A 54,641-nucleotide genomic window follows, 5' to 3' on the forward strand; every position below is an offset into this window, starting at 1 on the left:
TCTCGACGCAGCGGCGTCAGACGGGCATTCTTGTGGATGTTCATTCGGACCCTCCGATCTGTACTGAAGCCTGGTAACTCCAGTCTCCTCGGTCCGGTCCGAATGGACAACCTCCCGAAAGCTCACATCTAGGCCATGGAAGCTGCATTGTGCGACTGCGATTGGCGGAATCTCGATCAGGACACCAAGGTGTTTCTCCGACAACAGGTTGGCGCCGGCCAAGTCTTGGGGACGGCGTTACGCACGCCTCGCTGATCCGTTGGCCGCGGTCGTCCGACGATGAAACACGACACGGGATTTTGAACGCGCCGACCGCCTGAACACGGGAACCTGCCAGGCCTGTTGGTTGATTTTTCAGACAAAACATGCTGCTTGTCCCGCTCATGAAGACACTGTGTATGATGGCCGTGGCGTCCTTGGCCCTGGCTTTTCCGGCCAGCGCCATGGACAGCGCCCTGCGCGCCGGCCTCCTGAAACTCGACCCGCAAACTCGCCTCGAACAACGTTGCGACGCCGAAATCCTCGACCGCATCTCTCATGACGACCGCAAGTTCAAGGCCGACCGCGTCGTCGCATACGCCTTCGCGACGCCAGAGATGAGCGCCGACGCGATCCGGAGCCCCGGTGCGGCGTTCCGCAGCAAGGGACAATGGTACCGGCTGAAATTCAAATGCCAGACGGGGCCGGACCATATGGACGTTCTCCAGCTCCGCTATCGGATCGGGGATGAGATCCCGGAAACCGACTGGGCGAAGTACAATCTCTACGATTAGGTTCTCGCGGGCTCGCACCGGCATCTGGCTGCAGTCGGCGGCTGTTGAGAATCTCGCGTGGTTCCACCGCCACGAAAATGGTTTTCCAGCGTTGTCCGGTGCCGCGACTTGACGCCAGCGGACCATGCCTTTAGGCCCGTTTGGACGATCGACGACGAACACTCGACGAAGGGCTTCCAGGTCGATGGAAATTTTTACCACCGCGGGCTTTTCGGCTCTTCTTCAGGTCATCGCTATCGATCTTGCCCTCGCGGGCGACAATGCCATTGTCATCGGCCTCGCGGCGGCCGGCCTACCGGTCAGCCAACGCAAGCGAGCCATTCTTGTCGGCATCGCGGCTGCCACCGTTCTTCGCATTTTCTTCGCCTTGATCACGCAATGGCTGCTGACCATTGGTCCCATGCTGCTTATCGGTGGCGGCCTGCTTCTGCTGTGGGTTTGCTGGAAGATGTGGCGCGAATTGCGTGTCAGCCACGACGACGAGCGCGACGCCACCGAAGCGCTGTCGAACGGCGACTTCGACAAGGATGGCGTCGTCGGCGGCAAGGGGCCCAGCAAGACCTTCTCGCAAGCCGCCTGGCAGATCGTCATTGCCGACGTGTCGATGTCGCTCGACAATGTCCTTGCCGTGGCGGGCGCGGCCATGAACCATCCGACGGTACTGATTGTCGGACTGGCGTTGTCGATCGCGTTGATGGGCTTTGCCGCGTCGTTCGTCGCGCGCCTGCTGCACAAATACCGCTGGATTGCCTATGTCGGCCTGATCATCATCCTCTATGTCGCGGTCAAGATGCTGCTTGATGGGGCCGTGCAGCAATTCCCCGATCATTTCGCTTTTTTGGCACCCTGGTTCGGATCGGGAGGCCACTGAGCCACCCTGATGGCGTGGACCTGCCCATCGACAGGTTTGCTTGATTGCTGAACCCGTGCTATTGCGCCGCGCGTATTGGCTCCGGCCATGCCCACAGACCGACATTTACAGCGACTTGAGGCCGGGGCACCGTTTCGGCCCGTGCCCCCATTGGAAACTTGCCTATGTCCGCCCCTCGCGTCAGTTTCGTCAGCCTTGGATGCCCGAAGGCGCTCGTGGATTCCGAGCGCATCATCACGCGTCTGCGGGCCGAGGGCTACGAGATCGCCCGCAAGCATGACGGCGCCGATCTCGTTGTCGTCAATACCTGTGGTTTCCTTGATTCCGCTCGCGACGAGTCGCTCAACGCCATCGGCTCCGCGCTTTCGGAAAACGGCAGGGTCATCGTCACCGGCTGTCTGGGCGCCGAGCCGGACGTGATCCGCGAGAAGCACCCCAACGTGCTGGCGATCACGGGGCCGCAGGCCTATGAGAGCGTGATGGCCGCCGTCCATGAGGCTGCCCCTCCCTCGCACGATCCCTATATCGACCTCCTGCCGCCGCAGGGCGTCAAGCTGACGCCGCGCCACTATGCCTATTTGAAGATTTCGGAAGGCTGCAACAACCGTTGCACCTTCTGCATCATCCCGGCACTTCGCGGAGATCTCGTTTCGCGGCCGGCGGCCGATGTGCTGCGGGAAGCCGAAAAACTGGCCAAGGCCGGCGTCAAGGAACTCCTCGTCATCTCGCAGGACACCAGCGCCTACGGCATCGACATCAAGTACCAGACGTCCATGTTCGGCGACCGCGAAGTGCGGGCGAAATTCCTCGATCTCTCGGAGGAGCTGGGCAAGCTCGGCATCTGGGTTCGCATGCATTATGTCTACCCCTACCCGCATGTCGCCGACGTCATCCCCCTGATGGCCGAGGGAAAAATCCTTCCCTATCTGGATATCCCCTTCCAGCATGCCTCGCCGCAGGTGCTGAAGAACATGCGCAGGCCCGCCCACGGCGAAAAGACGCTTGAGCGCATTCGCGGCTGGCGCGACGTGTGCCCGGATCTCGCCATCCGCTCGACCTTCATCGTCGGCTTCCCCGGCGAAACGGACGACGATTTCGAGATGCTGCTCGATTGGCTGGATGAAGCGAAAATCGATCGCGCCGGCTGCTTCAAATACGAGCCGGTCAGAGGCGCCCGTTCCAACGACCTTGGGCTCGAGCAGGTTCCGCAGGAGATCAAGGAAGCGCGCTGGCATCGCTTCATGCAGCGCCAGCAGAAGATCTCGGCGACGCAGCTTGCCAGGAAGGTCGGCAAACGGCTGCCGGTGCTGATCGACGAAGCGCACGGGAACTCGGCAAAGGGCCGCACCAAATATGACGCGCCTGAGATCGACGGCTCGGTCCACATCCAGTCGCGCCGGCCGTTGCGCGCCGGCGATATCGTCACCGTCAAGGTCGAGCGCGCCGACGCCTATGATCTCTACGGTTCGGCCGTCTGACCCTTCCTCGCTTTTCCGACAAATGAAAAGGGCGCCTCGCGGCGCCCTCTCCATATCGAAATGTGATCCACCGCTTATTGCGGCAGCTTGTCGTCGACGCCCTTGACGTAGAAATTCATGCCGAGCAGTGTGCCGTCGTCGGCGACCTCGCCGTCCTTCAGCCATGCCGAGCCGTCCTGCTTGGCGATCGGTCCGGTGAAGGGATTCCAGCCGCCGGCGATCTTCTTTTCGGTCGCTTCGGCCATCGCCTTCACGTCATCAGGCATGTTGGTGTAGGGCGCGAGCTTGACCGCGCCGTCCTTGATGCCGAGCCAGACATTGTCCGGCTTCCAGCTGCCGTCGATGGCTGCCTGCACGCGGCTGATATAATAAGGGCCCCACTCGTCGGTCAGCGAGGTCAGCTGCGCGTTCGGCGCGAACTTGATCATGTCGGACGACTGGCCGAAGCCGTGCAGCTTGCGCTCTTCGGCCACCTGCAGGGCAGCGGTCGAGTCGGTGTGCTGGACGATGATATCGGCGCCCTGGTCGAACAGAGCCTTGGCGGCGTCGGCTTCCTTGCCCGGATCGAACCACGAGTTCACCCAGACGATCTTGGCCTTGAAGTTCGGATTGATCGATTGCGCGCCGAGCATGAAGGAGTTGATGCCCATCACCACTTCGGGGATCGGGAAGGAGACGATGTAGCCGGCGACGCCGGACTTCGATTCCTTGGCGGCGATCTGGCCGAGCACGTAGCGGCCTTCATAGAAGCGCGCATTGTAGATGCCGAGATTGTCCCCGGTCTTGTATCCGGTGGCGTGCTCGAACATCACCTTGGGAAACTTCTTGGCGACCTTCACTTCGGCGTCCATGAAACCGAACGAGGTGCCGAAGATGATCTTGCAGCCTTCGCGCGCCAGACGCTCGAAAGCCCGGTCGGCGTCGGGGCCTTCGGAGACGTTCTCCAGATAGGCGGTTTCGACCTTGTCGCCGAGAGCTTTCTCGACCTCGAGGCGGCCCTGGTCGTGCTGGTAGGAATAGCCGAAATCGCCGATCGGGCCGGTATAGACCCAGCAGGCCTTCAACTTGTCGGCGGCCTCTGCGGACGCCGCCAGCGACAAAGCCGCTGTCGTCGTCATCAGGGCAATAAGCAGTTTTTTCATTGTGTTACCTCTCTGTGTTAAGCCTTGGAGCTTCCCGTCTTTTTGTTGTTGTCAACGATCCGGAACGAATGGCTGCCCCAGGGAGGCCGGCGTGTTCATCATCGTCAGACGCTTGTTGCGCGAGATTAGAACGAGAACCACGACGGTTGCCAGATAGGGCAGAGAAGAAAGCATCTGCGAGGGCACCGGAATGCCAAAAGCCTGTGCATGAAGCTGGCCGATCCAGACCGCGCCGAAGATATAGGCGCCGGCCAGCACCCGCCACGGCCGCCAGGATGCGAACACCACCAGTGCGAGCGCGATCCAGCCGCGGCCAGCGGACATGTTCTCGACCCACTGCGGCGTATAGACCAGCGACAGATGCCCGCCGGCAAGACCGGCGCAAGCGCCGCCGAAGATGACCGCCAGGTAGCGGTAGCGGATGACCTTGATGCCGAGCGCATGCGCCGATGTGTGGCTGTCGCCGATCGAACGCAGCGTCAGCCCGGTACGCGTCTTGAACAGAAACCACATTACCGCAGTCGTCAGCGCGATCGAAATGTAGAACACAGGGTCCTGGCCAAAGAGCAGCCTGCCCACGACCGGAATCGAGCTGAGGCCGGGAATGTCGAGATTGGGCAGCCTGACGCCAGGCTGGCCGACGAAGCGCGTTCCCATCATGCCGGAGAGGCCGAGCCCGAGCAGCGTCAGTGACAGGCCGGTCGCCACCTGGTTGGTGGCCAGCGACAGCGTCATGACGGCAAACAGCAGGGAGAAAAGCGCTCCCACGGCGATCGCCGCCAGCAGGCCGATCCAGGGCGACCCGGTCAGATAGCCGGCTCCGAAGCCGCCGACGGCGCCCATGACCATCATGCCTTCGACACCGAGATTGAGCACGCCGGAGCGCTCGACCACCAATTCGCCGATCGCCGCGATCAAAAGCGGCGTCGCCGCCGTTGCGATGGTCAGGAGGATGTTGACGGTAATGTCCATCAGCGGGCTTCCTTCAACTTTGGCGCGGCCTCGAGCTTCGCGGGGGCTTCCTGTTTGGTCAGCGCCAGGCCGATCAATCGGATGCGGTAATGAATGAGCGTGTCGCAACCGAGCACGAAGAACAGCAGCATGCCCTGGAACACCCTCGCCACCTTGTCGGAAATGCCGAGCGCGCTTTGCACCGCCTCGCCGCCGAGATAGGTCAGCGCCAGAACCAGGCCCGCGGCGACGATGCCGAGCGGATTGAGGCGGCCAAGGAAGGCCACGATGATGGCGGTGAAGCCATAGCCGGGCGAAATCACGGGCTGCAGTTGCCCAATGGCACCGGAGACTTCCGAGATGCCGGCAAGGCCGGCCAGCGCGCCCGAAAGCAGGAAGGCGAAGAACACCATGCGGTTCAGGCCGAAGCCGGCGAACCGCCCTGCCCTCGGACTGGAGCCCAGCACGCGGACCTCGAAACCCTTGAGCATGCGGCCCATCAGGATCCAGATCAGCACCGCCGCAACCAGGGCGAAGACGAAGCCCCAATTGGCTCGCCCGGCATCGGGCATCAGCTCCGGCAGCACGGCCGAGTCGCCGAACTGGATCGTCTGCGGAAAGCCGTGTCCCTGCGGATCGCGCCAGGGACCGCGCACCAGCCAGTCGAGGAACAGCTGCGCGACATAGACCAGCATCAGGCTGGTCAGGATCTCGTTGGTATTGAACCGGGTCTTCAGCAAGGCCGGGATCGCCGCGTAGGCCGCACCGCCGACCATGCCGAGCAGAAGCATCAGCGGCAGCACCAGCGGGCCTTCGAATTGCGGAAACAGCACGGGAATGATGGAACCGAAGATTGCGCCGAAGATGAACTGGCCTTCGGCGCCGATGTTCCAGATGTTGGCCTTGTAGCAGACCGACAGGCCGACAGCGATCAGGATCAGCGGCGCGGCCTTGATTGCCAGTTCATGCAATTGCCAGACTTGGCTGATCGGCTCGATGAAATAGATCTTGAATGCGTTGAGCGGGTTGACGCCGAGCAGCGCGAACATAATGGCTCCGGCGATGATGGTGAGCGCGAAGGCGATGAACGGCGACAGCATCGAAAACAGCGCCGAGCGCTGCGGGCGTTTGACGAGTTCGAGGCGCATCATGCCGTCTCCAGCGTGTGTTCGGCGTGGCCGGGTTCGGCGCCGCCCATCAACAGGCCGACCTTCTCGAAAGTCGCCTCGGCGATCGGCATCGGCCTGGACAATTCGCCATTGTGCATGACCGCGATCGCGTCCGATATCTCGAACAGCTCGTCCAGATCCTGGCTGATCACCAGTACTGCCGATCCGCTGCGAGAGAGCTCGATCAGGGCCTGGCGGATGTGGGCGGCGGCACCGGCGTCGACGCCCCATGTCGGCTGGTTCACCACCATGACGCTTGGCCGGCGGTCGAGTTCGCGGCCGACGATGAATTTCTGCAGATTGCCGCCCGAAAGTGCCGCTGCTTCGGGATCCGGCGCGCTTTTGCGCACATCCATCGCCTCGATGATGCGTTGCGAAGCGGCGTAGACGGCGCCGCTCCTGACCATGCCACCGGTGCCGACAAAGGCCTTGCCGTCCGTGGCGTGGCGCGACAGCAGGAGGTTTTCCGAGAGTTTCATGCGCGGCGCGGCACCATGGCCGAGACGCTCCTCCGGCACGAAGGCAGCCCCCAGCAGGCGCCGCCCAGTAATGGTGAGGCCGCCGGCGTCCTTGCCACGGATGCGCACCGAGGCGGTATCCTGCTGCAAAACCTCGCCGGAGACGGATTCGAAGAACTCGCCCTGGCCATTGCCGGCAACGCCGGCAATGCCGATCACCTCGCCGGCGCGGACATTGAGGCTGATGTTCTTGAGCGGAATGGAAAACGGCGTTGCCGGCTTGCGGTTGAGGTCGCGGATTTCGAGCAGCGGCTGCGCGGTTTCGATCCCCTCGACCGGCGCCCGCACCACGGCCTGCACCTCGCTGCCGACCATCATGCGGGCGAGCGATGAGGCTGTCTGCTCGCGCGGATTGCAGTGACCGACCACCTTACCATGCCGCAGCACCGTGGCGCGGTCGCAGATGCGTTTGACCTCTTCGAGCCGGTGCGAAATGTAGAGGATCGATTTGCCTTCCGAGCGCAACCGTTCCAACGTCTCGAACAGCTTGTCGGCCTCCTGTGGCGTCAGTACCGATGTCGGCTCGTCCAGGATGATCAGTTGTGGCGTCTGCAGCAGGCAGCGGATGATCTCGATGCGCTGGCGCTCACCGACCGAAAGATCGCCGACCAGCGATTCCGGATCGAGCGGCAAGCCGTAACTGTAGGAAAGCGCCCTCGCCTTGGCCGCGATGCTGCTGATCGGCGAGCCGTCATCCAGCGACAGCGCGATGTTCTCGGCCGCCGTCAGCGCCTCGAACAGCGAAAAATGCTGGAACACCATGCCGATGCCGAGCTTCTTGGCGGCGCCAGGGCTGGTGATCCGCACCGCCTGGCCATTCCAGAAAATCTCGCCCGAATTGGGCTCCAGCGAGCCGAACAGCATCTTGACCAGCGTCGACTTGCCGGCGCCGTTCTCGCCGAGCAAAGCGTGGATTTCACCTCTGGCGATGTTGAGGTCGATATGGTCGCACGCTGTCAGCGTGCCGAATATCTTGGTCAGGCCACGAACCTCAAGCAGGTTCGCCCCATCATGATTTGCACTCACAGTGCCTCCCATCCGGATTACCGGACATGTTCTGTGTTCCCGCAAGCATCGTATGCGCGGCCGGCTCTCGTGCGAAAGCAGCACCCGACTTGAAAGAGCTTCAAGAATTTCAGCGGAAACTCAAGGGTAAAGATTAGCCCTTCCCGCACAAGGATACGGCTGGCCGGCTTTCCGTGCAAACCATGCCCGCCGCTGCGGCAGGACGCTGAAAACCCAGGCAGACTGTCGTCAGGGAACCAGGACGGTCGTGCCTGTCGTTCTGCGTCCTTCAAGATCCTGATGTGCCTTGCCCGCGTCCTTCAGCCCATAGCGCTGATTGATCTTAATCTCGACAGCACCACTGAGCACAACCTCGAACAGTGCGGCGGCGGAGGCGTCGAGGTCCTCGCGTTTAGCATTGTAGACGAACAGCGTCGGCCTCGTGGCGAACAGCGAGCCCTTCTGCGCCAGCAGCGACATCGAAAACGGCGGGATGGGTCCGGAAGACTGCCCAAAGCTGACGAACATACCGAGCGGCTTGAGGCAGTCGAGCGAGGCCGGAAATGTATCGTTGCCCACGGAATCATAGACAACGTCGCATTTCCTGCCGCCGGTGATCGCGGCGACGCCGGCGACGAAATCCTGCTCCTTGTAGTTGATGACGTGATCGAAGCCGTGTGCCTTGGCCAGTTCGATCTTATCGGCAGAGCTGGCGGTGCCGATGACCGTCGCCCCGAGATGCTTCGCCCACTGGCCCAGAATGAGCCCGACGCCGCCGGCTGCTGCATGAAACAGGATCGTGTCGCCTGCCTTCACCTTGAAGGTCCGGCGCAGCAGATATTCCGCGGTCATGCCCTTCAGCATCATGGCGGCCGCCTGTTCGTCGCTGATGCCGTCCGGCACCTTGACGACCTTGCTGGCATCGATGACGCGCTCTTGCGCATAAGCGCCCGTCGTCACGGCATAGGCAATCCGGTCGCCGGGCTTCAGCCAGTCGACGTCCTGGCCGACTTCCAGCACCACGCCGGCGGCTTCGCTGCCCGGAATAAGCGGAAACCCTCCGGGCGGCGGATAGAGGCCCGAGCGATGATAGACATCGATGAAGTTGAGACCGATCGCGGTATGCCTGATCAGGATCTGGCCCGAACCCGGCTGGCCGGGATTGGCGTCTTCATAGGTCAGGACTTCCGGGCCGCCATTGGCATGGATGCGGATCGCTTTGGACATGGACGGGATTCCTTGAAGAGCGGCTGGTCAGGCCTTTTTGGCGCCGAGGTTTGGAAAGAACTGCATGAGGCCACCAATGGTTGCAAGGTAGAGCCCGGTAACGGTAATGCCGATCTTGGTGAAGGTGCCGACCTGCTCGCCCAGCACGCCGATCTGGTCGTAGAAAGCGGCGAGCGCCGCTTGCGCGAGCGCAAGCGCGCCAAAGGCGCACCACAACAGTGTCATGCCGAGATTGATCGGCCGCAGCCGCTCCACCCGCACCGGATGGATGAAGTTTATCGGGACAAAAGTCAGAATACCGGCCACCACGACCACCGCGAACGAAACCCATTGTCCCGGTTCGATGACGAATAGAGTGAACACCACCATGTTCCACACCACGGGGAATCCCTTGAAGAAGTTCTCCTTCGTCTTCATGCCGGTGTCGGCATAGTAGATCGCGCTCGACACGACGATGATGGCGGCCGAAAGGAACGAGAGGCCTTCGCCCATGAAGCCCCGTTGGTAGAGCGCGAAGGCCGGGATCAGCACGTAGGTCACATAGTCGATAATGTTGTCGAGGAGTTCGCCGGACCAGGTCGGCAGGATTTCCTTGACCTCCAGCTTTCGGGCGATCGGCCCATCGATGCCATCGACGAACAGCGCCAGTCCGAGCCACCAGAACATGGCAGTCCAGCGCTCCTCGCTCGCCGCAACCAGCGACAGGAAGGCCAGGAACGAACCGGAGGCGGTCAGCAGATGCACCGAAAACGCGCGCGCCTGCGGCCAGGTGACCTTCTTCTTCGGTCGCGGAATTCGCTCGGTGATCTTCTCGGCGATTTTCCGGGCCTTTGTGTTCTTTCTCACGGGCCCCGCCAATCCAGCTTGCAGATTTCGGCCGAGCGGCCGGCGAAATTCCAGTTGCGGCCAAAGGCGCGCATCTTGCTCTTGTCGGACCTCGCCACGATGATCTCCGGCGCGATCCAGTATTCGGAATTCGTGATCACCGTATCCTTCTCGCGGTCCTTGCCCGCGATTGGCGTGACCGCCCCGTCGATGATCTTCGGTATCTGGAAAATACGCGTCTTGTCCCGCGTCTCGTAGGTGATCGGCACCTGTTCGACGCCCAGGAATTTACCGACGAGGATCGAGAGCAGCGACGTCGTCCCGCCGGCCTTGCCGGTGAAGATCTTGGTCAATGCCTTGACCGCGTAGACCGAGGCTCTGGTGTCGATGAACAAGCCCGCGGTCCAGTTGCCGCGGCTCATGTAACCGGGGATTTCCATGATCAGCCCAAGATTGAGGCCGGAGAGGTCGGCCTCGCCGAAATGGCCGGCATCGATACGAAAACCCGCCCAGGTCTGGCAATAGCCCTCGGTCGGAGGATGACTGCCAAGCGACAGCACGCAAGGACAAAAAACCGTGCAATTGCAGGAGAGTACGAGCTCTCCTTTCATTGCCCAGCTTTGATCTGCCATCGAATTTCCCCTCGTCATAGCGAGACTACTAGCAGCGCGGCTGCCCAGACAAGCAGTATCGCACCAGCCAGCCGGGTTGGAAGACTGCCCGTCGTCTGTTTTTCAATCAGGGTGAACACCCCGATCAGCGCCATCCAGAAGACATTCATCACGCCCACGGCGAACATCACCAGCATCAACGCCCAGCAACATCCCAGGCACCAGATGCCTTGCGCGGCGCCGAGCCGAAACACGCGGACGGTCTCGGCACTCCAGTTCGAAAACAGGATCGAGAACGGGTTCCGGCATTTCGTCAGGCAGGCCTCCTTGAGGCCGCTGAACTGGTAGAGGCCGGCAACCAGCAAGGCGAGCCCACCAGCAACGCCAAGCACCGGATCGAATATCCCGCCGGAGGCGGCGAATGCGTGGACAGCAAGTGTCAGTGCCGCAAACAGCATCGAGGCGGCAAGCCAGACGCAGAGGTAGCCGGCAACCAGCACCAGCGGATGGACGACTGATTCCCCCTTGATCCGCGCGGTATCGGCGATCTCGCAATAAATGCGGATCATTGGTGCCGCGGATGGCAGCATCGCGGCGATCGCCATGAGAAACCACATGAGGATGAGCGCCAGGGTATGCGGGCCGATGCTTGCGTCGAGCGGCGCTGGTGAAAGGCAAAGCGCGAAGAACCGTTCGAGGACGGCTGGTAACGGCAGTTGCGGCAAATTACGCAACAAGGCATCGCCTGGCGCGCTGATCTGGGTTTCGGCGCTGCGAATCGCCATCGCGGCTAGCAGCAGCCAGGCCAATGCGATGCTTGCACCGACGACGACGTTGACCGTCAAGCGCGGGTTGCGCGCGACGTTTGCCGTGGCGCGGCCGGCACGATCGAGGTGGCTGAAATCATCCTGTTGGCCGGTCATTCCACTCGAATGGGCCGAATCGCCGCGTTGATCAAGCCGCATGATCTGCCCTATATGCGTCTCTTGACTGGCAGGTCTGATGGCCGCCTCGTACAGCAAGCCGGAAACCGATCTTGGAGCATCAGGAAACAGCGCGGATACTGATCGCAGGCACGGGGCCGGCGGGATTGATCGCCGCACTTGCCTTCGCCGATGCCGGTTTTCCGGTGACGATTGCCGGGCCCGAGGTTTCGGCTCCCGATGGCCGCACCACGGCGCTCATGACGCCTGCGCTGAAAGTGCTCGAACGGCTGGGCGTGTTCCAGGACATCGTGCCCAAGGCCGCACCCTTGAAGGTGATGCGCATTGTCGATGCGACCGGCCGGCTGATCCGCAGTCCCGTCATCACTTTCCGCGCCAGCGAGATCGACGAGGAACAGTTCGGCCTGAATATGCCCAACAGCGTCCTTGGACCCGCGCTTGCCGGCAAGGTGGCGGCGCATTCCGGGATCGAATGGCGCAGATCGATGGTGAAGGCCTGGCATCTCGGCGGCGACAAAGCTCATGCCGCGCTGGCTGACGGCAGCGAGATCGATGCATCGCTTGCGGTCGCTGCCGATGGTCGGCTGTCGCCGGCCCGCGAGGCCGCCGGCATCTCGACGGCGGCGCGCGCCTACCCTCAGGCGGCGCTCGTCCTCAATTTTGGCCACAGCCGCGAACATGGCTTCACCTCGACGGAGTTCCATACCGAGACTGGCCCGTTCACCCAGGTTCCGCTGCCGGGCAATCGCTCCAGCCTTGTCTGGGTGGTCAAGCCCGAGACCGCCAGGGAGCTTGCCGCGTTGGACGATGCAACGCTCTCGCTGCGGATCGAACGAAAGATGCAGTCGATGCTCGGCCGGGTAATCGTGGAGCCGGGCCGCCAGATTTATCCATTATCGACGGTGACCCCTCTGCGTTTCGCGGCGCGACGGGTGGCGCTTGTCGGTGAAGCCGCGCACGTATTCCCGCCGATCGGTGCGCAAGGCCTCAACCTAGGCATCAGGGATATCGACGACCTGGTTGGAATCGCAACGGAAAATCGCGGAGACCCCGGCGCTGCCGAGACCCTTGCAGCCTACGATTTCAAACGCCGGCCTGACATCCTCGCGCGGAGTAGCGCGGTCAATCTGCTCAACGTGTCGCTTCTTTCCGATATGTTGCCGGCGCAAATGGCGCGTGGCGTCGGTCTCGGCGTGCTTGGTGGTTTTGCACCGCTTCGCGCCTTTTTCATGCGCGAAGGGCTGCGTCCCGGCAGCGGCTTTGCGGCCCTTGCGGGCGGCCTTCGGAAGCCGACGCGGCAGCGGTAGCGATTTTGCGGGCTTTGCCGCGGTACGTTCATCCAAAACCTTTGTTGCGCATTCCGTGTATTTTGAAGGCGCTCAGACGCCCGGGATTGAATTGATGCGGAGTCTGCGCCAAATAAAGTCAAGGAATTCAGTGGTGAGTACGATGAAAACGGCCAAATTCGCGATCGGACAGGTGGTTCGCCACCGGCTGTTCCCGTTCCGAGGCATTATTTTCGACGTCGATCCGCAATTCGCCAACACCGACGAATGGTACGAAGCCATCCCCGCCGACGTGCGGCCGCGCAAGGACCAGCCGTTCTACCACCTGCTCGCCGAGAATTCAGAAACCGAATACATCGCCTATGTCTCAGAGCAGAATCTGCTCGAGGATCAGTCGGGAGAACCCGTCCGCCATCCGCAGATCAAGGAAATGTTCGACAAGAAACCGGATGGGCGCTACGCGCCGAAACGGCAGTCCAGGCACTGACTCCGGCATACTGAGACGGACAGAAATGAAAAAGCGGGGCATGACCCCGGGGGCATGACCCCGCTTTTTTTGACTCGACAATGACCCGGTGGTGGATCAGTTCGCGGTCTTCGCCTTGTCCTGCTCGTCCTTGAGCTTCTTGGCGAAGTCCTGATTGTTCTTGGCGACGAAGTCCTGGAGCTTCTTCTGCCGGTCCTCGATGTCCGACTGCTGCAGCGGGGGGCCGTCATAGGCGCCGCTGAAGCCCTGCAGCGCGATCTTGATCGGGTTGGCCTGGTTCTGGAAATTGATCGAGGTCAGGGTGATCCCCTGACCCTTCTTGAACGAGGCGACGAGCTGGTCGGTCAGCGGCACTTCGGCCACGCAACGATCCGGGAAGCAGATAACATAGTCGAGCTTCTGCGCCTTGCCGGTGTCGATCTGCAGGCCGATGCCGGGAGGCACGAGGCGACCGGTCGGGACCGTCACCTGGAACACCTTGCGGTTCACCTTGCCCTTGAGCTCGATCAGGCTGACGCCGGTGACGAGCTGGCCATTGCCAGCGGTGACGATGTTCTGGACATTGCAGATGTCGACATCTTCCTGCTTGGTGCAGGCCTTGAACCAGCCCTGCGGAATCTGCGGCTGCTGCTGCGCGGAAGCAGAGGGAAGTCCTGCGCCGAGAAAGCCAACCACGCCTGCGGCCATGACCGACAGGCGGTACGCGTTGCTGTTCAGGCTCGTCATGTCGTGTACTTCCTCTCAATGATCCCGGGACCGGCTTCTTCGTGCCGTGTGGTCCAGCTACCTGTTGCCAAAATGAGGCAACAGAATGACTTCGGACGGCGTGTTACACTGCAAGCGGCGTCGAATCCAGCCCGCCCACTTGTAATTCTTGACGACGCCATTGGCCGCCACGCAGTTGCCCCATGCTAGGGTGCGGACCGAATCATCAAGCCGACCTGTTAAGGAGACGGTCATGGGCCGCGTTCTTGTTTGGCTGGTCACCGCACTATCGTTTTTCACTCTGTCGTCGCCACCGGCGCTGTCGGAGCCGAAATACGCGATTGCGATGCAGGGCGAACCGGCCCTACCACCGGAGTACACCCATTTCAGCTACGTCAATCCCGACGCTCCGAAGCGTGGCAGCATCACTTATTGCGTCGTCGGCAGCTTCGACAATCTGAACCCTTTCATCCTGAAAAGCCTGCGCACGACGGCGCGCGGCATGATGGACACGATCTTCGGCAATCTGGTCTTCGAGCCGCTGATGCAGCGCAGTGCCGATGAGGCTTTTACCCTCTATGGGCTTTTGGCCGACACCGCCGACATGGACCCCGAGCGCAAGAGCATCGAGTTCCATCTCAACGCGAATGCCAATTGGTCGGATGGTCAGCCGGTGACGCCGGAAGACGTGCTGTTCACTTACGATGCCTATACGCAGAAAGGCCGCCCGCCCTACAGCGACCGGATGGCCAGGATCGCCAAGCTCGAAAAGACCGGCGACCATAGCGTGCGCTTCACCTTCAACGACAAGGCCGATCGTGAGTTTCCCCTGATCATCGCGCTGACGCCGATCATCCCCAAGCACGCTTTCGACATCGACACCTTCGACAGAACAACGCTGAAGCCGTTGATCGGAAGCGGCCCCTACAGGATCGCGCAGGTGACGCCCGGCCAGCGCATCGTCTTCAAGCGCAACCCCGACTATTGGGGCAAGGACATTCCCGCCAAGCGCGGTTTCGACAATTACGACCAGATCACCATCGAGTATTTTCTCAACGCCAACGCCAAGCTCGAAGCTTTCAAGAAGGGGCTTTGCGCCATCGACGACGACGGCGATCCGGTGAAACGCGAACGCGATCTCGACTTTCCCGCCTTTCATAGGGGTGACGTGGTTTCTGAAACCTTCGACACCGGCATTCCGCCCGTCGTGACCGGTTTTCTGTTCAACACGAGGCTACCGAAGTTTTCCAACCCGGTGGTTCGGCGCGCGCTCGGCATGCTTTATGATTTCGAATGGGCCAACAAAAATCTGTTCGGCGGCAAGTACACCCGCACGATGAGCTATTGGCAAAATTCGGAACTTTCCGCGCTCGGCCATCCGGCTGACGACAGGGAAAAGGCGCTTCTGGCGCCCTACCCCGGCCGCGTGCCGGCCGACGTCATGGACGGCACCTGGAAACCGCCGGTGACAGACGGTTCGGGCCAGGACCGCAAGGTGCTGAAGACCGCTTTCGACCTTCTGAAAAGCATCGGCTACCGCGTGAACAATGGCACGATGATCGATCCCGATGGCAAACCTTTTGGTTTCGAGATCCTGACCGCCTCCCAGGACGAAGAGCGTCTGGCCGGCATCTATCAGCGCACATTGGAGAAGATCGGCATCAACGTCAGCATCCGCAGCCTCGACGGCGACCAGATCCAGTCGCGCAAGCAGCGTTTCGATTTCGAAGTCCTGATCGGCTCCAGCGGCTTCAACAATTCGTTGTCCCCTGGCATCGAACAGATCGGGCGCTGGTCGTCCGCCGCGGCCAGGACCGAAGGATCGTTCAATCTCGCCGGCGTCGCCGATCCGGCGATCGATGCCGCCATCGACGCAATGCTGCGAGCCCGTTCGAAGGAGGATTATGTCGCGGCGGTTCGCGTTCTCGACCGGCTGCTGATCTCCGGCAATTATATGGTGCCGATGCAATACAACACGCAGCAATGGCTTGCTTACTGGAATTATCTGGAACATCCGCGAAAGACGCCCATATTCGGTTACCAGTTGCCGACCTGGTGGCGCAAACCGAACTGAAAATCCGGAGATAGAGATGAGCGAAGCGAACGCCATAACCGTCGATGTGGTGTCGGACGTCGTCTGCCCGTGGTGCTTCATCGGCCAGAAGCGGCTGGACAAGGCGGTCGCCGCGGCCGGAGACGTCGAAGTGCATATACGCTGGCGACCGTTCCAGCTCGATCCCACCATCCCGCCGCAAGGCAAGGACCGCCGCGACTACATGCTGGCCAAGTTCGGCGGCGACGAGCGCATTCGCGAAATTCATGCCCGCATCGAGCCGCTTGGCGAGGCCGAGGGCATTTCCTTTGCCTTCGATGCCATAAAGGTAGCGCCCAATACACTCGACGCGCATCGGTTGATCCGCTGGGCCGGTGCCGCCGGCGAGGACGTTCAGAACCGGCTGGTGCGCCGCCTGTTCCAGCTGAATTTCGAGGAAGGCGTCAACATCGGCGACCATACGGTGCTGATCGAAGCTGCCCGCGAGGCCGGCATGGACTCCTCGGTTGTTGAAACGCTCTTGCCGAGCGACGCCGATGTCGAAGCGGTTCGCACGGAAATCGCGACTGCTTCGCGCATGGGTATCACAGGCGTGCCATGCTTCCTGCTCGAGGGTAAATATGCCGTGATGGGCGCGCAGGACGCGGACACGTTGGCTGATGCGATCCGTCAGGTCGCGGCGGCCAAGGCGCGTGGTGAATTGGAAAAGGCCGACTGAGGCCAGCAGACGCCACTTCGCCGCCATTTTGGCCTTGCTGGTGAGAGAACCAGCCACCGTTGGCGCTGGTGCGGATCAACCCCTTGGTTGATGACGGGACAAGCGAGTTTGGCGACGTCGCTGCGGCAAGGAATCAGACATTGAGGGCGGCGTATTTCGGGAATTCTGGCCAGGCCCAGTAAGAAAATCCCCCGCCCCACACGACTTTTGAGTCACAAAGCCGTGTACGAAGCTTCCCCAAGGGAAGATCTGCCGCAGCCACGGCCGTGGTGCCTAAATGACTGAAATTCATAGAAATTTTCTGATCATCATCCACGGTTTTGATGTCAATTCGATCTTCAATCTGTTGCCTCAGGGCAACGGCCGCGGCGGCTTTCTGGTCTGCCCGGTTTAAAATTAATGGAAAATGATCAATTGGTGTTACCATCCGTAACAAAACAAAAAAGGTTTGGGCGGGATCGTGATTCGGATCGGCAGACGATCGCAAGAGTCAGTACCGGATGGACTACACCGCAACGCCGCAGGGCAGTCGCATTTGACGCCGGTATCCTCGATGCGCAATTTCTGGGGGCTCATGCGAGCCTACTGGGTCTCGGACCGCTGGAAGGAAGCCTGGACGCTGACGCTGGTGATCGCGCTGCTCACCGCGCTGTCCAGTAAGGCCAGCGTGTGGTTCGCCATGGCTTCGGGCGAATTGGTGAATTCAATTGCCTTCCTGCACGACGCCGCCAACACCCGTCCGCTGGAGACAATCCTGACCAACGCCGGCGTGCTGGTGCTGCTCGTCCTGCTCAAGGATGCCGGCTTCACCGGTATTCGCAATCTCGTCTCGGCAACCTTGCACCGCAAATGGCGTGGCTGGCTGAATGACAAATTCAACCAGGCCTTGCTCGACGGCAACCATACTCATTTCCATGCTCAACATGGTTCCGCGGACGGCGGCATCGTTGCGCCCGACAATGTCGACCAGCGCATCCAGGAATCGATCAAGGACATGACCGGCGGTGCGATCGGCCTCGCCATGGGCGTGCTGGGGCTGGCGACTTCGCTCTACTTTATCGGCCAGAACCTGCTGCAGTCGTCGGTGGAGGTCAAAGGTCTGGAGTTTCTTGGCAGCTATGGCAGCGCTGTTCTGGCCCTCCTCGCGGTTGCCACTTACGTGCCCCTCAACACCTGGATCGCGGTCAAGCTCGGCAGCCTGCTCGAACGTCTCAATATTCGCATGCAGAAGGCCGAGGGAAGCTATCGTAGCGAACTGACGACATTTCTGCGCCGCAGCTTCCATGTCGCCGCCTCACATGGCGAGGGCGTGCAGAAAATGATGCACGACCGGCTCTATGTCGACATCGATCGCACCTGGGGACGGCTGAATGTCGTCAACACCAGCTATATGTCGTTCGAGTTGATCTACAATTTCATCGGCGCCCGTATTGTGGCCTATGCTCCTGGCCTGGTGCCGTTCATCCACAGCCGCCTGGACTATAAAGGCTACATCACCGGCTCTGAAATGGTGGGCCAACTCATCAGCCAGTGTTCGTGGTTCATTCACGTCATGCCCGCCATCGCCACGCTTCGCGCCAACAGCCAGCGTGTGACGGAGCTCGCCAACGCGATCGAGAATGTCCAGCACCCACAGGAATTCTACAGCCAGAGCGGCCGTTCCGACTTCCACTACGCCAGCCAGAATCCGGTTTTCGGCCTGACCATCCAGAAGCTGGAGCTGGCGCATCAGGGCGAGGACGCGACGCCATTCCTCAGCTCCGCCAACCTGCGCTTCCGGCGCGGCGAATGGAGCTTCCTGAAGGGCGAATCCGGTTGCGGCAAGACCTCGCTGATCAAGGCGATCAACGGTTTGTGGCCCTACGGTCGCGGCACTATCGTCTTCCCCGAGGGCGTGAAGAGTTTTTATGCCGCCCAGGAGGTCAAGCTGCCGCAGGTGTCGCTGAAGCAGCTGGTCTGCCTGCCCGGCTCCGAACGCGATCATGGCGATGCCCAGGTCGCGTCGGCGCTGCACAAGGCTGGCCTTGGCGATTTCATCGAACACATGGCCAATGAAAGCCGCGAGGGCAAAAGCTGGGATCAGGTCCTGTCGGGCGGCCAGAAACAGAAGCTGGTGGTGGCTCGTATCATACTGCAGCAGCCGGGACTGTTGTTCCTCGATGAGGCGACCGGTGCTCTCGACCCTGACGGCAAGATTGCCTTCCACCAGGCCATCAAGGACAACTGCCCGGATGTGACGGTGATCAGTGTCATGCACGAAGCCGTGGCGCCGAGATCGGCTGCCGGCACCGAGTTCTACCACTCGATGGTCTTGATTGCCGACGGCGTCGCCACGAAGAAGCCGCTCGCCCCGAGCCTGCCTCTCGAACTCACCACGATCCTGGCCCAGCCAAGGCCGGTAGAGGACAAATGGACGCGGTTCTCGCGTCGGCTGAAGCAGAAATAACGACGACGTCTCCGGGACTTGCCGCGTTGAACGGCACACGGTGATCACAGTCTCGCGATCGGCGCCGTTCGGCACTGTTTTCCTTCCTCACCGCGATTGACTCGGCAAGGCGCGCTCCTATGTTGCGCCGGCTTGCAGACAGTCAAAAGCGAACCCGCAAGCGGAAAGGTCACCGCGCCATGCCTGGCGACAGTCACAGTCGAACGCAACCGCCGTCCGCCTAGACGTGACCTGAATGGTTCATGTCCTGCCGGACGGCAAGGAGTGAACCATGAACGATTTTTCCCCGGCAGCGGACGACGAGGCCGTCGCCATCGCCCGCATCGTTGCCAATGACCACGTCGCCGACGTTGTCGAGGCGCTCAATCATGAATCGCGCGAAACCGCGACGGAGCTGCTTTGCGCCGTACCCTTCGAACGGCTGGTCGAGATTTTCGATCAGCCTGAGCTTGAGGGCGCGCCCGAACTGGCGGAGGCCCTGCCCCGTCCCAAGGCGAGCAAGCTGCTCACCGCCATGTCGGTCGACCGTGCGGCCGACATCCTGCGCGAGCTCGAAGAGCCGGCACGCTCCGAACTGCTCGGCGCATTGGCGCCGCCGCTACGCGCGACCCTGCTTTCCATTCTGGGCTATCCAGAAGGCAGCGCCGCCTCGATCATGACGACGGAGTTCGTCAGCGTTCCCTCCGACTGGACCGTCGGACGCACGCTCGATTACATCCGCAAGGTCGAGCGGACGCGCGAGACCGTCTATGCAATCTACATCGTCGATCCGCAAACACACCTCCTGGTGCGGTCGACGGGCTTGCGTCGGCTCATCACCGGTGAGCCGGACGACTCGATCCTGTCGGTGGCGCCCGACCGCATGCCGGTGACGGTCAGCCCGCTGACCGACCGCGAAAACCTGGCGCAGACGATCTCCAAATACGATCTGCTCGCCGTTCCGGTCGTCGACCACGGCAAGATCCTCGGCATCGTCACCATCGACGACATCATCGACACGATGATCGAGGAGACCACGGAGGACGTGCATCGCTTCGGCGGCATGGAGGCTCTGGACGAGCCGTATATGAAGATGAGCTTCCTCGCCATGATCAAGAAGCGTGGCGGCTGGCTCTGCGCGCTGTTCATCAGCGAGATGCTGACGGCCAATGCGATGCAAAGCTATGAGGGCGAGCTGGAGAAAGCGATCGTGCTGACGCTGTTCATCCCGCTGATCATGAGTTCCGGCGGCAATTCCGGCTCGCAGGCGACATCGCTGGTCATCCGTGCGCTGGCGCTGCGCGAGATCGGCCTTCGCGACTGGTGGCGGGTGGCGTTGCGCGAATTGCCTACCGGTCTCGTGCTCGGCGCCATGCTCGGGGTGGTCGGCGTCTGCCGCATCGCGCTCTGGCAATATATGGGCTTCTACGATTATGGCCCGCACTGGCCGCTGATCGCCACGACTGTCGGCGCCGCACTGGTCGGCATCGTCACCTTCGGCTCGCTGTCGGGGTCGATGCTGCCTTTCGCCCTGAAACGGGTCGGTTTCGACCCAGCCAGCGCATCCGCGCCGTTCGTCGCCACGCTGGTCGATGTCACCGGACTGGTGATCTATTTCTCGGTGGCGCTGGTCATCCTGCGCGGCACGTTGCTATAGCGGTTTGACTACCGCCGCCGGCCAAGGCTGGCGGCGGCGCGTCCACAGGCGAGGCGTCAGACGCGCTCGCCGTCCTTCACGCGGTAGGTCGGCTTGTACATGGTGACGAGCTCTTCTGCCGCGGTCGGATGCACGGCCATGGTGCGGTCGAAATCATCCTTGGTCAGCCCCGCCTTAAGGGGGATGCCGAGCAGCTGTGCCATTTCGCCGGCATCCGGCCCCAGTATGTGGGCGCCGAGAACCTTGCGCGAAGCGCCGTCGACGACCAGCTTGATCAGCATCTTTTCGTCACGGCCCGACAGCGTGTGCCGCATCGGCCGGAAGCTGGCGCGGTAGATTTCGATATCGGCGAAGCGCTTGACGGCTTCGTCTTCCGACAGGCCGACCGTGCCGATTTCGGGTTGCGAGAAGACGGCGGTCGCGATCGTGTCGTGGTCAGGCGCCGTCGGATTGCCCTTGAACGCCGTCTCGACGAAGCACATCGCTTCGTGGATCGCCGCCGGCGTCAGCTGTACGCGGTTGGTGACATCGCCAATCGCCCAGATATTGTCGATGTTGGTGCGGGAATACCGGTCGACCTTGATCGCACCGGTCGCGGCGGCCATCTCGATGCCTATGCCCTCCAGGCCCATATTCTCGCTGTTGGGGATGCGGCCGATGGCCAGCATCACCTGGTCGACCGTCAGCACCTGCCCGCTGATGAGCTGCGCGTCGAGCCGCCCGTCCGGCCGCTTGCTGACCGATTCGGAGACGGAATGGCAAAGGATTTTTATCCCCTTGTTTTCCATCGTCTCATGCAGCGTGCGCCGCAGGTCCATGTCGAAGCGACCAAGAATTTCCTTGCCGCGATAGACCAGCGTGGTGTCGACGCCGAGCCCGTGAAAGATGTTGGCGAACTCGACCGCGATATAGCCGCCGCCCTCGATCATGATCGTCTTCGGCAGTTCCTTGAGGTCGAAAGCCTCATTGGAGAAGATGCAGTGTTCGTGGCCGGGCAGTGCCGGATGCGCCGCCGGACGGCCGCCGGTGGCGATCAGGATCTGATCGGCGGTGACGGTGCGGTCCTCGCTCAGGAGATGGATCACGTGCGGGTCGACGATCATCGCCCGCGAATGAAAGGTCTCGCCGCCCGAACCCTCGACGTTCTTCTTGTAGATCGCCTCCAGGCGGCTGATCTCGCGGTCCTTGTTGGCGACCAGCGTCCGCCAGTCGAAACTGGCTTCCGGCACCGTCCAGCCGTAGCCGGCGGCGTCGGCGAAATGCTCGGGAAATTGCGAGGCATAGACATAGAGTTTTTTCGGCACGCAGCCCCTGATGACGCAAGTGCCGCCAAAACGGTATTCTTCGGCGATGCCGACGCGCTTGCCGAGCGCTGCCGCGACCCGTGCCGCCCTCACCCCGCCGGACCCTCCGCCGATGACGAAGAGGTCGTAATCATAACCGGCCATGAAGCGGCTCCTTGAACGCCAAAATGTGAGTGACAGGTAGGCCGCAAACCACCAAAAGAAAAGCCCGGACAGGCCGGGCTTTACAGATGGCCGCAAAGGCCGCGTTTGAAATGCGGATCAGTTCTGCGTGTCGTCGGCGGGAGCCGAACCGTCCGCGGGTGCGGCGCCATCCGCCGGGGCCGCATTGTCGGCCGGAGCGGCGCCATCGGCGGGCGCGGGCGCAGCCGGCGCCTTCGCTTTTGCCGCCGCCGCCAGCGTTTCGCCGACCTGCTGGGCAAGATCGCGAGCTACGCCGTTCTGCCAGATGTCGGCGGCCTTGACGAGGTCGCGCGTCACGGTCGGGCCGCTGTCGAGCAGCTTCTTGCCGGACTCGGAGCTGTAGAAGGCCGCGATGTCGGTGAGTTCCTTTTCGGAAAACACTTTCGCATAGGCAAGAGCCGCTTCCTTCTCGAGATCCGCGCGGCGCGAGGCCATCGCCAGTGCCTTCTCGTTGATCGTCTTGCCGATCAGCTCCTGCATGTCAGGGTTCTTCTGGATGAGCTGCGATTCGAGCGCCGCGGCGGCCTGCGGCAGGATGCTGTCGAACGGGTCGGTCGCGTGGATCGCGGCAACCGCGGCGCGTGCGGCCTTCAGATGCGATTCCGTGACGTCCTGCGCGAAGACAGGCGAGGAGAACGCGAAGACGGCCGAAGCCGCCACAAGGACGGAAAGACGGCGAACCCGGTTATGCAACATCATGATCGGTAGAACTCCCTGGTTTTCGGGCGGCATGGACAGTTTGGATACCGTCGCCGCCGGCGATGATGGCCGCTGACGCCAGCCCGATGAAAAGACCGTGCTCGACCACGCCAGGAATGGCGTGGAGAGCATTCGAAAGCGCTCTTGTATCCGGAATGCGGCCAAAAGATGCATCGAGGATAAAATGGCCGCCGTCTGTAACAAAAGGCTGGCCTCCCGTCATCCTCAATGTCACCGGGCCGGAAAGGCCGAGATTTCCAGCCGCCACGGCCACGGCGATCTCGGTCGCGCGCAGGCCGAACCGGTTGACTTCGATGGGAAGAGGAAACCGGCCGAGTGTCTCGACCATCTTCGAACGGTCGGCGATGACGATCATGCGCTGCGAGGCCGCGGCCACGATCTTCTCACGCAGCAGCGCACCGCCGCCGCCCTTGATCAATGTCAGCTCCGGGTCGACTTCGTCGGCGCCGTCAACGGTGAGATCGAGTTCGGGCGTTTCCTCCAGCGTCGACAGCGGCACGCCGAGTTCGCGGCACAGCGCAGCGGTGCGTTCCGAGGTTGGCACCCCTGTTATGGTCATGCCGGAGGCAACCTTGTCGGCGAGCAGCCGCACGAACTCGTCGGCAGTAGTGCCGGTACCGATGCCGAGCCGCATGCCGTCGGTGACTTGGGCAAGGGCCGCCCGCGCGGCCTCGACCTTCAATTGCCTCGCATCCATGCCGCTTTCTGCCCCGAAACCTAATGCATGCCGCCCAAAAGTGACCTCGGTTTTGGGAAAACGACATGCATGAAACAAAGACCCAAAGCGCGCCGCAGGGAGTGTTTCGACGCAACGCGCTTTAGCGTTTCGGGCTCCTAGCACTTTTGCCGGCCGGGTCAAAGCCTTTGGCGGCGGCCCCACCAGTCTGCTTGCCTTAAAGCGTCGCAGCCGCTATCGCCTGCCGATGCACAAACCTGCGCAGGATGGATCATGAGTCGCCCGATCATCGTGTTCGACCTCGATGGAACGCTGATTGACACGGCGCCGGACCTGCTCGACAGCCTCAACCACAGCCTGGCGGCCAGCCAACTGGCAGCCGTCGACGAAGCCGGCTTCAGACGCTTCGTCGGCCATGGCGGCCGGGTGATGATCGAACGGGCGCATGCCGCGCAGCAACGATCCCTCAAGGTTGAGGAGCACGACCGGCTGCTGAAACTGTTCCTCGATCACTACACTGACAATATTCCTGGCAAATCCCGCCCCTACCCCGGCGTGATCGAGGCGATTGCCCGCTTTGAGAAGGCCGGCTATCTGCTGGCCATCTGCACGAACAAATACGAAGCCAACTCGCTGGCGCTGATCGAAGCGCTTGGCTTGGCTAGGCATTTCGCGGCAATTGCCGGACAGGACACGTTCGCGTTCCGCAAGCCCGATCCGCGTCACCTGATCGAAACCATCAAACGGGCCGGCGGCGATCCGCACTGCGCCTTGATGGTGGGCGATTCGCAGACAGATATCGACACCGCCAAGGCCGCCGGCATTCCTGTCGTCGCCGTCGACTTCGGCTACACCGACCGTCATGTGCGCGAGTTCGAGCCTTCGGCGGTGATATCGCATTTTGATGCATTGACGCTCGATCTGGCGCAAGGGCTGATCGGCGCCGCCGCACACTGAGCGCCGGCGATGAAAATGTCTCCGGAACGGGCCCTGGCGGGACCGCAAATCCGATCTGTGTGAGAACACCAGACACTGCCTTGACTTAACGGGCCGGCCTCCCTTATATCGCGGCTCGCTTGGCCTTCGGGCAACGAGCGGGCGATTAGCTCAGCGGGAGAGCACACCCTTCACACGGGTGGGGTCGCAGGTTCAATCCCTGCATCGCCCACCATCTATTTGCTGGGCATCACATCGGCAGCTACAGTCCGCCCCTTCAGCGTTCTGCCTTCTTGCGCAGGCATTGAAACGTCGGGATGCAGGCACGACGACATGACGCCAACGTTGCATGCCATGAATATTGAAGCGGCCCTCGTGGTTTTTGGCATAGGACGCTTGTCTTGCCGCAACTGCAAATCCTTGGATCGGATGACCCGGCGTGCCCACATGCGGAACAAACCTGCATGGCAGCGAGTTTCCCTCCGTCGAAACTTGAGGGAAAACCATGTCCAGATTTCTGCTTGCGACCTCCGTCGCGGTTCTTCTCGCCGCCGGGCCTGCCTTTGCCGCGGATGAAACTCCACTGCCGCCACCCAACGCCAAGAAGCTGTCGGAGATCATCGCCAAGGTCGAGCAGCGTGACGGGTTTCGCTACGTGAAAGAGGTCGACTGGGACAAGGACGGCTACACCGTCACTTACTACACCTCGGACAAGGCAAAGGTCGAAATCGACTTCGATCCTGTGACGGCCGAACCAAAATAGGATTCATAGGGATATCCTCGTCGCGAATGCGCTGCCTACGAGCATTCTCAACGACGAAACGGGCGCCCAAATTGTCCATCCTTGGGGTATGTTATGCGCCGGCGCGGGGCCGCGCCTTGGGCAATCCTGTTGGCTTGGGGGCCATTATGCGATGTTTCGTTAGAACTTATTTGCTGTCTGTGCTCGCCATCGTCCCAGCCGGCAGTTTCCTTGCCGTTTCGCCGGCGCAGGCCGATGGGCCGTCCTTCGACTGCGCCAAGGCAAGTCTGCCGGCGGAAAAAGCGATCTGCGCCGACCCGCAACTGTCGGCGATCGATCTGCTGGTTTCGAAGGCGTACAAGGGTTTCGAGCCAGCGTTCGGCGGCGACAAACGCAAGATTGCCCGCGGGCTGATCGCCGACCGCAATGCCTGCAAGAGCGATAAGGCCTGTATCGTCAGCGCGCTCAACAACGCCTTGCAGACCTATGGGAATGCGCCATCCTGGGTGCAGGACTACAACGTCGCGCTGATTGGCAAGAAGGCGCTCGAAGCCGCCGGGCGAAACCCCGGGCGTAACGATCAGCCCTTGCCCTTAGCAATCGGCCAATGCGCATCGACGCACATCAAGACGCTTACCACGCGGCTCGGCGACGATCCGCTGGAAACGGCCAGTCCCGACGCGGGCAGCGCGGCCACGTTCACCAATGGTGGCGGGGCTGTCTCCTATGATCGCGAGCCTGGATTGGCCGCCTCGAAGGTTGGAGAACCGGTCGTCATGTGCTTGATCGCGATTCCCAGGGACTGCCCCAAGGACGACGACCGTGGCCGGGTCTATTACTCCGTCGACCTCGTCGCGAAAGGCTCCTGGGCTCTGCCGGATTCGCAGCATATGTGCGGCGGCGCCTGAGTGGCTGGTCCGCCTGCGTTAGGCCACGACGCTGGCCAGGTCTTCCGTCTCCCCTTGCGTCAATTCGCCATTGATGGCTGACTGTAGGATGAACGGCCTTCACGGGGGTGGGCATGTCGACTGCGAAGCACTTGATGAAGCGCGTCCTGATGATGCTGGCCGGCTATCTTGTCGCCATACTGGTTGGGCTGATCGCCGTAGTGGCGGTCTATGCGGCGCTGAGTTCCCTGCCCAACGCGCCCGCCTATTTCGACCTCATGGGCGTCTCACCGATCGCGGCCTTGGTGGTGCCGCCGCTCGGCATGTTCATCTATTTCCTGACGGTTGTGCTGACCGCGCCACAGACGCTGATTTTCGCGCTGATCGCCGAGTTTTTCTCCCTGCGCAGCGCCTTGCTGCACATGCTCTTCGGCGCCGCCGCAGCGGCCGGCGGTTTCTTCCTGATCTGGCCGAGCGCGGCGGAGGACGTCGATCCGGAGCGCTGGGTCGATATCGGCATCATCGCCGTCGCTGGTCTTGTGGCCGGGCTGGTCTATTGGCTGATCGCCGGGCGCGACGCCGGTTTCCGGCGCCCGCTGTCAGAGAGTTAGCGATTAGCTCGAGGGCGAGCGCACCGCCTCGGTCGCATCCAGGGCCTGCTTTAGCCGGGTATCCCGGTCATAGACGTCGCTGAAATACTCGACCTTGCCGGACATGTCGGGCCAGGCGGTGAAATAGGCGACATAGACCGGGATCTTGCGCGTTACATCCTCGGTCGAGTGTCCGTGCTTCAGCTTCTCCGCGATATAATCTACCGAGGTGCCGAGCACCGCCGCCGCCATGCCGCGTGGATCTTGCAGGCGTACGCAGCCATGGCTGAGCGCGCGCATATCCTGCTTGAAGAACGATTTCTGCGGCGTGTCATGCATGTAGATCGCATGCTTGTTGGGGAACAGGATCTTCAGTTCGCCCAACGCATTGGCCTCGCTCGGCTGCTGGCGCACATTGTAGGGAATGTTCGCGCCATAAGCGCCCCAGTTCACTGCCGACGAAGGAATGCGCTTGCCGCGTGAATCCGTCACCTCGTAGCCGGCGCGGTCGAGATAGCCGGGATCACCGCGCAACCTCGGCAGCATTTCGTTGACGATGATCGACTGCGGCACGCCCCAGTAGGGGTGGAAATCGACCTGCTTGATCTGATCGTAGAAGAAGGCCGTCTGGTTGGTGACCCGACCGACGACGGCACGCGTCTTCAGCTTTTCCTGGCCGTCGTCAATGTAACTTGCGGTGAAGGCGGGCTGGTTGATGAAAACACGCGGGCTGCCGAGATCGGAAGGCAGCCAGCGCAGTTCTTCCAGCGCCACCTCGACCTTCAGCAGCCTGTCGGCCTTCGACGTCCCGGCCAGCGTGGCGACGGTGCGCGGTCCGATGACGCCGTCACCCTTCATGCCCTCCTTCTGCTGCACCGCCTTGATGAGCGGGACCAGTTCGGGAACATAGACTTCGCTGGTCGCCAAACGCGACAGGACCTCGCCATAGCTGCCGCCCATCTCGTCGTCGAGATTACGCGCGATCAGCGACAGGAGCTTTGGCAGTTCGGGGCTGGTTTCGCCTGGCTTCAGCAGCAGCTTGGGATCGACGACGATCTCGTTCTCGGCACTCGCCTGCAGCGATTCCAGTTCGACTCGTAGCGCCTGATACTCCGCATTCTGCGGATGGCGCGATTCCAGATATGTGCGAACTTCCTGTGTATGCGCCAGTGTCTTCAGCACGCCTATCATATCGAGCGGCTTGGCCGGGAAATCGTAGTAGCCGGTCATACGATTGGGCTCGACACGGCCGCTCTGGGCGTCATGGGCGTAACGCAGGACGCGTGCCGACAGCGCCATCTCGAAACGGACGAGTTCCTTTAGCTTGGCTGCGTCGTCTGTCGAGGTCGAACTGGTGGCCGGCACGTCGACGGTGTAGTCGGCAGGCGTGAGGCCGTAGCTGGCAGCCTCGCCGAGCACCCGCACGGCATCTTGCGCACGGTTGTTGGGGCTGGTTCCGCTCACCCAGATGAAATCCGGGTTGGCCGAGTAATAGGCGATCAGCGCCTTGGCGATGTCGGGCTCTGCGTAGAGTTCGTAGTCGCTGAGGCCGGCAATGGCATCGTGGAAGGCAGCACCGGTGGCCGAAGGAACGAAAGCGGCATCCTGCGGTGTCGCCGGCTGCGGCGCGGTCGCTAGCGTCGAGAAGTCGACACGCACCAGCCTGTCGGCCTTGTAAGTATAGTATGACGGACCGCTGATCCTCACGCTACCGCCGCCGCTGCCGGCCGGCGCCTTCGGCTTGTGCTTTGGCGGAGGAGGCGGAAATTCGCCCTTCGGCTCATGCCTGATCCCGCCGCCGAACAGCATGTCGAAAAGCCCTTGGGCCCCTGCCTGAGGCATGCCGAAGGCCAGCGTCGCCGTAATCGCCACCAGCGGCATCACGGTTGCTTTTTTACCGAGGAATTTCATGGATCACCCGCTCCGGTCGCAACCGGTTCCCGTTCCGCACGACAAACCGTCCCGCTCACCGCATGGCGGATGTAAGGCGCGACTATACCGATTCATACCGATTTCGTTAAGCTTTCATAAATTTCGGCAGGGCTGTTGCAGAACGGTTTCACAACATCGTGACGGCCGGCGCGACCGAACTGTCGCCCCGGCCACGGGGCCTCGCGCCTCAAGCGTTTGCGCCGCCGTCGATGGTCAGCGCGGCTCCGGTGACGAAACGGCCCTCCGGTCCGGCGAGCCAGGCAACCATGCCGGCGATATCCTCCGCCTTGCCGAATCGCGGGGTCGCCATCTTCTGGCGCTGATGGTCGGCATGCGGGCCGTCGGCCGGGTTCATGTCGGTATCCGTCGAGCCGGGATGGACGACATTGGCGGTGATGCCGCGTGCCCCGAGGTCGCGGGCCAATGCCTTGGTCAGGCCGACCAGCGCCGCCTTGCTGGCCGAGTAGGCTCCCAGGCTGGTGTCGGTGACCCGCTCGGCCAGATTGCTGCCGATCGAGATGATCCTGCCGCCCTCGCCCATGTGTCTTGCCGCCGCTTTCGAGGCGATGAACGGCGCCCTCAGATTGACCGACATGGTTTCGTCGAAATCGGCAAGCGACAGCGTATCGATCGGCGCCGCACGCCAGATGCCGGCACTGTTGACCAGGATGTCGAGCCGGCCGAAGGCGGTCACCGCATCGGCAACCGCCTGGTCTATGGCCTCGGCATCACGGTTGTCGGCCTTGATCGCGATGGCGCGACCGCCCTTGGTCTCTATCTCGGCGACGACGGACCGAGCCAGTTCCTCTCCATGCACGTAGGTCAGCGCGACATCGGCCCCGTCTGCCGCGAGCCTTCGCGCGATTGCCGCGCCGATACCGCGGCTGCCTCCGGTGACGAGTGCCGCCTTGCCGTTCAAACTTCCTGATGACATCGATGTCTCCATTTATGTAGCGATCGATACATAAATATCTGCCAACCTTGCCCAGTCGCGTCAACTCATTTATGTATCGATCAACACAGAAAAGAGCGTCATGTCGGAAAGAGGCCGTCCCCGCACGTTCGACCGAACCGCGGCCCTGCGGCGCGCGATGGATGTGTTTTGGGCCAAGGGCTATGAAGGCGCGTCGATCAGCGATCTCGCCGCCGCGATGGGCATCAATTCACCGAGCCTCTATGCCGCCTACGGTAGCAAGGAGGCCCTGTTCCTCGAGGCGACCGATCTCTATTCCCGCGTGGAGGGCGCCGACATCTGGCTCGCGCTGGAAGAGGCGCCAACGGCGCGCCTTGCGATCGAGCGGTTTCTGCGCCGCACTGCAAAGGCCTATTCGCAGACGGATCGCCCGCGGGGTTGCCTGATTGCTCTGGGTGCGCTGCACGAAGATTCGAGCCGAGGCGCGATCTGCACGGACTTGCGGCGCCGCCGCGCCGAGAATCTTGCCGCCCTGAAGAAGCGTCTCGAGCGCGGCGTGGCCGAGGGTGAACTGCCCGCCGGCTTCGATTGCCGTGCCGCGGCGACCTTTTTCGCAACGGTCCAGCACGGCATGTCGATCCAGGCGCGCGACGGCGCTTCCCGGGCCGCCCTGCTGGCGACGGTAGCCGGGGCAATGGCCGCCTGGAAGACCATGGCCGGCAGCGTCGAGGCGTGACAAACACGGTTCGTTGTGCTCGAAATCCGCGTTGCCAGCAAACCTGCGGCCGGGAGGGACGACAGTGAAAAAAGGATATCGCGAACTGCTGGATGAGGCCAACGCCGAGATCGCAGTGGTCTCACCCGAGGAAGCGGCAGGACTGCTTGAAGACGAAGACACCATTTTCGTCGATCTGCGCGATCCTCGAGAGATCGAGCGTGACGGCAGAATTCCCGGCGCCAAGCATGTCACCCGTGGCATGCTGGAGTTCTGGATCGATCCCGAAAGTCCCTACCACAAGCCGTTCTTTGCTTCCGGAAAAAGCTTCGTCTTCTTCTGCGCCGGCGGCTGGCGTTCGGCGCTGGCCACCAAGACCGCACAGGACATGGGGCTTTCGCCGGTCAAGCATATTCTCGGCGGCTACACGGCCTGGAAAGCGGCCGGGTTGCCCGTAGAGCCTGGAGAAAAGAAGAAATAGCCTGAATGCCGCTCAGTGGAGCAGCGACGACCCGCGCTGCGTGGTCACGAAGCCGACGGCGCATTCAACCACACCCTTGTCGGCCAGAATGCGGCGATGGCCGAGCCCGTGGGCCCAGTGCAACCGCACATGATCACCGGCGCCGGCATAGCGTCGTGCGTGTTCAGCCGGCACCTCCCGGTCGTCAGGCGCGTGAATGACCAGCGTCGGCACGGGCGCCTGGGCAAGCTGGCGGTCACCGGTGAACTCATGCAGCGGCCGGCCGGAGAGATATTCGACGCGGTCAGCCATCGCGACTTGCGAGCGGGGACCGACATTGAGCATGCGGCTGAAGTCGGCGAAGATTGCCGGCAGTGAGCTAGGCGCCGCGATCAGCACAAGACGTGCGGCCGCCAGTGGGAGGATGTCCTTGACGGAGCCGGCGATGGCATTGGCGGCAACGGCGCCTCCGAAGGAATGGCCGACGGCGGCCACGAATGGCCCGAACCATTCGTCGGCCACTCTTGCGGCTTCGACGGCGTTGACCATGTTGAGGTGCCTGCCCTGCGAATGGCCATGACCGGGAAGATCGAGCGAGACGACCTTATAGCCGGCAGCGCGAAACCCTTCGATCAGCACGCGCATATATTCGGTACGCGAGCGCCAGCCATGGATGACGAGAACGGTGCCGGCAGGCTCGCGGCCCGGCTCGGGGCGGAATTCATGCACCATGACGCAGCCGGTCGCGGTCTTCAGCCGGTGATGCCGCGCCTCGGCCATGAACTCGGCGGCGCGGTCGATAGCGCGGCGCTCGCCGTCGGTCAGCGTCCTGGTGCTTGGCGTACGGCAGAACAATTCGAAAGCCGCACGTCCGGTGATGCGCGGCGCGACATGTTCGGCCGCACCAAACACACCTCGGATGACCTTCAGCCCGAATGATGCCATAGTCAGAATCCATCCATACGTTCAAGCATGAACATAATAGTTCAAAGATGAACAATAAACAAGAGCTACCCTGGGACAACCCGCGTTTTCGCAACTGGGTCGCGGTGGCGCGCGCCTGCCATGTGCTGGAGCGCACGCTGGCGGTGAAACTCGCGCCGCTCGATCTGAAGCCGGCGCAGCTCGACGTGCTGATGAATCTCTACCGCCATCCCGGCATGTCGCAGCACGACCTTGCCCGCAAGCTGCTCGTGGGCCGCTCCAACATCACCATGTTGTTGCCGCAGCTCGAGACACGTGGCCTGCTGCGGCGCGAAGGCGACGAGAAGGACAAGCGCGTCTTGCGGCTTACGCTGACCGAAGCCGGCGAGGCGCTGCTGATGCAGGCGCTGAAAGTGCATATGGCGCTGATCGAGAAGGCGATGAGCCAGTCGACGCCGGAGCAATGCGACATGATCGGCGACCAGATGCGCAAGATCTATGACGTGCTGAACGAGGCGTGACCGCCCTTTCAGTAGATCACCACATCGATTTTTTCGCTCGTTCCGGCCATTCCCTGTCGTAGGTTTCGCCGTCGATATTCTTGCGGCTGGTGATTTCCAGGATCTTTCCGGGTGTCGGCAGCGACTTCGGGTCGACATGTCTCTCCGGATTCCACAGCTCCGACCGCACGATCGCCCGGGCGCACTGGAAATAAACCGAATCGACATCGATCACGGTGACCGAACGCGCCGGCTTGCCGTCGACCATGAACGACGCGCACAGCGCTGCATCCGTGGTGATATGCGCCCGGCCGTTGATGCGCAGCGTCGTGCCGGAGCCCGGCACCAGGAACAGCAGGCCGACGCGCGGGTCGCGGATGATGTTCTTTAGCGAATCGGCACGGTTGTTGCCGCGCCGGTCCGGCATCATCAGCGTTTTCGCATCGACGATGCGCACGAAGCCCGCGAGATCGCCGCGCGGCGAACAGTCCAGCCCCTCCGGACCGCTGGTCGCGAGCGCGACGAAGGGCGAGGCTTCGATAAAGGCGGCGTATTCGGGAATGATATGGTCGAGTTCCTTGACCACGGAGGCTTCGCCGGGCAATCCGTAGAGCGCTTCGAGTTGTTCGACTGTGGTGATCACCGCCATTTTCCGTCTCCCGATCCGCCGCCCCTACTCCCGGCGCATGACGTTTTGACGACGCAACGGCGGCTAACGATCGCGGCTCAAGCCCTTCTCGGCGAGCTCCGCGAGATAGGCGTTCCAGCGTGCGTCCTTCTGGTGGCCGAGCGTGTGCAGGTAATTCCAGGTGAAGATGCCGGTGTCATGGAAATCGTCGAAGGTGATGCGCACGGCGTAATTGCCCACCGGTTCGATCTTCAGGATGGCCACATCGCGTTTGCCGGGAACCGTCACTCTCTGTTCCGGCGAATGGCCCTGCACTTCCGCGGAAGGCGATGCCACGCGCAGCAATTCCGCCGGCAACTCGAACGGCTGATGGCCGGGAAACGTCACGGTGAGCAGCTTGCGGTCCCGGGAGACCCTCAGTTCTTTTGGCGCTGTCATGGTCGATCCTGCCTGAATGCCCTTCCCTACGCTGCTTCGCCCCGTACGCAAAGGCGTCAACGGTGTCCGACACGCAATGTCGGTCGCGGAATGTTACCAAGGATCGAGGCAAGCTATCTTGAATGGCGGGCTGGATCGTATCACATAGCTATATATAACGATGCCGATAACGGCCACGGAAACGTTCGAACATGAACATGATCGACCCCTTCGGTCGCACGATCAGCTATCTCAGAGTGTCGGTCACCGACCGCTGTGATTTCCGCTGCACCTATTGCATGGCGGAGGACATGGCCTTCCTGCCCAAGAAGGACCTGCTGTCGCTGGAAGAACTTGACCGGCTCTGCTCCGTCTTCATCGAAAAGGGTGTCAGACGGTTACGCCTCACCGGCGGTGAGCCGCTGGTGCGCAAGAACATCATGCATCTGGTGCGCCAGCTTTCGCGGCACCTCGAAAGCGGCGCACTGGAAGAACTGACGTTGACCACCAACGGCTCGCAGCTTTCGCGCTTCGCCGCCGAACTCGCCGATTGTGGTGTCAAGCGCATCAATGTTTCGCTCGATACGCTCGATGCTGACAAATTCCACGCCATCACCCGCTGGGGTCATCTCGACAAGGTCATGGCCGGCATCGACGCGGCTCAGGCGGCGGGATTGAATGTCAAGCTCAACGCGGTGGCGTTGAAGGATTTCAACGACGCCGAATTGCCCGAGATGATGCGCTGGGCGCATGGCCGGGGCATGGACCTGACCGTCATCGAAACCATGCCTATGGGTGAGATCGATGCCGACCGCACCGACCAGTATTTGCCGCTGTCGCTGCTGCGCGCTTCGCTCGAGCGCCAGTTCACGCTGACCGACATCCCGTTCAAGACCGGTGGCCCGGCCCGCTACGTCCATGTCAGCGAGACCGGCGGGAAACTCGGCTTCATCACGCCGATGACGCATAATTTCTGCGAAAGCTGCAATCGGGTCAGGCTGACCTGCACGGGCACACTTTACATGTGCCTTGGCCAGGAGGATGCGGCCGATTTGCGCGCGCCGCTGCGCGCGTCCGAAGGCAACGAACTTGTCGCCGACGCTATAGACGAAGCAATCGGCCGCAAGCCGAAGGGCCATGACTTCATCATCGACCGCCGCACCAGCCGTCCGTCGGTGTCACGGCATATGAGTGTCACGGGCGGCTGACCTTCTCGTCTTTTTGTGCGAGAATTGCCCTGCAATCATCGGCTTCGAGCAGACATGCGGTGGTACTTTTCGATCGTGACATCTCTCGCCGTGGGCTCGGCGAGCACTGCGTTTGCCGCGCAATCCACCTACGTGAACGAGCGCTTCGGCACCGTCTGCACCTTTCCCGACGATGTCTTTACCGATCGCCAGCCCGAGCCTGAGAATGGCGACGGGCAGGTGTGGCTGAGTGCGGACAGCGCCAGCCTGACATGCTCCGGCATATTCAATGTCGATGACGACACGCCGAAGGGATTCATTGCCGGCGAAAGAGCGAGCAACGAGCCGGGCTACGAGGTCACCTACAGCAAGGCCGGCAAGGACTGGGCGGTGCTGTCGGGCGTGAAGGATGGAAAGATCTTTTACGAGCGGCGGCTGTTTGGCAGGGATGGCGTCATCCGCACGGTCTGGATCGATTACCCACCGGCGCTGAAATCGAAATATGACCCGCTGGTCGGCGTCATCGGCGGCAGCCTAAAGGGGCCGTGAGCCATAGCTGGTCACGAGCATTTTAGCCACACCGCAAGCAAATCTTTGTCCGCAAATGCCGGTCTGATTTACTGGTGACGGTTTCCCGCCTAGCCTCCGTTCCCTAGCGGCTCATCGCTTTCTCGGGGGATAACATCATGCGCCAACTTCTTCTTTCTTTCGCCTTGCTCAGCTTGGCCACCCTGCCCGCGGCTGCCCAGTCGATCGGCGGCACTTACACCGTCGCCGGCACCAATTTCGACGGTTCGTCCTATGACGGCGAAGCCACCATCACGCTGACCAGCGGGACCACCTGCGCGATCCATTGGGAGACGGGCGGCTCATCCTCCGATGGCATCTGCATGCGCAACGACAACGCATTCTCCGCCGGCTACGCAATGGGCAAGGATATCGGCCTCGTCGTCTACAAGGTTGAGGATGACGGGTCGCTGCATGGCCTGTGGACCATCGCCGGCAAGGAGGGGAATGGCACCGAGGTGCTGACGCCGAAGAAATAGGGATCGCCTCGGCTGTACAGGTGTCGGGAGGCAATGCCGCCTTCCGACAGAATTCGTGCGTGATCCAGGATGATTTCACGCCGGCGACGATGGGTATCCGGTCCTGGCCCAGCCCTTTGCTGTTGCTGTTTCGTTGCGGGCTGTTACAGGCTTGCATGCCAAAGCAACCGGTAGATGTCTTGCCCCTTTCCCCCAATCTTCGCGGCGCGTTGTTCATGGTGGTGGCGATGGTTGGCTTCACGCTCAACGACGCCATTACCAAATACTCTTCCCAGTCGATGAACATGGCGCAGGTCATGCTGATCAGAGGGGCGTTCGCCTCGCTCTTCGTCGGCCTGCTGGCCTGGCAACGCGGAGCGCTTGTCCAGCCTCGCCTGATGCTGCAGCCGCTGGTGGCGATCCGTGTGCTGAGTGAAGCGGGCGCTACCGTGTCCTTCCTGGTCGCCCTCGCCCATTTGCCGATCGGCAGCGTTTCGGCCGTCTTGCAAGCACTGCCGCTGGCGGTGACGATGGGTGCGGCGCTGTATTTCGGCGAAGCGGTCGGCTGGCGGCGCTGGTTGGCGATCGCTATCGGTTTTGCCGGGGTTATGATCATCGTGCGGCCGGGTTTCGAGGGCTTCAGCGTCTATTCTCTGGTGGCGCTGGCCAGCGTCGTGTGCTGCACGGTGCGGGACCTCGCCACCAAGCGCATCCCCCAGGCCGTCCCGACGATGCTGGTATCAACCGCCACCGCGCTTGCCATGACCGTCGTCGGCGCGTTTCTGTTGACGCCGCTGGGCGGCTGGACACCGATGACAGGCAAAAGCACGGCGCTGCTGGCACTGGCGGCGGTGCTGGTGCTCATCGGCTATCAATTCATCATCATGGCGATGCGTTCGGGCGAGATCTCCTTCATCGCGCCGTTCCGCTACACCGCGCTCCTCTGGTCGATACTGCTTGGCCTGATCATCTTCGGTGACATACCGGACATGCCGATGATCGCCGGCGCGGCAATAGTCGTCGGCTCGGGCCTCTATGCGCTTTATCGCGAGCGCATCGTCGGCCGGCGAAGGATCGTCGCCGAAAGCACCGGCCCGGCCATGGCGCCGGAAGGACTCTAGCACTCCCTTGAAGCCGCTTGCGATTTCCCGCGGCTGGCGTACAGGCTGGATGGCATGAAGCGCGATGTCGCGGGGATCATTCTGGCCGGTGGCCAGTCGAGACGAATGGGCGGTGGTGACAAGGCGTTGTTGCCGCTGGGCGGCGGCTGCGTGCTTGACCAGGTCCTGTCGCGGTTTGGTCCGCAGTTCGACACCCTGGCGCTTAGCGCCAACGGCGACCCGGCACGGTTTGCCAGTTTCGGGCTGCCGGTGATGGCCGATACCATCGAAGGTTTTGCCGGGCCCCTTGCCGGTATCCTCACCGGCCTGGAATGGGCCGCTGCCGGCAGGCCTTGCAAGGCGGTCGTCACTGCTGCCGGCGACACGCCTTTCCTGCCGCTGGATCTCGTCGATCGTCTGGCGGCGGCAGTCGATGAACGTCCCGGTTCGATCGCCGTCGCTTTCTCGTCAGGCAGGCGGCATCCAACCTTCGCGCTATGGCCGACCGGATGCCGCGAAGCCTTGCGGCATTTCCTGGTCGACGAAGACAACAAGCGGGTTTCGGCCTTCATCGAGCGGCACGACTATGTCGAGGTGGAATTCCCGTTCCTGCAATCCGCCGGACAACCAATCGATCCTTTCTTCAACATCAACGTGCCGGACGATCTTGCCCTGGCCGAACACCTGTTGCAGAGCATGACGCCATGAACAGACGCGTCTTCGGCATCACCGGCTGGAAAAACTCCGGCAAGACCACACTCACCGAGAAGCTGGTCGCCGAGCTTGTGCGGCGCGGCTGGAAGGTCTCGACGGTCAAACACGCCCATCATGATTTCGACATCGACAAACCCGGCGCGGACAGCTTCCGCCATCGGCAGGCCGGCGCAACCGAGGTGGCGATCGTGTCGGGCAATCGCTGGGCGCTGATGCACGAGTTGCGTGGCGAGCAAGAGCCGCCGCTGGACGCCATCCTCTCGCGGCTTGCCCCGTGCGACATCGTGCTGGTCGAAGGCTACAAGCGCGAATCCCACCGCAAGATCGAAACGAGGCGGCTGGAAGCGAAGGACCGGACGCCGCTTTCGGCGGGTGATCCCAATATTGTCGCCGTCGCCGCGGATTTCGCCATCACCGACAAGAGCCTGCCGGTGTTCGACCTCGACGACGTAGAATCCATAGCCGACTTCATCGAGCGCACGACCGGCCTCGTTGCTTGAGATGTAACGTAAGGGCAGAATCCCATTACCGATTTTGGCGGTTTTGCAGTTGCTTTTTTCTTGGAAAGAGTGGGAGTATCGGCCCAGCGGGCGGTCAAAAAGCACCGCCCCACAGAGCCGTTTCGGAACGACGGCCGGGACCATAAAGAGAGGACTATCATGCGTATTGCACTGCGTATCGCGCTCGCCGCATCGGCTGCGCTGCTGACGCTCGGCGTAGCCCAGGCCCAGGAAAAGACCCTGCGGATCGGCACCGAAGGCGCTTACCCCCCATTCAACAATCTCACCGCCGATGGCCAGCTTGTCGGCTTCGACATCGACATCGCCAAGGCGCTTTGCGATGAGATGAAGGTCAAGTGCACCTTCGTCGCCCAGGATTGGGACGGCATCATTCCCGCACTTCAGGCCGGCAAGTTCGATGCCATCGTCGCCTCGATGTCGATCACGCCGGAGAGGAAGGAGAAGGTCGACTTCTCGCACAAATACTACAACACGCCGTCGGCGCTCGCCGTGCCGAAGGATTCGCCGCTGAAGGGCGTGACCAAGGAAGACCTCGCCGGCAAGAGCATCGGTGTCGCCACCACGACCACCCATTTCAACTATGCCTCGAAGACCTACACCGACAGCACCGTCAAAGGTTATCCGAGCAGCCCCGAGGAGCAGGCAGATCTTGCCAATGGCCGTCTCGACGCTATCGAGGACGATATTGTCGTGCTGCAGCAGTGGCTTGATTCGCCTGACGGCGCCTGCTGCAAGATCCTCGGCCAGCCCTCGCCGCAACCGGTCGAAATTTTCGGTCCTGGCGCTGGCATAGCCGTTCGCAAAGGCGAGACCGACCTGGTCAACAAGCTGAATTCCGCCATCGACGCCATCCGTGCCAACGGAAAATATAAGGAAATCAACGACAAGTACTTCAAGTTCGACGTCTACGGCGCCGAGTCCTGATCGTCATTGCCAAGGCGGCAGGGGTCCCCTGCCGCCTTTCATCTCAGGAGCGCCGTGGGGATAAGACCAATCAATGCCAGCCCAAAGCATATGGACACTGCTGAGTTGGGGACCCGAGGGCTGGAGCGACGATATTGCGTATGGCGCGTTGGTCACCATCGCGCTTGCCCTTGCGACGCTGCCGATCGGCCTGACGATCGGCTTTTTCGTCGCCTGGGCCAAGCAGTCCGAAGAACCGTCGCTGCGGGTGGCCGCCAACATCTACACCACCGTGTTTCGCGGCCTGCCGGAACTGGTGACGCTGTTCCTGTTCTTCTTCGGCATGCCCATCCTGCTGCAATATGTCATCCGCCTGTTCAAGCCCGAGGCGACGGTCGACGTCGACAGCTTCATCGCCGGCATGATCGTGCTGTCGCTGATCTTTTCCTCCTATGCCAGCGAGGTATTCCTCTCCGCCTTTCGCGCCATTCCCAAGGGCCAGTATGAGGGCGGCTACGCGATCGGCCTGTCGACATGGCTGACCATGCGCAAGGTGATCCTGCCTCAGCTGCTGCGCATCGCCTTCCCCGGCCTCGAGAATTGCTGGCTCAGCCTGCTCAAGGACACCGCCCTGGTCTCGGTCGTCAACCTCGCCGAAACCCTGCGCAACGCGGGGGTGGCGGCGCGTGTCACGAAACACGCGTTCCTGTTCTACAGCGTCGCGGCCCTGGTTTTCCTCGTCCTGGCGATCCTGTCGTCGATCGCGACCGGGTTCATCTTGCGTTCGCTGGGACGGAGGGAGGCACGATGAGCGTCAGCCACGCTATCTCCGTTGACCGGCCGCCGCCGCAGGCACGCGGCTGGCCGCGCACCCGTATCGTGGGGTACGCGCTCGTCGGCCTCTGGATTCTCTTCGGCCTCGGTATCTTCGCCTATCTCACCTACGCATGGAATGGCGAGTTCTTTGCCAGATATGCGCCTGCCTATCTGCAGGGGCTGTGGACCACGCTGTCGCTCGTTGCGATCTCGATGGTGGTCGGCGCGATCTTTTCGCTGCCCGTCACCTATGGCCGCATGTCGAAGAGCCGTTTCCTGTCCGGCCTTGCCTATTGCTATGTCTATTTCTTCCGCGGCACGCCACTGCTGGTCCAGGTCTACCTCGTCTACTATGGCTTGGGTTCTTTCCGGCTGCAGCTCGAATCCGTCGGGCTGTGGTGGTTCTTCCGCGAGGCCTTCAACTGCGGCGTCTTCGCCTTTGCGCTCAACACCGCGGCTTATCAGGCCGAGATCCTGCGCGGCGCCATCGAAAGCGTGCCCAGGGGCCAATGGGAAGGAGCGGCATCGCTCGGCCTTCACAAGCTGCAGACGCTGCGCAAGGTTGTCCTGCCGCAGGCGTTCATCGTGGCATTGCGGCCCTACGGCAACGAGCTGGTTCTGATGATCAAGGCTTCGGCGATCGTCGCCATCATCACCGTCTACGACCTGATGGGCAACGCGAAGCTCGCCTACGCCAAATCCTTCGATTTCCAGGCCTATGTCTGGGTCGCCATCGTCTATCTTGTGATGGTCGAAATCCTGCGCCACGGCGTCGAATGGATCGAGCGCCGGATCACGATCCACCTAAAGCGCTGAACCGTTCCTGACCGGCCTGTGCCAGTCGACGCGGCGGTGCGCGCCTTGACGAATTCGTCGCATGGCCTAGAGCTTCCGCAGCTGAAATCTCTGTTTCGCCGGAAGGACAAGGCATGGCATCGGTGGCATTTCTCGGTCTTGGGGTCATGGGCTATCCCATGGCCGGACACCTGAAGAACAAGGGCGGCCACGACGTCACCGTCTACAACCGTACCCAAGCCAAAGCCGAACAATGGGTCACCCAACATGGCGGCAGCCTTGCCGCGACGCCGGCCCAGGCCGCCGAGGGCAAGGATTTCGTCTTTTCTTGCGTCGGCAATGACGATGATTTGCGCTCGGTGACCACGGGGTCGGAAGGCGCCTTCAAGGCGATGGAGAAAGGCTCGGTCTTCATCGACAACACCACGGCGTCGGCTGAAGTCGCGCGCGAACTGGCGCAAGCCGCGCAATCAGGCGGATTCTCATTTCTCGACGCGCCGGTCTCGGGTGGCCAGGCCGGCGCCGAGAACGGTGTGCTGACCGTCATGGTCGGTGGCGATGAGGCTGCGTTCGACAGGGCCAGGCCCGTCATCGACGCCTTTGCCCGCATGGTTGGACTGATGGGGTCGGCGGGCGCCGGCCAGCTCACCAAGATGATCAACCAGATCTGCATCGCCGGATTGGTGCAGGGACTGTCGGAAGGCATCCATTTCGGCAAGAAGGCCGGCCTCGACATCGAAAAGGTCATCGAGGTGATTTCCAAGGGTGCGGCCGGCTCCTGGCAGATGGAAAACCGGCACAAGACCATGAACGCCGGAAAGTACGATTTCGGTTTCGCCGTCGACTGGATGCGCAAGGACCTCGGCATCTGCCTGGCGGAAGCCAACCGCAACGGCGCCCGGCTGCCGGTGACCGCGCTTGTCGACCAGTTCTACAAGGACGTGCAGGCGATGGGCGGCAAACGCTGGGACACGTCCTCGTTGCTGGCCCGGCTGGAAAAATAGGATCGCGATGGCCGAGCTTTCGCCCCAATCCAGTGCCGACGAAATCGTCGCGCATCTGCGCTCGATCGCCTCGGAGGAAAATCGTCTTGGCATGCTGCGCTACGGCATCAAGATCGAACGTGCGCTCGGCATCTCGCACGGTGTGCAGCGGCAGATTGCCAAGAAAATCAAGCGCAACCACGAGCGCGCGTTCGCGCTGTGGCAGACAGGTATCGTGGAGGCGCAGTTCATCGCTTCCGTCACGGTCGACCCAAAGCGGTTTTCCGCCGCGGATGCGAGGCAATGGGCGTCGAGTTTCGACTCCTGGGATATCGTCGATGGCGTCTCTGATCTGTTCGTCGACACGGATGCCTGGATAGAACTGATCAGCGAATTTGCGGCCGATGAACGGGAATTTGTTCGACGCACGGCTTTTGCCATGATGGCCTGGTCTGTCGTCCACCGGAAGAAAGAGCCGGAGGCGACCTTTCTCGCCTTCTTGCCCATCATCGAAGCGCAGGCCACCGACGCCCGCAATTTCGTGAAGAAGGGTGTGAACTGGGCCCTTCGTTCGCTCGGCAAACAGTCCATGGTTATGCACGGTGCTGCCCTTGCTGTCGCCGAAAGGCTCGCGCAATCGACCGACAAGACCGCGCGCTGGATCGGCAAGGATGCTATGAAAGAACTATCGGATGCCAGGACAATCGAGCGCCTCGCCGCCAGAAAGACCTGACAGGTTGAGGAGTGCTGCGGCCGGTTCTCGCCGACATGTGATGCGGCTCGAGCATTGACGCCACTGACGGCGGCGTCTTTACTCGCCCGCAAAGGATGCGGCCATGACCCATTTCAAATCAATCCTGGCGCTTGCGGCCGCGCTCGCTCTCTCCACCGCCGGCGCTTCGGCCGAAACCACGCACATCTTTTGGAAGGATTTGCGCCCGGTAACCCAGGCGGTTGCCGAAGACGCCGGCCTGCCGATGATCGCGGCGAAACTGCCGGATCACGGCGAGACGCTGTCGGTTGCCCTGCAGGACAAAACGATACAATTAGCCGGCTATGCATTGCCGGTCGATCGCGACGGCGATCTCGTCTATCAGTTCCTGCTGGTGCCTTGGACCGGCGCGTGCAGCCACATGCCGACGCCGCCGCCCAATCAGATCGTGCTGGTCACGCCTGCCCGTCCCTACAAGATGTCGGAAGCCTACCAGCCGGTCGCCGTTACTGGTGCCCTGAATCCGGAGATGGAGAAAAGCCAATTGTTCATTCTCGACGGCGTCAGCGTTATCCAATCCGGTTACGCCGTGCGCAGGGCAGATGTCATGGCCGTCGACACGGTGCCGGATTCCATCGTATCGCCGGTGAACTCGCCCTGGAGTTTCCTCAACAAGAAGAAGAATTGAGTTGCGGGATCACGCCGCGTTGTCGCCCGACTCCTTGTCCAGCACCATGTAGTCGAGCGGGATTTCGGTCGTGTACTTGATCTGCTCCATGGCGAAGGACGACGACACGTCCCGGATCTCGATCTTGGCAATCAGCCGCTTGTAGAAGGCGTCATAGGCGGCGATGTCGGGCACCACGACACGCAACAGATAATCGACGTCGCCGCTCATGCGATAGAATTCGACCACCTCGGGAAATTCCTGGATGACCTCGGAGAACCGGCGCAGCCATTCATGACTGTGCGAATTGGTGCGGATCGACACGAAGACGGTGACCCGCACATTGACCTTTTCGTGGTCGAGAATGGCGACGCGCCGCTTGATGACGCCCTCCTCTTCGAGCTTCTGGATGCGCCGCCAGCACGGCGTGGTCGACAGGCCGACTTTCTTGGCAACGTCGGCGACCGCGAGCGTCGCGTCCTCCTGCAGGAGGCGGAGAATTTTTCGGTCAAGGCGATCCATCGGAGGCTCCTGGTGGAATAGTTTCGCTATATTCCCTTTTATTTGGGCCGTTCACAAGAAAGAAATTCTGCCGCCTGCGCCGAAATCGAGTGATTTCTTGCTGAATGCCTAACCGAGGCGATAGCGGATTTCCGACCGCAGGAAAGGCAGCAAATCCATTTCAAACCAAGGATTCTGCTTCAACCAGCCAGTGTTGCGCCAGGATGGATGTGGCAGTGGCAGCACTTTGGGGCCGACGGAACTGTGCCAGATGCCGCGCCAGTTCATCACCGTTTCCGTCAGCGAGGGGCGGCGCGCGGCGCCCATGTGCCAGGTCTGCGCATAGATGCCGATCGCCAGCACCAGGTCGATCCGTGGCATCGACGCCATTAAGGGCGCGCGCCAGGCCGGGGCGCACTCACGCCTCGGCGGCAGGTCGCCGCCCTTGGCGTCCTGTCCGGGAAAGCAGAAGCCCATCGGCACAATGGCGAATTTCTCGATGTCATAGAATTCGTCGCTGGTCACACCGAGCCAGTTGCGCAGGCGGTCGCCGGAAGCGTCGGTGAATGGCATGCCCGACAGATGCACCTTGGTTCCCGGGGCCTGGCTGGCGATCAGGATGCGGGCGCTGGACGAAGGTCGCAGCACCGGACGCGGCTTGTGGGGCAGCGGCTTGCCAACGGGAGTGTCGACGCAGATGCGGCAGGCGCGGACCGTCGCGGCGAGCCTGTCCAGTTGGACGCTCAAGCGGCGGCACTCGGGCGGCTGGAGACGGCCTGATGCCAACGTAGCACATTGGTGCATTCCTCCGGCACCTTGATGCGTGCCGGCTTCATGAAGTCGATCGCGATCAGGCCGGTGATGTCGGCAATCGAATAGCTGTCGCCGGCGGCGAATTCGCGGCTGCCCAGTTCAGCGTCCAGCAGCCTGAGAAAATCCACCGCCTTAGGCTTGTTGGCCTCGCCCCATTCGGGGATCTGCGGGATTTCCCATTCCTTCATGGCCGGATGGATGTGGCGGAAAGCTTGCGTGACGCTGCTGAGCAGGTTGAACTCCATCCGCCTCTGCCACATCTCGACCTGCGCCTTGCCAAGTGCGCCGCGCCCGAACAATGCCGGCTCGGGATAAAGCTCCTCGAAATAGCGGCAGATAGCGACGGATTCGGTGAGGATGGTGCCGTCATCGAGCTCCAGAACCGGCAGGCGCCGCAGCGGATTGCGCGAGCTGACCGGCTGCTGCTTGTGTTCCAGTGCGCCCATGTCGATGGGCACCAACGGAACCGTGATCCCCTTTTCAGCGAGGAAAACGCGAACCCGCCGTGGGTTGGGCGCACGACCGCCGTCGAACAGCTTCATTTCGATCCTCCTTTTCCTTCCGCCAGACATGCTTCACCAGAACCGAAATATCTCGCGCACGGCATCGCCGATCGACGCCAGCATGCCATGTTTTCGCTCCACGACATCGCCGTGGTGGCTGTCGCGCCAATCCTGCGGCTGGTCGAACGTGCCCGCCCAGATGCCAATCCTTGCGGCGCGTGCGGTGGCTTCCTCGCCTTCGAAGTCGCCATAGGCGACGGCCCAGCCCGCCTCGACCTGGGCGCGGTTGAGGTCGGTGCCGCCGGCCTTGCAGTCGCCAAGCAACCGGCCATAGCGATCGCGCTGCCAGCCGCTGCAGGTGACCGGCCTGCCGGCGATCAGCCGCACCAGCGATTGGCGCGCCTGAGTACCACAGGCATAGTCGGCGCCGCTCTTGCGGCAGGTCTGGGTATACTCCGGAGCGTCGATGCCGCGCATGCGGATGCGCTCGGCGCCGAGCGTGATCGAATCGCCGTCATTGATGATGGCCGTACCTTGCGTCTTGCGTGTCTCCACCCGGTCAAGACGCGCCGCAAGCAGGATCAACAGCCCCAGAATGATGACGGTCAGCCCGTAGTCCAGCAGCTTGCGCCACAGGCTTCTGCGGCGAGGTGCCGCGTACCGCGGGCGCGACCTTGGCGACCAGGAACGGCTCATATGGCAAACGGTTGGTTAATCATTCGAACGTAGCTTAACACCTTGAAATCGCTGCGCGCATAAATTGAAGCTTTTGATGCCCTTGCAACGCTCGAACACAGCGGACAAGTTCATTGTGGACCGCAGGAAACGGCATCGCAACAGCGATGTCGCGCGCGCGGTGCGCAAGACGCGCGACCGTCTTTCGCAGCAGGCCGGCAATCCCGATTTCGATCGCGAACTGCTGAAGCTCTACGCCCGGGCGATGACAAGCGGTGCCGTCGTCATCCCGCTGCTCGTCCTGGTGATCGCCGCGGCCGGCCGTTTGGCCGGTGTCGGCAATGAGATCGGGCTTTGGGCGTTGTTTACGCTCACCTGCTACACAACAGTCGTCTTCATGGCGCGGCGCATCGAGCGCACGGAAGCTTCCGAACTCAACTCATTGCAAACGCGCAGGGAGTTCCTGGTCGGGCATTTCCTTTGCGGCCTAGGCTGGGCCTGGTTCGTCTGGCTGGGCTGCGGCGCCTGCGAGGTCGACCAGTTCCAGGTGATCAAGGCGGTGGTGCTCCTGTTCGCCATGGCAGGGACCGCGCTCATGGCCTCGTCCCTGAGCGGCGCCCTGCTGGCGACCTTCGCGTTTCCAGTGGCGCTCTACGCCTATGCCGCGACCAGGTCGTGGATGCCGGTCGAGGTGATCATGGCCGGGCTGCTCGTCCTGTCGCTGCCTTTCTTCGCCTATATCGCCAGTCACCTCAATCGCTTCTCCCTGCTGCTCTTGTCGTTCCGCTCCGAAAAGGATGCGCTGATCGCCGAAGTGGAGACGGCGAAATCGATGTCGGACGAGGCGCGGCGGCGGGCCGAGGACGCCAACCTTGCAAAATCGCGTTTCCTCGCTTCGATGAGCCATGAATTGCGCACGCCGCTCAACGCTATTCTCGGCTTTTCCGAGGTGATGGCGAACGAGGTGCTGGGGCCGATGAGCAATCCCACCTATCGCGACTATGCTCATGACGTGCATGATTCAGGCCAGCACCTGCTCGACCTGATCAACGAGATCCTCGACCTGTCGCGCATCGAGGCCGGCCGATACCAGCTCAACGAGGAGCCGGTGATGCTGCTCAACATCGTCGAGGACTGCTGCCACATTATGGAGCTTAAGGCACGCAACAAGGATATCCGCGTCGTTCAGGATTTCGAACAGACATTGCCGCGGCTGTTCGCCGACGAGCGCGCCGTGCGCCAGATCGCGCTCAACCTTCTGTCCAACGCCATCAAATTCACCGCCACCGGCGGCGAAATCCGCGTCCGGGTCGGCTGGACGGCGGGTGGAGGACAGTACATTTCGATCAAGGACAACGGCCCCGGCATTCCCGAGGACGAGATCCCGATCGTGCTTTCAGCCTTCGGCCAGGGGTCGATCGCCATCAAGAGCGCCGAGCAAGGCACCGGGCTTGGCCTGCCGATCGTGCAAGGGCTGCTCGCCATGCATGGCGGCGAGTTCGAACTTCATTCCAAGCTGCGCGAGGGCACCGAGGCGATCGCCATCTTCCCGCTGAGCAGGGTGATGGAAGAACTGCCGGCGCTGCCGACCGCCGCGGTCGCCGTGCGACGGCGGTAGCGGATCTATCAGTGTGCGGTGTGCTAGCCCCGCACAGCCGCCGCCATGCCTGAACTGGTCAATGCCGCTGCCTTGACCAGCCCGGCCGCCAGGGCTGCTCCTGCCCCTTCGCCATGACCGATGCCCAGATCGAGCAGCGGACGCAGCCCGAGGTGCTCGGCGGCCCTTGCATGCGCGGGCTCCGGCGACAGGCTGGCGAGAAGACAATGATCAAGTGCTACGGGGTTTGCCGCATGCAGCACCGCCGCGGCTGCCGTTGCCGCGAAGCCATCGAGCAGTACCGGTATCTGCTGCATCCGCGCGGCAAGGATTGCGCCGGCTATCGCCGCGAACTCGCGGCCGCCGACCCGGCGCAGCGCCTCCAGGGGGTCTTCCAGATGGTGGCCGTGAAAGGCCAGCGCCGCATCGATCACCTTCGCCTTGCGGGCCTGCATCGCCGCATCGGCGCCGGATCCCGGACCAATCCAGTCGGCACCCCTGCCCCCCAGCAACGCGGCGAACAGGGCGGCGGCGACGGTGGAGTTGCCGACGCCGAGATCGCCCAGGCAAAGCAGGTCGGTGCCGCCGGCAATCGCCTCCATTCCGAAGGCCATGGTGGCCGCGCAACCGCGTTCATCGAGCGCGGCATCCTCGGTGATGTCGCCGGTCGGGATGTGCAGGGCAAGATCGAACACCTTCAGACCGAGGTCGTTGGCAATGCAGATCTGGTTGATCGCCGCACCGCCGGCCGCGCAAAGCTCGACCGCGTTGGCGGTCGCCGCCACGGGCCTCGTCGAAATGCCATGCCTGACAACGCCATGATTACCGGCAAAGACAGCCATCAAGGGCCTGGTCACGGCGGGCGGAGCGCGACCGCTCCAGGCCGCGAGCCACGCGGCGATGTCCTCGACGCGGCCAAGCGAATTCACCGGCTTGTCGGCCTTGGCAAACAGAGTGCGCACGCGCGCTTCGGCTTTGAGGTCGGCTGCCGGCAAATTGTCGAGCAGGTTGCGGAAATCATCGAAAGGCAGTGCACTGGTCATGTCGCGAACAATCGTTCCTGGATCCGGGGAGCGGCATAGCTGCCTTGCGTGATCGGCACAACCTCCTCGATCGTCCTTGCTGATTTGCCGCAAAGGCGGTCACGGAAGGCGCTATCGCGAGGGCTTGCATTGGCTTTGCCGTTGCACCATGTGGAGATGGAAGAGCGGATTCCGGACCGGGTCCCTCGAGAGAAAGTCATGACGGCCATCGAAACTCCCTGCATCCTGGTCTGTTCGATCGATATGAAAACCGGCTTCTGCTTCGGTTGCGGCCGCACGCGCGACGAGATCGGCGCCTGGATGGCGATGACGCCCGAGACGCGCCGCAGCGTGATGGCCGAACTGCCGGCCCGGCTGGAAACCGTCGAGCGCCGGCCGCGCCGGGAAACACGCCGCACCCGCATGGCGCGCGAACGCGACGCACTCTAGCGAGGGACGGATGAGCAGCCGGCTGTTCTGGACTGTGATGGCGGTGATCGGCGTGGGGGCAGCGCTTCTCATGCTCAACGATTCCGCCGGCAGCACGCTCGGCGTCGAGAATTACGATTTTGGACGGCTGATCTGGCTTGGAGCTTTCGGCGCCCTTATCGGTGCCGGCTTGCTGCGGTCGGCTCCGCTCGGAGTGATGGCCCGCAATCTCGGCGCCTGGGCCGCTATTGTGCTCGCGCTGATCGCCGGCTACCAATATCGTTACGAGCTGCAGGACGTCGCCAGCCGCGTGACCGCGGGCCTCGTTCCCGGCAGTCCGCTAGCGCTCGGCGTCGAAGACGGCCACGCCACCGTGACCCTGGACAAGGCCGACAATGGTCATTTCGAAGCGCGCATCCTGGTCAACGGCAACCCGGTTCGCACCGTCGTCGACACCGGCGCGACCAGCACGGTGCTGACTTCGGAAGACGCGCAAGCCGCCGGCTTCAATCCGGCGGCGCTCAACTATACAATACAGGTTTCGACAGCCAACGGCATGGCACGCGCCGCAGCGGTCAAAACCCACGAGCTGGCGATCGGCGGCATCGTGCGCAAGGATATGTCGGTGATGATCGCCGCTCCCGGCATGCTGAGCCAAAGCCTGCTCGGCATGAACTTCATCGGTTCGCTCTCTGGCTTCGACGTGCGCGGCGACCGTATGATCCTCAGGGACTAATGCATGGCGCCCGGAAGTGTCCTCGGTTCCGGGACAACGACATGCATAAAATCAGAAGCTTACAGCAGGTCAGGCGAATCCTATTGGCCGCGACATGCTGTAAGTTCAGGCCGCTTCGGCGGCCGCTCCACCAAATTCGACAGCCGCGAAAGCCGTCTTCAGCACGTCCGGTCCGGCTCCGGGCCGGGTCGCGTCGATGGATAGGATCTGGCGGTAGCGGCGCGCGCCGGGCAGCCCGTGAAACAGCCCGACCATATGGCGGGTGACATGGCCGAGCCGTCCGCCTTGTTCGATATGGCGCGCCGCATAATCCGCCATCGCATCGACCAGCGCCGCGAAATCGAACGCTTCCGGCAGCGCTCCGTAGAAGGCGGCGTCAACACCGGCCAGAATGCCCGGTGTGTGGTAGGCGGCGCGGCCGAGCATGGCGCCATCGACATGATCGAGATGCGTCCGAGCCTCTTCAAGCGACTGAATACCGCCATTGATGCCAATGAATTTGCTCGTCTTTTTTTCCTTCAGCCGATAGACCCTGTCATAGTCAAGCGGCGGGATGTCGCGGTTTTCCTTGGGGCTCAGCCCTTCCAGCCACGCCTTGCGAGCATGCACCCACAAGGCATCGGCGCCGGCATCGAAAACCCCATTCGCCAGCGCATCGAGCGCCGGCTCCGGATCCTGTTCGTCGACGCCGATGCGGCATTTGACCGTGACCGGCACCGTTACTGCCGCTTTCATCGCTGCGACACCGTCGGCGACAAGGTCGGGCACTTTCATCAGGCAAGCGCCGAAGGTGCCCGACTGGACGCGGTCGGACGGGCAGCCGACATTGAGATTGATCTCGTCATAACCGAAGGCCTCGCCAATGCGCGCCGCTTCGGCAAGTTTTGCGGGATCCGAGCCGCCAAGTTGCAGGGCGACAGGATGTTCCACCTCATCGAAGCCAAGCAGCTGCTCGCGTGCGCCGTGGATCACCGCGTCGGCGACAACCATTTCGGTGTACAGCAGCGCACGTGTCGTCAGCCGGCGATGGAAGAACCGGCAATGCCGGTCCGTCCAATCCATCATGGGTGCTATGGCAAGTTTGTGATATATATTGCTCATTTCATTATCTTTTTCGATCTCAGTCCGTCCAATACCAAAAGGAGAAGAACTGCGGAACTTGGCCCGGGCAGCCATTCTGTGCTCGCCGTGACGTGAGGCATCAGTCTTTTCTGTGCACAGATAGTGCACACGCCACTGCCCGCACAAGCTGCATTGGTCGATCATGAGGCGGCAGAAATGCCAGGGCGCCATCACGGTCATTTAAAATCATATGGGAAAGGAGTAATATTAGCTGTCGCTCACATTGTTGCGCGACCAACATATGGGAGGAAAGCATGAATCGCAGATCTGCAATTGCCCTTGGCCTCACGGCCGCGGCGGCAACCCCTCTATTCGCCCTGACTGCGCATGCAAAGACCAAGAAATACGGCCCGAAAGACGGCAAGGAGATTGCTCCTGGCGTCAGGGTGGTGGAGGTCGGTACCGGGAACGCCGATATTCCCGCCTACAAGAGCATCTCGATTGTCGACGTGGTCTTTCAGCCCGGGGCACACGCTCCTCAAACCGTGATGGACAACGACATGGTCTGCACGATTACAGCCGGTGCATTCACGATCAAGAAAGCGGACAAGGAATTCAAGCTGAAGGAAGGCGACATGTACACTTGCGCCAAGGGCAAGACCGACGAGGCGACCAACACAAGCAAGGTGGTCGGCATACATCGCATCGCCGTCCTGATACCTGCTTAGAGAGACGGGAGTCCGGTCGACGCGTCGCCCGCATGTTGCCGTGCAATCAGCGACTCCAATTCCTGCAGATTCAGCGAGATCGGGCCTCGCTGTTCGAACCGGATGCGGTGATCGACTGTGGCGGTGGACGGTTTCTGCGCGGCTACGAAGCCATTCGCAGCCACTATGCCGACGTCACGAGCAGCGTGCGGCGCTGGTCAGCGGTGATCTAGCGCTGACGTCGACCCGCTTTCGGGACGCTGATGTGACAAGCTAGGGGGCCCGCCGGCAAACGGATGGATCATGGCTCTGGGTGATCGATCGATACAGTGTCGATTGGTGACCGGATGGTGGGACGGTTTGCCCCGAAGCGCAAACAGCGACATCGCGCCCGCAACGGGCGCGATCCGCCAGCAGTAAAGGCCGTGGACGGCTACCGCCGCAGCGCGTGTATGCTCGCCTTGCTGTCGTTGCCTATCGGCAGAGCCATATCATCGTCCAGAAGCCGCGTGATCCGGGCAAAGCCGGTGAACGCCTTTCTTGCTTCCTCCGCCGACATCTGTCCGGATAGGGCGGCCGAGCAGCAATTCAGGGCACACTGATACACAGGCCCACGCCGTCCCTTCGGCCATTTACGCAAGAAAACCATCGCCTCGGCGACACTATCCACTTCTTCCACAGGATGCCCCTGCCCGCGCGATATCCGCACGGGCGAAAAGAAATGCAGGTAGTCCATCGTTTCCTCCGCTTCGATCGAGATGCGCTCGATCGAACCCGCTGAAACGCGCCATCCGGTGCTTGGTTCCACGCGGAAAACAGAATCTTTAAAAAATCTGGCGGTCGAATGGATGAGCAATGTCGGCTATGTCGTCGGGAAGTGGCAGGCCGCTTTGCGGCCGGGTCGGTACTCCCTCAGTTCCGGCCGCTCCGAACGGCAGCGCTCAACCGCTATCGGGCATCGGGGATGGAACCGGCACCCGGATGGCGGATTGAGCGGGCTCGGCACATCGCCCGTAAGGATAATGCGCCTGCGCGTCCCGCTGGGTGTCGTCTCCACGACGGGAACGGCCGAGATCAGCGCCTGGCTGTAAGGATGGGCCGGGGCTGAAAACACCTCTTCCGCCGGTCCTTCCTCGACGATCGAGCCGAGATACATGACCGCGATGCGGGTCGAGACCTGACGCACCACGGACAGGTCGTGGGCGATGAAGACATAGGTGAGGTCCAGCTTCTCCTGAAGGTCGGCAAGCAGGTTGACGATCTGCGCCTGTACGGACACGTCGAGCGCTGAGACCGGTTCGTCGAGAACGACGAGATCGGGATTGAGGGCTATGGCGCGCGCTATGCCGACACGCTGGCGCTGCCCGCCCGAGAATTCATGGGGGAAGCGCATGACATGGTCCGGTAACAGTCCGACGAGCTCGAAGAGCTCCGCGACGCGGTTGGTGATCTCGCGCGATGAAAGCTTGCCATGGATGCGCAGCGGTTCCGCCACGAGGTCGCCGACACGCCGGCGCGGATTGAGCGAGGCCGACGGGTCCTGGAACACCATTTGCAGGCGCCGCCGCAGCGGCCTCAGTTCAGACAGCGACTTCGACGTGATGTCGTCGCCTTCGAACAGCAGCTCACCGTCTGAAATGTCGTAGAGCCTGACCAGACAGCGCGCCAGCGTGGACTTGCCACATCCGGACTCGCCGACCAACCCTACGGCTTCGCCGCGCCGCACCGTCAGGGAGACATTGTCGACCGCATGGACGGTTCGCCTGCCTTCGGCGGAAAAACGGGTGCCGATCGAGAAACGCTTGCCGAGCGAGCGCGTTTCGAGGATTGGACGGTCGTTGTCGATCATCGGTCCGCTCATGTCTGCGCCACTCGAAAGCAGGCCGCCGCGTGCGTGGCGGCACCAAGCTCGGGCTTGCCGGTTAGACAGGGCTCGTAGCGGACCCGGCAACGCGGACCGAAGGCACAGCCTTGCGGCAATCGCAGCAGCGATGGCGAATGCGAGACCATGCGATGGAAGCGCTGGCTGGAACAGGAAGGCGTTTTGGACACGACGCCGAAATCCAGCACGACGCTGGATGATTGCACGCTGATCATGCGCGAGGCGATCAATGGCGCTGGAATAGCGCTTGCCGACACGATGATGGCCCAGGATCTGCTGCAGCAGGGCAAGCTGGTCGCCCCGTTCAGCGCCCGCCATACCTATCCGGCGGGCATCTACCTGCATCAGCGCCGCAGCATCGGCAACAAGCCGGGTACCGGCCTGTTTCAGGACTGGCTGCTTTCCGAGGTCGAGGACCATAAGCGGGTGATGGCCATCGCCTAGGCAGCCCCGCTTGCCGACAGATATTGTGAACACGGGTTCGTCCAGATTCAGGCCGTGGATCGAGAACTCGAATCAACGGGCCTTTTCAAAAGCGGCTCACCACCCCGTCGATAATCGCGGTTCGCATTGAATATCTTTAAGGTCAAAGCCGGCAAATCGATTGCTTGCCGGTTCCCCCGCGTCAGGCGTAACCTCCGCGGTCAACGCGTGAGGGCGCGTGCTGCAAGAAGGGGACATTGCAATGACGATACAAGGCGCATCGCCTGACCTGTATAATGAAGACCTCGCTCCTGCCAAGGTTCGAAACTGGGGACCGTTCTCGATCTTCAACGTCTGGACGTCGGACGTCCATAGCCTGTGGGGCTACTACCTCGCCGCCAGCCTGTTTCTGTTCTGTGGCGGCTTCGTCAATTTCATCATCGCCATCGGCATCGGCTCGCTGATCATCTACGCGCTGATGAACATGGTCGGCTACGCCGGTGTGAAGACCGGTGTGCCCTACCCCGTGCTCGCCCGCGCCTCCTTCGGCATCTGGGGCGCCAACATTCCGGCACTGGTGCGCGCCATCGTCGCCTGCTTCTGGTACGGCGCGCAGACTGCCGCCGCCTCCGGCGCTATCGTTGCATTGCTCATTCGCTCGCAATGGTTCGCCGATTTCAACACCAACACCCATTTCCTCGGCCATTCCGGCCTGGAGGTGATCTGCTTCGTGGTCATATGGGCCCTGCAACTGCTGATCATCCAGAAAGGTATGGAAACGGTGCGCCGGTTCCAGGATTGGGCGGGACCAGCCGTCTGGGTGATGATGCTGCTCCTGGCCATCTATCTCTGTGTCAAATCCGGAACCTTCGCCTTCACCAGCGACATCCCGATGGACGTGCTTCTGGAAAAGACCAAGGATGCCGGCGTGCCTGGAACGCCGGGCTCGTGGACGTCGCTGTTCGCGGTCGCCGCGATCTGGGTGACGTATTTTTCGGCGCTCTATCTCAATTTCTGCGATTTCGCCCGCTATGCGCCCGATCAGGCGGCGCTGCGCAAGGGCAATATCTGGGGTCTGCCGATCAACCTGATCCTGTTCTCGCTGGTCGCCGGCGTCACCACCATTGCCGCCTACGACGTTTACCATGAGGTGCTGCTGCACCCCGACCAGATCTCGGCCAAGTTCGACAGCTGGTTCCTGGCCGCCCTTGCCGCCCTGACCTTCGCGGTGGCGACGCTTGGCATCAACGTCGTGGCCAACTTCGTGTCGCCGGCCTTCGACTTCTCCAACGTCTTCCCGCGGCAGATCGACTTCAAGAAGGGCGGCTACATCGCCGCTGTCATCGCGCTTGTGCTCTATCCGTTCGCACCGTGGGAAGGCAGTGCCGCCTCTTTCGTCAACGTCATCGGCGCGACAATGGGACCGATCTTCGGTGTGATGATGGTCGATTACTATCTGATCCGGAAGGGCGAGGTCGACGTCGAGGCGCTGTATC

At 62.0% G+C, this 54,641-nt stretch carries 60 protein-coding genes and 1 tRNA gene (1 of these 61 running past the window's edge); 35 read left to right on the forward strand and 26 right to left on the reverse strand.

The window, feature by feature from the left end:
- The first annotated feature begins 365 nt into the window (after positions 1-365).
- From O7A61_RS01175 to rimO, 3 genes are all read left to right on the forward strand, one after another.
- Positions 366-773: a DUF930 domain-containing protein gene (locus tag O7A61_RS01175; RefSeq protein ID WP_337128056.1), complete on the forward strand. Its 408-nt coding sequence runs from the start codon at positions 366-368 to the stop codon at positions 771-773.
- Between the two features lie 184 nt (positions 774-957).
- Positions 958-1,644: a TerC family protein gene (locus tag O7A61_RS01180; protein ID WP_337128057.1), complete on the forward strand. Its 687-nt coding sequence runs from the start codon at positions 958-960 to the stop codon at positions 1,642-1,644.
- A 164-nt stretch (positions 1,645-1,808) separates the two neighbouring features.
- Complete coding sequence (gene rimO, locus O7A61_RS01185) at positions 1,809-3,122, forward strand: 30S ribosomal protein S12 methylthiotransferase RimO (protein WP_027142705.1); 1,314 nt, start codon at positions 1,809-1,811, stop codon at positions 3,120-3,122.
- 74 nt (positions 3,123-3,196) lie between these two features.
- On the opposite strand, the gene O7A61_RS01190 is transcribed toward rimO, so the two are convergent.
- The 8 genes from O7A61_RS01190 to O7A61_RS01225 form a co-directional block, all read right to left on the reverse strand.
- The gene (locus O7A61_RS01190) at positions 3,197-4,264 is read right to left on the reverse strand and encodes a BMP family ABC transporter substrate-binding protein (protein ID WP_027142704.1); all 1,068 of its coding nucleotides are present in this window, start codon (positions 4,262-4,264) and stop codon (positions 3,197-3,199) included.
- Positions 4,265-4,315: 51 nt separating this feature from the next.
- Positions 4,316-5,236: an ABC transporter permease gene (locus tag O7A61_RS01195; protein WP_337128058.1), complete on the reverse strand. Its 921-nt coding sequence runs from the start codon at positions 5,234-5,236 to the stop codon at positions 4,316-4,318.
- Entirely contained in the window at positions 5,236-6,366 is a 1,131-nt protein-coding gene (locus tag O7A61_RS01200) for an ABC transporter permease (protein ID WP_027142702.1), read from the reverse strand. Before O7A61_RS01200 ends, O7A61_RS01195 begins: the two co-directional genes overlap by 1 nt.
- Positions 6,363-7,940 (reverse strand): ABC transporter ATP-binding protein, encoded by a 1,578-nt coding sequence (locus O7A61_RS01205; RefSeq protein ID WP_337128059.1) that lies wholly within the window; start codon positions 7,938-7,940, stop codon positions 6,363-6,365. The genes O7A61_RS01200 and O7A61_RS01205 overlap by 4 nt, the downstream gene beginning before the upstream one ends.
- 216 nt (positions 7,941-8,156) lie before the next feature.
- A complete protein-coding gene (locus O7A61_RS01210) occupies positions 8,157-9,134 on the reverse strand; it encodes a quinone oxidoreductase family protein (RefSeq protein ID WP_337128060.1) in 978 nt (325 codons plus the stop codon).
- Positions 9,135-9,161: 27 nt separating this feature from the next.
- Positions 9,162-9,980, reverse strand: coding sequence for a phosphatidylcholine synthase (gene pcsA / locus O7A61_RS01215; RefSeq protein WP_027142699.1), 819 nt, complete (start codon positions 9,978-9,980; stop codon positions 9,162-9,164).
- Positions 9,977-10,591, reverse strand: coding sequence for a DUF1326 domain-containing protein (locus O7A61_RS01220; RefSeq protein ID WP_337128061.1), 615 nt, complete (start codon positions 10,589-10,591; stop codon positions 9,977-9,979). Before O7A61_RS01220 ends, pcsA begins: the two co-directional genes overlap by 4 nt.
- A gap of 14 nt (positions 10,592-10,605) precedes the next feature.
- A complete protein-coding gene (locus O7A61_RS01225; RefSeq protein ID WP_337106927.1) occupies positions 10,606-11,493 on the reverse strand; it encodes a DUF2182 domain-containing protein in 888 nt (295 codons plus the stop codon).
- Positions 11,494-11,606: 113 nt separating this feature from the next.
- Here O7A61_RS01225 and O7A61_RS01230 point away from each other — a divergent pair, with 113 nt between their 5' ends.
- Both O7A61_RS01230 and hspQ read left to right on the forward strand, forming a co-directional pair.
- Positions 11,607-12,821, forward strand: coding sequence for a UbiH/UbiF family hydroxylase (locus O7A61_RS01230; RefSeq protein WP_337128062.1), 1,215 nt, complete (start codon positions 11,607-11,609; stop codon positions 12,819-12,821).
- Between the two features lie 142 nt (positions 12,822-12,963).
- Positions 12,964-13,287 (forward strand): heat shock protein HspQ, encoded by a 324-nt coding sequence (hspQ, locus tag O7A61_RS01235; protein WP_027142695.1) that lies wholly within the window; start codon positions 12,964-12,966, stop codon positions 13,285-13,287.
- A 96-nt stretch (positions 13,288-13,383) separates the two neighbouring features.
- On the opposite strand, the gene O7A61_RS01240 is transcribed toward hspQ, so the two are convergent.
- Positions 13,384-14,013: an invasion associated locus B family protein gene (locus O7A61_RS01240; RefSeq protein WP_015317881.1), complete on the reverse strand. Its 630-nt coding sequence runs from the start codon at positions 14,011-14,013 to the stop codon at positions 13,384-13,386.
- A 232-nt stretch (positions 14,014-14,245) separates the two neighbouring features.
- Between O7A61_RS01240 and O7A61_RS01245 the strand changes: the two genes are divergently transcribed.
- Positions 14,246-16,066 carry an extracellular solute-binding protein gene (locus tag O7A61_RS01245; protein WP_337128063.1) on the forward strand — a complete coding sequence of 607 codons (1,821 nt, stop codon included), beginning with the start codon at positions 14,246-14,248 and terminating at the stop codon, positions 16,064-16,066.
- Between the two features lie 16 nt (positions 16,067-16,082).
- Complete coding sequence (locus O7A61_RS01250; protein WP_337128064.1) at positions 16,083-16,763, forward strand: DsbA family oxidoreductase; 681 nt, start codon at positions 16,083-16,085, stop codon at positions 16,761-16,763.
- Between the two features lie 133 nt (positions 16,764-16,896).
- On the opposite strand, the gene O7A61_RS01255 is transcribed toward O7A61_RS01250, so the two are convergent.
- The gene (locus tag O7A61_RS01255; protein WP_337128065.1) at positions 16,897-17,250 is read right to left on the reverse strand and encodes a hypothetical protein; all 354 of its coding nucleotides are present in this window, start codon (positions 17,248-17,250) and stop codon (positions 16,897-16,899) included.
- A gap of 66 nt (positions 17,251-17,316) precedes the next feature.
- On the opposite strand from O7A61_RS01255, the gene O7A61_RS01260 reads away from it, so the two are divergent.
- Both O7A61_RS01260 and mgtE read left to right on the forward strand, forming a co-directional pair.
- The gene (locus tag O7A61_RS01260; RefSeq protein ID WP_337128137.1) at positions 17,317-19,209 is read left to right on the forward strand and encodes an ABC transporter ATP-binding protein/permease; all 1,893 of its coding nucleotides are present in this window, start codon (positions 17,317-17,319) and stop codon (positions 19,207-19,209) included.
- Between the two features lie 271 nt (positions 19,210-19,480).
- A complete protein-coding gene (gene mgtE / locus O7A61_RS01265; RefSeq protein ID WP_337128066.1) occupies positions 19,481-20,845 on the forward strand; it encodes a magnesium transporter in 1,365 nt (454 codons plus the stop codon).
- Positions 20,846-20,901: 56 nt separating this feature from the next.
- Here the strand turns inward: mgtE and gor are convergent, their stop codons facing one another.
- From gor to rpiA, 3 genes are all read right to left on the reverse strand, one after another.
- Positions 20,902-22,293, reverse strand: coding sequence for a glutathione-disulfide reductase (gor, locus tag O7A61_RS01270; RefSeq protein WP_337128067.1), 1,392 nt, complete (start codon positions 22,291-22,293; stop codon positions 20,902-20,904).
- Between the two features lie 117 nt (positions 22,294-22,410).
- On the reverse strand, positions 22,411-23,031 hold the full coding sequence (locus tag O7A61_RS01275) for a DUF2059 domain-containing protein (RefSeq protein ID WP_337106921.1): 621 nt from the start codon (positions 23,029-23,031) through the stop codon (positions 22,411-22,413).
- Complete coding sequence (rpiA, locus tag O7A61_RS01280) at positions 23,018-23,749, reverse strand: ribose-5-phosphate isomerase RpiA (protein ID WP_337128068.1); 732 nt, start codon at positions 23,747-23,749, stop codon at positions 23,018-23,020. The genes O7A61_RS01275 and rpiA overlap by 14 nt, the downstream gene beginning before the upstream one ends.
- 252 nt (positions 23,750-24,001) lie before the next feature.
- Here rpiA and O7A61_RS01285 point away from each other — a divergent pair, with 252 nt between their 5' ends.
- The 5 genes from O7A61_RS01285 to O7A61_RS01305 all read left to right on the forward strand — a co-directional run bounded on the left by O7A61_RS01285 (position 24,002) and on the right by O7A61_RS01305 (position 26,904).
- A complete protein-coding gene (locus tag O7A61_RS01285; RefSeq protein ID WP_337128069.1) occupies positions 24,002-24,685 on the forward strand; it encodes a phosphoglycolate phosphatase in 684 nt (227 codons plus the stop codon).
- A 139-nt stretch (positions 24,686-24,824) separates the two neighbouring features.
- Positions 24,825-24,899 (forward strand) — tRNA-Val (locus O7A61_RS01290).
- Between the two features lie 270 nt (positions 24,900-25,169).
- The gene (locus O7A61_RS01295) at positions 25,170-25,427 is read left to right on the forward strand and encodes a PepSY domain-containing protein (RefSeq protein WP_027142686.1); all 258 of its coding nucleotides are present in this window, start codon (positions 25,170-25,172) and stop codon (positions 25,425-25,427) included.
- A gap of 179 nt (positions 25,428-25,606) precedes the next feature.
- A complete protein-coding gene (locus O7A61_RS01300; protein WP_337128138.1) occupies positions 25,607-26,314 on the forward strand; it encodes a lysozyme inhibitor LprI family protein in 708 nt (235 codons plus the stop codon).
- Between the two features lie 113 nt (positions 26,315-26,427).
- Entirely contained in the window at positions 26,428-26,904 is a 477-nt protein-coding gene (locus O7A61_RS01305) for a hypothetical protein (RefSeq protein WP_337128070.1), read from the forward strand.
- Between the two features lie 3 nt (positions 26,905-26,907).
- Here O7A61_RS01305 and O7A61_RS01310 read toward each other — a convergent pair whose 3' ends face one another.
- Together O7A61_RS01310 and O7A61_RS01315 are read right to left on the reverse strand one after the other, a co-directional pair.
- Positions 26,908-28,794, reverse strand: a complete 1,887-nt coding sequence (locus O7A61_RS01310) for a L,D-transpeptidase family protein (protein WP_337128071.1) — start codon at positions 28,792-28,794, stop codon at positions 26,908-26,910.
- A gap of 208 nt (positions 28,795-29,002) precedes the next feature.
- The gene (locus tag O7A61_RS01315; RefSeq protein WP_337128072.1) at positions 29,003-29,749 is read right to left on the reverse strand and encodes a 3-oxoacyl-ACP reductase family protein; all 747 of its coding nucleotides are present in this window, start codon (positions 29,747-29,749) and stop codon (positions 29,003-29,005) included.
- A 100-nt stretch (positions 29,750-29,849) separates the two neighbouring features.
- Here O7A61_RS01315 and O7A61_RS01320 point away from each other — a divergent pair, with 100 nt between their 5' ends.
- Both O7A61_RS01320 and O7A61_RS01325 read left to right on the forward strand, forming a co-directional pair.
- The gene (locus tag O7A61_RS01320; RefSeq protein ID WP_337128073.1) at positions 29,850-30,464 is read left to right on the forward strand and encodes a TetR/AcrR family transcriptional regulator; all 615 of its coding nucleotides are present in this window, start codon (positions 29,850-29,852) and stop codon (positions 30,462-30,464) included.
- Between the two features lie 64 nt (positions 30,465-30,528).
- The gene (locus O7A61_RS01325; protein WP_337128074.1) at positions 30,529-30,924 is read left to right on the forward strand and encodes a rhodanese-like domain-containing protein; all 396 of its coding nucleotides are present in this window, start codon (positions 30,529-30,531) and stop codon (positions 30,922-30,924) included.
- Between the two features lie 12 nt (positions 30,925-30,936).
- Here the strand turns inward: O7A61_RS01325 and O7A61_RS01330 are convergent, their stop codons facing one another.
- Positions 30,937-31,848: an alpha/beta hydrolase gene (locus tag O7A61_RS01330; RefSeq protein WP_337128075.1), complete on the reverse strand. Its 912-nt coding sequence runs from the start codon at positions 31,846-31,848 to the stop codon at positions 30,937-30,939.
- A 47-nt stretch (positions 31,849-31,895) separates the two neighbouring features.
- On the opposite strand from O7A61_RS01330, the gene O7A61_RS01335 reads away from it, so the two are divergent.
- Positions 31,896-32,348: a MarR family winged helix-turn-helix transcriptional regulator gene (locus O7A61_RS01335; RefSeq protein WP_027142678.1), complete on the forward strand. Its 453-nt coding sequence runs from the start codon at positions 31,896-31,898 to the stop codon at positions 32,346-32,348.
- Positions 32,349-32,364: 16 nt separating this feature from the next.
- Here O7A61_RS01335 and O7A61_RS01340 read toward each other — a convergent pair whose 3' ends face one another.
- Both O7A61_RS01340 and O7A61_RS01345 read right to left on the reverse strand, forming a co-directional pair.
- Positions 32,365-32,976: a pyridoxamine 5'-phosphate oxidase family protein gene (locus tag O7A61_RS01340; RefSeq protein ID WP_337128076.1), complete on the reverse strand. Its 612-nt coding sequence runs from the start codon at positions 32,974-32,976 to the stop codon at positions 32,365-32,367.
- 63 nt (positions 32,977-33,039) lie between these two features.
- Positions 33,040-33,393: a DUF971 domain-containing protein gene (locus tag O7A61_RS01345; protein ID WP_337128077.1), complete on the reverse strand. Its 354-nt coding sequence runs from the start codon at positions 33,391-33,393 to the stop codon at positions 33,040-33,042.
- 191 nt (positions 33,394-33,584) lie between these two features.
- Between O7A61_RS01345 and moaA the strand changes: the two genes are divergently transcribed.
- The 12 genes from moaA (at position 33,585) to O7A61_RS01405 (ending at position 42,816) form a co-directional block, all read left to right on the forward strand.
- Entirely contained in the window at positions 33,585-34,580 is a 996-nt protein-coding gene (moaA, locus tag O7A61_RS01350) for a GTP 3',8-cyclase MoaA (RefSeq protein WP_337128078.1), read from the forward strand.
- Positions 34,581-34,634: 54 nt separating this feature from the next.
- Complete coding sequence (locus tag O7A61_RS01355; protein ID WP_337128079.1) at positions 34,635-35,108, forward strand: hypothetical protein; 474 nt, start codon at positions 34,635-34,637, stop codon at positions 35,106-35,108.
- A 137-nt stretch (positions 35,109-35,245) separates the two neighbouring features.
- Positions 35,246-35,605 carry a hypothetical protein gene (locus tag O7A61_RS01360; protein WP_337128080.1) on the forward strand — a complete coding sequence of 120 codons (360 nt, stop codon included), beginning with the start codon at positions 35,246-35,248 and terminating at the stop codon, positions 35,603-35,605.
- Between the two features lie 179 nt (positions 35,606-35,784).
- Complete coding sequence (locus O7A61_RS01365) at positions 35,785-36,705, forward strand: DMT family transporter (RefSeq protein ID WP_027142672.1); 921 nt, start codon at positions 35,785-35,787, stop codon at positions 36,703-36,705.
- 54 nt (positions 36,706-36,759) lie between these two features.
- Positions 36,760-37,392 (forward strand): molybdenum cofactor guanylyltransferase MobA, encoded by a 633-nt coding sequence (gene mobA, locus O7A61_RS01370; RefSeq protein WP_337128081.1) that lies wholly within the window; start codon positions 36,760-36,762, stop codon positions 37,390-37,392.
- Positions 37,389-37,898 carry a molybdopterin-guanine dinucleotide biosynthesis protein B gene (gene mobB / locus O7A61_RS01375; protein WP_337128082.1) on the forward strand — a complete coding sequence of 170 codons (510 nt, stop codon included), beginning with the start codon at positions 37,389-37,391 and terminating at the stop codon, positions 37,896-37,898. The genes mobA and mobB overlap by 4 nt, the downstream gene beginning before the upstream one ends.
- Before the next feature lie 159 nt (positions 37,899-38,057).
- Positions 38,058-38,843: an ABC transporter substrate-binding protein gene (locus O7A61_RS01380; protein WP_027142669.1), complete on the forward strand. Its 786-nt coding sequence runs from the start codon at positions 38,058-38,060 to the stop codon at positions 38,841-38,843.
- Between the two features lie 73 nt (positions 38,844-38,916).
- A complete protein-coding gene (locus O7A61_RS01385; protein WP_337128083.1) occupies positions 38,917-39,633 on the forward strand; it encodes an ABC transporter permease in 717 nt (238 codons plus the stop codon).
- Positions 39,630-40,454, forward strand: a complete 825-nt coding sequence (locus O7A61_RS01390; protein ID WP_337128084.1) for an ABC transporter permease — start codon at positions 39,630-39,632, stop codon at positions 40,452-40,454. The genes O7A61_RS01385 and O7A61_RS01390 overlap by 4 nt, the downstream gene beginning before the upstream one ends.
- Positions 40,455-40,567: 113 nt before the next feature.
- On the forward strand, positions 40,568-41,437 hold the full coding sequence (locus tag O7A61_RS01395; RefSeq protein ID WP_337128085.1) for an NAD(P)-dependent oxidoreductase: 870 nt from the start codon (positions 40,568-40,570) through the stop codon (positions 41,435-41,437).
- A 7-nt stretch (positions 41,438-41,444) separates the two neighbouring features.
- Entirely contained in the window at positions 41,445-42,149 is a 705-nt protein-coding gene (locus tag O7A61_RS01400) for a DNA alkylation repair protein (protein ID WP_337128086.1), read from the forward strand.
- A 103-nt stretch (positions 42,150-42,252) separates the two neighbouring features.
- The gene (locus tag O7A61_RS01405; protein WP_337128087.1) at positions 42,253-42,816 is read left to right on the forward strand and encodes a DUF3299 domain-containing protein; all 564 of its coding nucleotides are present in this window, start codon (positions 42,253-42,255) and stop codon (positions 42,814-42,816) included.
- A gap of 9 nt (positions 42,817-42,825) precedes the next feature.
- Here O7A61_RS01405 and O7A61_RS01410 read toward each other — a convergent pair whose 3' ends face one another.
- The 4 genes from O7A61_RS01410 to O7A61_RS01425 all read right to left on the reverse strand — a co-directional run bounded on the left by O7A61_RS01410 (position 42,826) and on the right by O7A61_RS01425 (position 45,308).
- Positions 42,826-43,317 (reverse strand): Lrp/AsnC family transcriptional regulator, encoded by a 492-nt coding sequence (locus O7A61_RS01410; RefSeq protein ID WP_337128088.1) that lies wholly within the window; start codon positions 43,315-43,317, stop codon positions 42,826-42,828.
- A 108-nt stretch (positions 43,318-43,425) separates the two neighbouring features.
- Complete coding sequence (locus O7A61_RS01415) at positions 43,426-44,100, reverse strand: uracil-DNA glycosylase family protein (protein ID WP_337128089.1); 675 nt, start codon at positions 44,098-44,100, stop codon at positions 43,426-43,428.
- Positions 44,040-44,651 (reverse strand): glutathione S-transferase, encoded by a 612-nt coding sequence (locus O7A61_RS01420; RefSeq protein WP_027142662.1) that lies wholly within the window; start codon positions 44,649-44,651, stop codon positions 44,040-44,042. Before O7A61_RS01420 ends, O7A61_RS01415 begins: the two co-directional genes overlap by 61 nt.
- Positions 44,652-44,684: 33 nt before the next feature.
- Entirely contained in the window at positions 44,685-45,308 is a 624-nt protein-coding gene (locus tag O7A61_RS01425) for a thermonuclease family protein (protein ID WP_140505409.1), read from the reverse strand.
- Positions 45,309-45,384: 76 nt separating this feature from the next.
- Here O7A61_RS01425 and O7A61_RS01430 point away from each other — a divergent pair, with 76 nt between their 5' ends.
- A complete protein-coding gene (locus tag O7A61_RS01430; RefSeq protein WP_337128090.1) occupies positions 45,385-46,905 on the forward strand; it encodes a sensor histidine kinase in 1,521 nt (506 codons plus the stop codon).
- Between the two features lie 23 nt (positions 46,906-46,928).
- On the opposite strand, the gene O7A61_RS01435 is transcribed toward O7A61_RS01430, so the two are convergent.
- Positions 46,929-47,927, reverse strand: a complete 999-nt coding sequence (locus O7A61_RS01435; RefSeq protein WP_337128091.1) for a nicotinate-nucleotide--dimethylbenzimidazole phosphoribosyltransferase — start codon at positions 47,925-47,927, stop codon at positions 46,929-46,931.
- 198 nt (positions 47,928-48,125) lie between these two features.
- Here O7A61_RS01435 and O7A61_RS01440 point away from each other — a divergent pair, with 198 nt between their 5' ends.
- Complete coding sequence (locus O7A61_RS01440) at positions 48,126-48,356, forward strand: DUF1289 domain-containing protein (protein ID WP_027142658.1); 231 nt, start codon at positions 48,126-48,128, stop codon at positions 48,354-48,356.
- Between the two features lie 10 nt (positions 48,357-48,366).
- Entirely contained in the window at positions 48,367-49,071 is a 705-nt protein-coding gene (locus O7A61_RS01445) for a TIGR02281 family clan AA aspartic protease (protein ID WP_140505417.1), read from the forward strand.
- 105 nt (positions 49,072-49,176) lie between these two features.
- Here O7A61_RS01445 and dusA read toward each other — a convergent pair whose 3' ends face one another.
- Positions 49,177-50,172, reverse strand: coding sequence for a tRNA dihydrouridine(20/20a) synthase DusA (gene dusA / locus O7A61_RS01450; protein WP_337128092.1), 996 nt, complete (start codon positions 50,170-50,172; stop codon positions 49,177-49,179).
- Positions 50,173-50,447: 275 nt separating this feature from the next.
- Here dusA and O7A61_RS01455 point away from each other — a divergent pair, with 275 nt between their 5' ends.
- Positions 50,448-50,861, forward strand: a complete 414-nt coding sequence (locus tag O7A61_RS01455) for a hypothetical protein (protein WP_337128093.1) — start codon at positions 50,448-50,450, stop codon at positions 50,859-50,861.
- Between the two features lie 412 nt (positions 50,862-51,273).
- Here O7A61_RS01455 and O7A61_RS01460 read toward each other — a convergent pair whose 3' ends face one another.
- Together O7A61_RS01460 and O7A61_RS01465 are read right to left on the reverse strand one after the other, a co-directional pair.
- A complete protein-coding gene (locus O7A61_RS01460; protein ID WP_337106890.1) occupies positions 51,274-51,696 on the reverse strand; it encodes a DUF982 domain-containing protein in 423 nt (140 codons plus the stop codon).
- 6 nt (positions 51,697-51,702) lie between these two features.
- Positions 51,703-52,689, reverse strand: a complete 987-nt coding sequence (locus tag O7A61_RS01465) for an ABC transporter ATP-binding protein (protein ID WP_337128139.1) — start codon at positions 52,687-52,689, stop codon at positions 51,703-51,705.
- 159 nt (positions 52,690-52,848) lie between these two features.
- Here O7A61_RS01465 and O7A61_RS01470 point away from each other — a divergent pair, with 159 nt between their 5' ends.
- Entirely contained in the window at positions 52,849-53,166 is a 318-nt protein-coding gene (locus O7A61_RS01470; protein ID WP_027142651.1) for a LysR substrate-binding domain-containing protein, read from the forward strand.
- 241 nt (positions 53,167-53,407) lie between these two features.
- Positions 53,408-54,641: the 5' portion of an NCS1 family nucleobase:cation symporter-1 gene (locus tag O7A61_RS01475; RefSeq protein ID WP_337128094.1), read on the forward strand. The gene runs 224 nt beyond the window's last position; the window shows 1,234 of its 1,458 coding nt (coding positions 1-1,234); it begins with the start codon at positions 53,408-53,410; the stop codon falls past the right edge of the window.

Source organism: Mesorhizobium sp. Cs1321R2N1 (genome assembly GCF_037179725.1).
Classification (GTDB): domain Bacteria; phylum Pseudomonadota; class Alphaproteobacteria; order Rhizobiales; family Rhizobiaceae; genus Mesorhizobium; species Mesorhizobium salmacidum.

What these genes read in the sequence shown, in the direction of transcription:
- O7A61_RS01175 (WP_337128056.1), top strand. Translation starts at nt 366, where the DNA reads ATGCTGCTTGTCCCGCTCATGAAGACACTGTGTATGATGGCCGTGGCG.
- O7A61_RS01180 (WP_337128057.1), top strand. Translation starts at nt 958, where the DNA reads ATGGAAATTTTTACCACCGCGGGCTTTTCGGCTCTTCTTCAGGTCATC.
- rimO (WP_027142705.1), top strand. Translation starts at nt 1,809, where the DNA reads ATGTCCGCCCCTCGCGTCAGTTTCGTCAGCCTTGGATGCCCGAAGGCG.
- O7A61_RS01190 (WP_027142704.1), bottom strand. Translation starts at nt 4,264, where the DNA reads ATGAAAAAACTGCTTATTGCCCTGATGACGACGACAGCGGCTTTGTCG.
- O7A61_RS01195 (WP_337128058.1), bottom strand. Translation starts at nt 5,236, where the DNA reads ATGGACATTACCGTCAACATCCTCCTGACCATCGCAACGGCGGCGACG.
- O7A61_RS01200 (WP_027142702.1), bottom strand. Translation starts at nt 6,366, where the DNA reads ATGATGCGCCTCGAACTCGTCAAACGCCCGCAGCGCTCGGCGCTGTTT.
- O7A61_RS01205 (WP_337128059.1), bottom strand. Translation starts at nt 7,940, where the DNA reads ATGGGAGGCACTGTGAGTGCAAATCATGATGGGGCGAACCTGCTTGAG.
- O7A61_RS01210 (WP_337128060.1), bottom strand. Translation starts at nt 9,134, where the DNA reads ATGTCCAAAGCGATCCGCATCCATGCCAATGGCGGCCCGGAAGTCCTG.
- O7A61_RS01220 (WP_337128061.1), bottom strand. Translation starts at nt 10,591, where the DNA reads ATGGCAGATCAAAGCTGGGCAATGAAAGGAGAGCTCGTACTCTCCTGC.
- O7A61_RS01225 (WP_337106927.1), bottom strand. Translation starts at nt 11,493, where the DNA reads ATGACCGGCCAACAGGATGATTTCAGCCACCTCGATCGTGCCGGCCGC.
- hspQ (WP_027142695.1), top strand. Translation starts at nt 12,964, where the DNA reads ATGAAAACGGCCAAATTCGCGATCGGACAGGTGGTTCGCCACCGGCTG.
- O7A61_RS01240 (WP_015317881.1), bottom strand. Translation starts at nt 14,013, where the DNA reads ATGACGAGCCTGAACAGCAACGCGTACCGCCTGTCGGTCATGGCCGCA.
- O7A61_RS01245 (WP_337128063.1), top strand. Translation starts at nt 14,246, where the DNA reads ATGGGCCGCGTTCTTGTTTGGCTGGTCACCGCACTATCGTTTTTCACT.
- O7A61_RS01250 (WP_337128064.1), top strand. Translation starts at nt 16,083, where the DNA reads ATGAGCGAAGCGAACGCCATAACCGTCGATGTGGTGTCGGACGTCGTC.
- O7A61_RS01260 (WP_337128137.1), top strand. Translation starts at nt 17,317, where the DNA reads ATGCGCAATTTCTGGGGGCTCATGCGAGCCTACTGGGTCTCGGACCGC.
- mgtE (WP_337128066.1), top strand. Translation starts at nt 19,481, where the DNA reads ATGAACGATTTTTCCCCGGCAGCGGACGACGAGGCCGTCGCCATCGCC.
- gor (WP_337128067.1), bottom strand. Translation starts at nt 22,293, where the DNA reads ATGGCCGGTTATGATTACGACCTCTTCGTCATCGGCGGAGGGTCCGGC.
- O7A61_RS01275 (WP_337106921.1), bottom strand. Translation starts at nt 23,031, where the DNA reads ATGATGTTGCATAACCGGGTTCGCCGTCTTTCCGTCCTTGTGGCGGCT.
- rpiA (WP_337128068.1), bottom strand. Translation starts at nt 23,749, where the DNA reads ATGGATGCGAGGCAATTGAAGGTCGAGGCCGCGCGGGCGGCCCTTGCC.
- O7A61_RS01285 (WP_337128069.1), top strand. Translation starts at nt 24,002, where the DNA reads ATGAGTCGCCCGATCATCGTGTTCGACCTCGATGGAACGCTGATTGAC.
- O7A61_RS01295 (WP_027142686.1), top strand. Translation starts at nt 25,170, where the DNA reads ATGTCCAGATTTCTGCTTGCGACCTCCGTCGCGGTTCTTCTCGCCGCC.
- O7A61_RS01305 (WP_337128070.1), top strand. Translation starts at nt 26,428, where the DNA reads ATGTCGACTGCGAAGCACTTGATGAAGCGCGTCCTGATGATGCTGGCC.
- O7A61_RS01310 (WP_337128071.1), bottom strand. Translation starts at nt 28,794, where the DNA reads ATGAAATTCCTCGGTAAAAAAGCAACCGTGATGCCGCTGGTGGCGATT.
- O7A61_RS01315 (WP_337128072.1), bottom strand. Translation starts at nt 29,749, where the DNA reads ATGTCATCAGGAAGTTTGAACGGCAAGGCGGCACTCGTCACCGGAGGC.
- O7A61_RS01320 (WP_337128073.1), top strand. Translation starts at nt 29,850, where the DNA reads ATGTCGGAAAGAGGCCGTCCCCGCACGTTCGACCGAACCGCGGCCCTG.
- O7A61_RS01330 (WP_337128075.1), bottom strand. Translation starts at nt 31,848, where the DNA reads ATGGCATCATTCGGGCTGAAGGTCATCCGAGGTGTGTTTGGTGCGGCC.
- O7A61_RS01335 (WP_027142678.1), top strand. Translation starts at nt 31,896, where the DNA reads ATGAACAATAAACAAGAGCTACCCTGGGACAACCCGCGTTTTCGCAAC.
- O7A61_RS01340 (WP_337128076.1), bottom strand. Translation starts at nt 32,976, where the DNA reads ATGGCGGTGATCACCACAGTCGAACAACTCGAAGCGCTCTACGGATTG.
- O7A61_RS01345 (WP_337128077.1), bottom strand. Translation starts at nt 33,393, where the DNA reads ATGACAGCGCCAAAAGAACTGAGGGTCTCCCGGGACCGCAAGCTGCTC.
- moaA (WP_337128078.1), top strand. Translation starts at nt 33,585, where the DNA reads ATGAACATGATCGACCCCTTCGGTCGCACGATCAGCTATCTCAGAGTG.
- O7A61_RS01355 (WP_337128079.1), top strand. Translation starts at nt 34,635, where the DNA reads ATGCGGTGGTACTTTTCGATCGTGACATCTCTCGCCGTGGGCTCGGCG.
- O7A61_RS01360 (WP_337128080.1), top strand. Translation starts at nt 35,246, where the DNA reads ATGCGCCAACTTCTTCTTTCTTTCGCCTTGCTCAGCTTGGCCACCCTG.
- mobA (WP_337128081.1), top strand. Translation starts at nt 36,760, where the DNA reads ATGAAGCGCGATGTCGCGGGGATCATTCTGGCCGGTGGCCAGTCGAGA.
- mobB (WP_337128082.1), top strand. Translation starts at nt 37,389, where the DNA reads ATGAACAGACGCGTCTTCGGCATCACCGGCTGGAAAAACTCCGGCAAG.
- O7A61_RS01380 (WP_027142669.1), top strand. Translation starts at nt 38,058, where the DNA reads ATGCGTATTGCACTGCGTATCGCGCTCGCCGCATCGGCTGCGCTGCTG.
- O7A61_RS01385 (WP_337128083.1), top strand. Translation starts at nt 38,917, where the DNA reads ATGCCAGCCCAAAGCATATGGACACTGCTGAGTTGGGGACCCGAGGGC.
- O7A61_RS01390 (WP_337128084.1), top strand. Translation starts at nt 39,630, where the DNA reads ATGAGCGTCAGCCACGCTATCTCCGTTGACCGGCCGCCGCCGCAGGCA.
- O7A61_RS01395 (WP_337128085.1), top strand. Translation starts at nt 40,568, where the DNA reads ATGGCATCGGTGGCATTTCTCGGTCTTGGGGTCATGGGCTATCCCATG.
- O7A61_RS01400 (WP_337128086.1), top strand. Translation starts at nt 41,445, where the DNA reads ATGGCCGAGCTTTCGCCCCAATCCAGTGCCGACGAAATCGTCGCGCAT.
- O7A61_RS01405 (WP_337128087.1), top strand. Translation starts at nt 42,253, where the DNA reads ATGACCCATTTCAAATCAATCCTGGCGCTTGCGGCCGCGCTCGCTCTC.
- O7A61_RS01410 (WP_337128088.1), bottom strand. Translation starts at nt 43,317, where the DNA reads ATGGATCGCCTTGACCGAAAAATTCTCCGCCTCCTGCAGGAGGACGCG.
- O7A61_RS01415 (WP_337128089.1), bottom strand. Translation starts at nt 44,100, where the DNA reads ATGCACCAATGTGCTACGTTGGCATCAGGCCGTCTCCAGCCGCCCGAG.
- O7A61_RS01420 (WP_027142662.1), bottom strand. Translation starts at nt 44,651, where the DNA reads ATGAAGCTGTTCGACGGCGGTCGTGCGCCCAACCCACGGCGGGTTCGC.
- O7A61_RS01425 (WP_140505409.1), bottom strand. Translation starts at nt 45,308, where the DNA reads ATGAGCCGTTCCTGGTCGCCAAGGTCGCGCCCGCGGTACGCGGCACCT.
- O7A61_RS01430 (WP_337128090.1), top strand. Translation starts at nt 45,385, where the DNA reads ATGCCCTTGCAACGCTCGAACACAGCGGACAAGTTCATTGTGGACCGC.
- O7A61_RS01435 (WP_337128091.1), bottom strand. Translation starts at nt 47,927, where the DNA reads ATGACCAGTGCACTGCCTTTCGATGATTTCCGCAACCTGCTCGACAAT.
- O7A61_RS01440 (WP_027142658.1), top strand. Translation starts at nt 48,126, where the DNA reads ATGACGGCCATCGAAACTCCCTGCATCCTGGTCTGTTCGATCGATATG.
- O7A61_RS01445 (WP_140505417.1), top strand. Translation starts at nt 48,367, where the DNA reads ATGAGCAGCCGGCTGTTCTGGACTGTGATGGCGGTGATCGGCGTGGGG.
- dusA (WP_337128092.1), bottom strand. Translation starts at nt 50,172, where the DNA reads ATGAGCAATATATATCACAAACTTGCCATAGCACCCATGATGGATTGG.
- O7A61_RS01455 (WP_337128093.1), top strand. Translation starts at nt 50,448, where the DNA reads ATGAATCGCAGATCTGCAATTGCCCTTGGCCTCACGGCCGCGGCGGCA.
- O7A61_RS01465 (WP_337128139.1), bottom strand. Translation starts at nt 52,689, where the DNA reads ATGATCGACAACGACCGTCCAATCCTCGAAACGCGCTCGCTCGGCAAG.
- O7A61_RS01470 (WP_027142651.1), top strand. Translation starts at nt 52,849, where the DNA reads ATGCGATGGAAGCGCTGGCTGGAACAGGAAGGCGTTTTGGACACGACG.